Annotated in this window: 31 protein-coding genes (2 of these 31 cut by a window edge); 19 read left to right on the forward strand and 12 right to left on the reverse strand. The window is 69.4% G+C overall.

What is annotated here, in order from left to right; translation table 11 throughout:
• From BR31_RS0112925 to BR31_RS0112950, 6 genes are all read left to right on the forward strand, one after another.
• Positions 1-619: the final stretch of a flavin-containing monooxygenase gene (locus BR31_RS0112925; RefSeq protein WP_027501337.1), read on the forward strand. The gene continues 872 nt to the left of window position 1, outside the view; 619 of the gene's 1,491 nt are visible here — the last part of the coding sequence; its start codon lies beyond the left edge, outside the window; the stop codon is at positions 617-619.
• Positions 620-664: 45 nt separating this feature from the next.
• A complete protein-coding gene (locus BR31_RS0112930) occupies positions 665-1,438 on the forward strand; it encodes an MBL fold metallo-hydrolase (protein WP_037176514.1) in 774 nt (257 codons plus the stop codon).
• Between the two features lie 229 nt (positions 1,439-1,667).
• A complete protein-coding gene (locus tag BR31_RS28485; RefSeq protein ID WP_051637367.1) occupies positions 1,668-2,042 on the forward strand; it encodes a chorismate mutase family protein in 375 nt (124 codons plus the stop codon).
• Positions 2,043-2,047: 5 nt separating this feature from the next.
• A complete protein-coding gene (pabB, locus tag BR31_RS0112940) occupies positions 2,048-4,138 on the forward strand; it encodes an aminodeoxychorismate synthase component I (protein ID WP_027501339.1) in 2,091 nt (696 codons plus the stop codon).
• Entirely contained in the window at positions 4,135-5,091 is a 957-nt protein-coding gene (locus BR31_RS28490) for a prephenate dehydrogenase/arogenate dehydrogenase family protein (protein ID WP_331281124.1), read from the forward strand. The genes pabB and BR31_RS28490 overlap by 4 nt, the downstream gene beginning before the upstream one ends.
• Positions 5,092-5,117: 26 nt before the next feature.
• Positions 5,118-6,086 (forward strand): AurF N-oxygenase family protein, encoded by a 969-nt coding sequence (locus BR31_RS0112950; RefSeq protein WP_051637380.1) that lies wholly within the window; start codon positions 5,118-5,120, stop codon positions 6,084-6,086.
• A gap of 239 nt (positions 6,087-6,325) precedes the next feature.
• On the opposite strand, the gene BR31_RS28495 is transcribed toward BR31_RS0112950, so the two are convergent.
• The 3 genes from BR31_RS28495 to BR31_RS0112965 all read right to left on the reverse strand — a co-directional run bounded on the left by BR31_RS28495 (position 6,326) and on the right by BR31_RS0112965 (position 34,160).
• Positions 6,326-6,730 (reverse strand): hypothetical protein, encoded by a 405-nt coding sequence (locus BR31_RS28495; protein ID WP_231496470.1) that lies wholly within the window; start codon positions 6,728-6,730, stop codon positions 6,326-6,328.
• Positions 6,731-6,802: 72 nt separating this feature from the next.
• On the reverse strand, positions 6,803-33,643 hold the full coding sequence (locus BR31_RS0112960) for a non-ribosomal peptide synthase/polyketide synthase (protein ID WP_027501341.1): 26,841 nt from the start codon (positions 33,641-33,643) through the stop codon (positions 6,803-6,805).
• Positions 33,644-33,827: 184 nt separating this feature from the next.
• A complete protein-coding gene (locus BR31_RS0112965) occupies positions 33,828-34,160 on the reverse strand; it encodes a hypothetical protein (protein ID WP_027501342.1) in 333 nt (110 codons plus the stop codon).
• A 218-nt stretch (positions 34,161-34,378) separates the two neighbouring features.
• Here BR31_RS0112965 and BR31_RS0112970 point away from each other — a divergent pair, with 218 nt between their 5' ends.
• Entirely contained in the window at positions 34,379-34,717 is a 339-nt protein-coding gene (locus BR31_RS0112970) for an RNA polymerase-binding protein RbpA (RefSeq protein WP_027501343.1), read from the forward strand.
• 121 nt (positions 34,718-34,838) lie between these two features.
• Here BR31_RS0112970 and BR31_RS0112975 read toward each other — a convergent pair whose 3' ends face one another.
• The 4 genes from BR31_RS0112975 to BR31_RS0112990 are packed head-to-tail and all read right to left on the reverse strand — an operon-like array spanning position 34,839 to position 39,450.
• A complete protein-coding gene (locus BR31_RS0112975; RefSeq protein WP_027501344.1) occupies positions 34,839-35,615 on the reverse strand; it encodes a polyprenol monophosphomannose synthase in 777 nt (258 codons plus the stop codon).
• Between the two features lie 54 nt (positions 35,616-35,669).
• Positions 35,670-37,295 (reverse strand): apolipoprotein N-acyltransferase, encoded by a 1,626-nt coding sequence (gene lnt / locus BR31_RS0112980; RefSeq protein WP_037176516.1) that lies wholly within the window; start codon positions 37,293-37,295, stop codon positions 35,670-35,672.
• Complete coding sequence (locus tag BR31_RS0112985) at positions 37,285-38,865, reverse strand: amidohydrolase (RefSeq protein WP_027501346.1); 1,581 nt, start codon at positions 38,863-38,865, stop codon at positions 37,285-37,287. The genes lnt and BR31_RS0112985 overlap by 11 nt, the downstream gene beginning before the upstream one ends.
• A gap of 6 nt (positions 38,866-38,871) precedes the next feature.
• Positions 38,872-39,450 (reverse strand): FxsA family protein, encoded by a 579-nt coding sequence (locus BR31_RS0112990; RefSeq protein ID WP_027501347.1) that lies wholly within the window; start codon positions 39,448-39,450, stop codon positions 38,872-38,874.
• A gap of 171 nt (positions 39,451-39,621) precedes the next feature.
• Between BR31_RS0112990 and BR31_RS0112995 the strand changes: the two genes are divergently transcribed.
• Complete coding sequence (locus BR31_RS0112995) at positions 39,622-40,305, forward strand: hypothetical protein (RefSeq protein WP_231496472.1); 684 nt, start codon at positions 39,622-39,624, stop codon at positions 40,303-40,305.
• Positions 40,306-40,314: 9 nt separating this feature from the next.
• On the opposite strand, the gene BR31_RS0113000 is transcribed toward BR31_RS0112995, so the two are convergent.
• Positions 40,315-40,974: a response regulator gene (locus tag BR31_RS0113000; RefSeq protein ID WP_027501349.1), complete on the reverse strand. Its 660-nt coding sequence runs from the start codon at positions 40,972-40,974 to the stop codon at positions 40,315-40,317.
• 112 nt (positions 40,975-41,086) lie between these two features.
• On the opposite strand from BR31_RS0113000, the gene BR31_RS0113005 reads away from it, so the two are divergent.
• Complete coding sequence (locus BR31_RS0113005) at positions 41,087-41,794, forward strand: cutinase family protein (protein WP_037176518.1); 708 nt, start codon at positions 41,087-41,089, stop codon at positions 41,792-41,794.
• A gap of 13 nt (positions 41,795-41,807) precedes the next feature.
• Here the strand turns inward: BR31_RS0113005 and BR31_RS0113010 are convergent, their stop codons facing one another.
• Both BR31_RS0113010 and BR31_RS0113015 read right to left on the reverse strand, forming a co-directional pair.
• The gene (locus BR31_RS0113010; protein ID WP_027501351.1) at positions 41,808-42,665 is read right to left on the reverse strand and encodes an SGNH/GDSL hydrolase family protein; all 858 of its coding nucleotides are present in this window, start codon (positions 42,663-42,665) and stop codon (positions 41,808-41,810) included.
• A 154-nt stretch (positions 42,666-42,819) separates the two neighbouring features.
• Complete coding sequence (locus tag BR31_RS0113015) at positions 42,820-43,977, reverse strand: sensor histidine kinase (protein ID WP_027501352.1); 1,158 nt, start codon at positions 43,975-43,977, stop codon at positions 42,820-42,822.
• Positions 43,978-44,031: 54 nt separating this feature from the next.
• Here BR31_RS0113015 and BR31_RS0113020 point away from each other — a divergent pair, with 54 nt between their 5' ends.
• From BR31_RS0113020 to BR31_RS30615, 8 genes are all read left to right on the forward strand, one after another.
• On the forward strand, positions 44,032-44,799 hold the full coding sequence (locus BR31_RS0113020; RefSeq protein ID WP_027501353.1) for a TSUP family transporter: 768 nt from the start codon (positions 44,032-44,034) through the stop codon (positions 44,797-44,799).
• A gap of 60 nt (positions 44,800-44,859) precedes the next feature.
• Positions 44,860-46,389, forward strand: a complete 1,530-nt coding sequence (locus tag BR31_RS0113025; protein WP_027501354.1) for a TldD/PmbA family protein — start codon at positions 44,860-44,862, stop codon at positions 46,387-46,389.
• Complete coding sequence (locus BR31_RS0113030; protein ID WP_027501355.1) at positions 46,386-47,750, forward strand: metallopeptidase TldD-related protein; 1,365 nt, start codon at positions 46,386-46,388, stop codon at positions 47,748-47,750. Before BR31_RS0113025 ends, BR31_RS0113030 begins: the two co-directional genes overlap by 4 nt.
• Positions 47,750-48,124: a YchJ family protein gene (locus BR31_RS0113035; protein WP_037176520.1), complete on the forward strand. Its 375-nt coding sequence runs from the start codon at positions 47,750-47,752 to the stop codon at positions 48,122-48,124. Before BR31_RS0113030 ends, BR31_RS0113035 begins: the two co-directional genes overlap by 1 nt.
• Positions 48,125-48,222: 98 nt before the next feature.
• Positions 48,223-49,680 (forward strand): lipase maturation factor family protein, encoded by a 1,458-nt coding sequence (locus tag BR31_RS28500; RefSeq protein WP_037176522.1) that lies wholly within the window; start codon positions 48,223-48,225, stop codon positions 49,678-49,680.
• Positions 49,681-49,707: 27 nt separating this feature from the next.
• A complete protein-coding gene (locus BR31_RS0113045; RefSeq protein WP_027501357.1) occupies positions 49,708-50,094 on the forward strand; it encodes an RNA-binding S4 domain-containing protein in 387 nt (128 codons plus the stop codon).
• Positions 50,095-50,278: 184 nt separating this feature from the next.
• Positions 50,279-51,115 carry a hypothetical protein gene (locus BR31_RS28505; RefSeq protein WP_156042471.1) on the forward strand — a complete coding sequence of 279 codons (837 nt, stop codon included), beginning with the start codon at positions 50,279-50,281 and terminating at the stop codon, positions 51,113-51,115.
• 172 nt (positions 51,116-51,287) lie between these two features.
• Positions 51,288-52,118, forward strand: a complete 831-nt coding sequence (locus tag BR31_RS30615; protein WP_156042472.1) for a hypothetical protein — start codon at positions 51,288-51,290, stop codon at positions 52,116-52,118.
• A 75-nt stretch (positions 52,119-52,193) separates the two neighbouring features.
• Here BR31_RS30615 and BR31_RS0113060 read toward each other — a convergent pair whose 3' ends face one another.
• Positions 52,194-52,574 (reverse strand): PPOX class F420-dependent oxidoreductase, encoded by a 381-nt coding sequence (locus tag BR31_RS0113060; protein WP_027501358.1) that lies wholly within the window; start codon positions 52,572-52,574, stop codon positions 52,194-52,196.
• Between the two features lie 28 nt (positions 52,575-52,602).
• Positions 52,603-56,208 carry a cobaltochelatase subunit CobN gene (cobN, locus tag BR31_RS0113065; RefSeq protein WP_027501359.1) on the reverse strand — a complete coding sequence of 1,202 codons (3,606 nt, stop codon included), beginning with the start codon at positions 56,206-56,208 and terminating at the stop codon, positions 52,603-52,605.
• A gap of 192 nt (positions 56,209-56,400) precedes the next feature.
• Between cobN and cobG the strand changes: the two genes are divergently transcribed.
• Together cobG and BR31_RS0113075 are read left to right on the forward strand one after the other, a co-directional pair.
• Positions 56,401-57,555 carry a precorrin-3B synthase gene (gene cobG / locus BR31_RS0113070; RefSeq protein ID WP_027501360.1) on the forward strand — a complete coding sequence of 385 codons (1,155 nt, stop codon included), beginning with the start codon at positions 56,401-56,403 and terminating at the stop codon, positions 57,553-57,555.
• An 18-nt stretch (positions 57,556-57,573) separates the two neighbouring features.
• Positions 57,574-57,671 carry the 5' portion of a precorrin-8X methylmutase gene (locus tag BR31_RS0113075; RefSeq protein WP_027501361.1) on the forward strand. 526 nt of this gene lie beyond the right edge of the window, so only the first 98 of its 624 coding nucleotides appear in the window; it begins with the start codon at positions 57,574-57,576; its stop codon lies beyond the right edge, outside the window.

The raw sequence follows: 57,671 nt of genomic DNA on the forward strand, positions 1-57,671 counted from the left end.
GGACCAGCGCATGTGCTTCGTGCCCCACGGTGATCTGTTCAAGGCGATCCGGCACGGTCGGGCGGACATCGTCACCGACCGGATCGAGACGTTCACCGAACGGGGAATCGAGCTCGCGTCCGGGGCGGAGCTGGCGGCCGACATCATCGTGACGGCCACCGGGCTGAAGCTCATCGTGGGCGGCGGCGTCGGGCTGAGCGTGGACGGCGTCCCCGTCGACGCCGCAAAGGCCCTGAGCTACAAGGGGATGATGATGAGCGACGTCCCCAACTTCGCCAGCTGTATCGGATACACCAATGCGTCGTGGACGCTCAAGTGCGACCTGACATGCGAATACGTGTGCCGACTGCTCAATCACATGACCGCAGACGGTTACCGGCAGTGCACGCCCCGCAACGTCGACCCGTCCATCACCACGATGCCGATCATCGACTTCTCGTCCGGGTACGTGCAGCGCTCGATCCACGAGTTCCCGAAACAGGGATCGAAGAAGCCGTGGCGGCTCTACCAGAACTATGCCCTCGACATCGCGATGCTGAAGTTCGGATCCGTCGAGGACGCCATGGAATTCGTGCGGGTCGACGCGACGGGCGACCGCCGCGCGGACATCGTGGGCTGATCACCCGCCGGGCGGCGGATCGGCAGACCTGGGATCGTGGGTGCCATGTCCGATCGAACACCGCGGGTCCGATGGCACGGGCACGCCACCGTCTCGATCACGGACGGCGGGACCACCATCCTGACCGACCCGATCCTCACCGACCGGGTCGCACACCTGCGGCGTAGACGCGGACCCAATCCGCTGGACATCTCGGGCCAGGTGACGAACCCGCTGCGCCCGGACGCGGTGGTGCTGTCCCATCTGCACGCGGACCACACCCATCTGCCCTCACTGAGACTGATCGGCGGCGACGTGCCAATCCTCGTCCCCGCAGGCGCGGTCGGCCAGATGTCGGGGCTCCGGGCGTTCGGCGATCGGTTGGTCGAGGTGAGCCCCGGCGACGAGGTGCGCATCGGCGGTGTGCTCGTCCGCGGCGTTCCGGCCGAACACGACGGTCGACGCTGGCCACGCGGGCCGCGCCGGGTGCGGGCGCTCGGATACGTGATCGAGGGCGAGGGACGTACCTACTTCGCCGGGGACACCGCCCTGTTCGGGTCGATGTCGGACTGGATACCCGAATGCGATGTGGCGCTCATTCCCGTCGGCGGGTGGGGGCCGAGTCTCGGACCGGGCCACCTCGACCCGGCGGCGGCGGTCCGCGCGGCGGTCGCGGTCGGTGCCGGCACCGCGATCCCGGTGCACTTCGGCACGCTCTGGCCGATGGGGTTCGATTCGGTGCGCCCCGATCGCTTCTACGGGCCCGGCGCCGAGTTCGTCCGCCGGATGGCGGAGGCGGGGCTGTCCGCCACCGAACTGCGTCCCGGCGAGTCGAGCTGAGGGGCTGACAACAGCAACCCAAGAGAGACCACATCGGCCGCGGCGTACCGCCGGATCTGGGTAACGTCGGGGTTCGAGGATTCGATGAAAAGGGTGGCTCGGGCATATTCCCCCATGAGAGGATTGGAAGATTCTCTACCCGGAGTTCTGCTCGAGGCTGACGGACCTCGGCGGGTGTGCATCGACCGGAGCCGGTGCGGGCCAGCCCAGATTGCTAAGGCGGCGGCGGATGGACACGTCGAATGGTTCCCACGGGGCCGGAAACGGATTCTCGGCGGCGCAGCGCGAGCTCGAGGTGTTGCGAACCGAGCTCGACGATGTGGACCGGCATCTGCTCGAGGACGTCCGTGCACGCATCGAGGTGTGCACCCGGATCGCCAAGGTCAAGAGGCGGCATTCGATACCGATGATGCAGCCACAGCGGGTCGGTTTCGTCCAGGACCGCGCGCAGACCTACGCGGTCGAGCACGAGCTGTCCCCTGACTTCTTCCGCTCGCTCTACGAGCTGCTCATCCGCGAGACCTGCCGGGTCGAGGATCTGATCATCGACGCGGACGGATCCGAGCCGGAGGGTGCGAGCGGCCCGTCTGGACGTGGGGGCTGACGCCCATGACGCCGACGCGAACACTCCTCATCGACAACTACGACTCCTTCACCTACAACCTCTACAGTCTGCTGGCCGAGGTGAACGGGGTCCCGCCGACCGTGGTGTCGAACGACGTCGACTGGGCGTCGGTGAACCTGGCCGACCACGACAACATCGTCATCTCTCCTGGGCCGGGACGGCCGGACCGGGACCGGGATTTCGGCATCAGCGCCATCGCGATCACCGATGGCGATCTGCCCGTTCTCGGCGTGTGCCTTGGGCACCAGGGGCTGTGTCACCTCTTCGGCAGCCCGGTCGTTCCCGCGCCGACGCCCATGCACGGGCGGATCTCCGAGATCCACCACACGGGGGAAGGACTGTTCGCGGGTATCCCGTCGCCCTTCCGCGCGGTCCGGTACCACTCCCTGATCGTCGAGGATCCGGGCGATCAGCTCGAGGCGCTGGCCCATACCCGCGACGGCCTCTTGATGGCGGTGCGCCACCGAGAGCGTCCGCTCTGGGGCGTCCAGTTCCACCCGGAGTCCATCTGCACCGATCACGGCCGCGCGCTGCTGACCAATTTCCGGGACCTGACCCCGCGAGCGCGGGCGGGCTCCCACAGTGCCGCGGCGCGCCCGATGACCCTGCCGCTCGCCGAGCCCCGCTACCGCGTCGACAGCATGCGCATCGACAGGGCGCTCGATCCGAAGGAGGTCTACGAGGCCCTGTTCGCACATGGCCCGAACAGCTTCTGGCTCGACGGCAGCGCGGCACTGGAGCCGGATTCGCGGTTCTCCGTCATGGGCGACTGCTCCGGCCCCCTGGCCGAGTACGTCACCTACAGCGTCACCGAGACCACGGTGCAGGTGCACCGGCAGGGGAAGCTCGCGCGCGAGGTCCACACCACCTTCTTCGACTACATGGACAAGCAGTTGCGCGCTCGCGCGGTGGCCCCCCGCCCCGATCTCCCGTTCGGTTTCTGCCTCGGCTACGTCGGGTACCTCGGCTACGAGCTGAAGGCGGACACCTGTGGGCAGCTCGTCCACGCCTCGCCGAATCCGGACGCTGCCGTCGTCTTCGCGGACCGAGCGCTGGTCCTCGACCACGAGGCCAACTGCTGCTATCTGCTCTCGCTCGACGACGGTTCCCACGACCAGGAGGGCGCCCGCTGGCTGACCGAGACGGCCGCCGTGCTGTCGGAGTTCGATGTGGTCCCCCACGAGCCGCCGTCCCCGCCCCCGCTGGTCCATCTCGATGCCGACCCCCAGCCGCGATTCCGGCATGACCGGGACGCCTACCTCGCGCTGATCGAGCAGTGTCTCAGCGAGATCCGGTCCGGCGAGTCGTACGAGGTGTGCTTGACCAACACCGCGACCCTGAACGGGGCGATCGACCCGCTGGATCGCTATGCGTGTCTACGTGAGATCAGCCCGACCCCGTACAACGCACTCCTGCAGTTCTCGGGGATCTCGGTCCTGAGCGCCTCACCCGAGCGCTTCCTCCGGATCGGCGCGGACCGGGTGATCGAGTCCAAGCCGATCAAGGGCACCAGGCGGCGGTCGTCCGTGCCGGACACGGACGAGGCCCTGCGCCGCGACCTGGGTGACAGCGAGAAGGATCGCGCCGAGAACCTGATGATCGTGGACCTCGTCCGCAACGACCTGTCCCGCGTCTGCCTGCCGGGATCGGTGCACGTCCCGAAGCTGTTCGACGTCGAGACCTACGCGCCAGTGCACCAATTGGTCTCGACCATTCGCGGCAACCTGCGGCCGGGCGTCTCGGTGGTGGACTGCATCCGGGCGACCTTTCCCGGCGGATCGATGACCGGCGCGCCGAAGGTGCGGACCCTTGAGATCCTCGACAAGCTCGAGGACGGCCCGCGCGGGGTCTACTCGGGTGCGATCGGATACTTCTCGCTCACCGGCACCGCTGATTTCTCCATCGTGATCCGGACCCTCGTCGCCACGGCCGACGAGGTGACGTTCGGTGCGGGCGGCGCGATCATGGCCATGTCCGACCCGGACGAGGAATACGAGGAGACGATGGTCAAGGCCGTCACCATGAAACGTTGCCTGTCCATGAACACCGACCATCAGGACCAGGCCGGACCGTGATCGGCACTGGATCTGCGCGGGCGTCTTCGCAGTTCCGTACCGCCGTGGTCGTCGGCGGTGCGGGATCGGTCGGCGCGATGCTGGTGGCGTTGCTGCGCGGCGACGGGGCCCGGGTCCTGGTGGTCGATCCCCGCTGTGCGGCGCGCACAGAGACCATCACCGACGCGGATGCCATGGCTGCGGACCTGACGGCCCCGACAGGGGAACTCCTCGAGGCGCTGCGCTCCGCCGACCTCGTGGTGCTGGCCGTGCCGGAGTCGGTCGCGCTGGCCGCCGCGCCCGATCTCCCCGGGCTCATCTCCCCCGGCGCCCTGCTCGTCGACACGCTGTCGGTCAAGACACGGTTCGCGCGAGCGCTCACGGACTCCGCGCCCGGACTTCCGGCGGTCGGGGTCAACCCGATGTTCGCGCCGGACCTGGGTATGGCGGGCAGGCCGGTGGCCGCGGTCACCTATCGCGGGGGCCGTCAGGTCGACTGGTTCCTCACGTCGCTGTCCGGATGGGGGGCCGAGATCGTCCGGCTCGCACCGGAACAGCACGATCGGATCGTGGCGGCGACGCAGGCGCTCACGCACGCGGCGGTATTGGCCTTCGGCCTCGCGCTCGCCGAGCTCGATGTGACGAGCGAGGAACTGTCCGCCACCGCGACCCCACCGCACACGGTGGCGCTGGCGCTGCTGGCCAGGATCGGGCTCGGGAACCCCGCGGTGTACCGGGACGTCCAGGCCGGGAATCCTTTGGCGGGCAGGGCACGCGACGCGCTGGCGGCGGCGGTGACCCGGTTGTCTGCGGTGGTCGAGCACGGCACCGAGGCAGATTTCGATGCGCTGGTGGCCGTCTCGCGTCGGCCTCTCGGCGACCGCACCCGCCGGTACGGCGACCTGTGTGCGGAGATCTTCCACGGCCTGGCATCCGAAGGGGTATCGGTGCGATCGGAGGTGATCGAGTCGTGACAGGTCCGTTCGAAACGTACGGCGGGGTGTTCGGGTTCGAGGGCCTGCTGTCGCCGCCCTCCCTGCCCGAGTGCGACGAGTCGGATCCGGTCGAGAGCGCGGTGATCCGCAGCCTGGTCAGGAGCTGGCCGCGCCGGGCGACGGTGCGGCGGGTCGAACCCGAGCTCGACGACTTCTTCGATCCTGCCAAGGCCGACTTCCCCGAAGATCTGCTCCCCTTCCGCGAGCACGACCTGTACCGCTGCCTGGACGAGACGAAGAAGGACCGGCTGCGGGCCTGGGGATGGATCGCCTACAACAAGAACGTGATGGACATCGAGCAGTTCGTGGTGAATCCGGGTTTCCAGTTGCTCTCCCGCGACGCGTTCGGCACCGGGCTCGGCGATCGCCACCGCGCGGCGGCGCTGCAGTCGATGGTCGACGAGGAGTACCACACCCTGATGCACCTCAATGCCAGCGCCGCAACGCGCAGGCACCGGGGTTGGCCGTTGCGCGAGGACGCCCTACCCACAGCCCAGACGGTCCGGCGCCACCACGCGGCTGCCGTTGGCCACACCGATCCGAGGGCCGCCGCGCTGACGACCCTCGCCTTCACCACGGTCGCCGAGACGTCGATCAGCGCCTACCTGGCTCTGATGACCGAGGACGAGGGGGTGCAGCCCGTGAACCGGGCGACCGTGGCGCTGCACCGTCGCGACGAGCTCTGTCACTCCTCCATCACCGGCGATCTGGTGACGATGGTGTACGACGGTCTCGACGCGGACGACCGGCACACCCTGCTCGAGGGTCTGCGTGACGGGGTGGACGCGTTCACCGGGAGCGATCTGACGACATGGCGGGCCATCCTCGAACGCGAAGAGGTCACCGGTGCGGGCACGATCATCGCGGACGTCACGGCGGACAGCGACCGCAAGCCGATGGTTCAGGACTGCAGTGCGATCCGGCGGCTGTGCGAGCACCTGGGCATCGCGAAGGACGTCCGCCCCGCGTGGTGACAGGTGTGGACGAGAACGAGCACGTCAGCTGTGACCCTGTGCCGCTTCGGCTCTCTCGACGGCCGCGCGCGTGAGATCGATGAGTCTTGCAGTGTTCTCGGTGGTGGCCGGATAGCCGGCCGAGGTCACTCCGATGACGTACTCGCCGGTGAGCGCGCCGTATCCGATGTGCGTGTCATCACCCTGACTCACTATGCCCGCGAATGCCCTGTCACCGATATCGACCGGTGCAGGCAGCGCTACGAAACCCTGGACGGCTTCACTTTTGTCGATCGCTTGCCCGAATGCAGCCGAGGCCGAGTCGGAGCTGGGATATCGATCTGCCGAAATGTCACCTTCCTGCCGTCGTCCCCTTCGTAGATCGCCATTCTCGTCGCCTCGGGTGTGCCGGCAGCATCAGGGCTTTCGGTCGGCGTGTGCTGTCTGGCCAGCTCCGGGAAGTAGTTCTGTACGACGTCCGACGTGACAAGAGCCTCCTGGGGCAATTGGTTCGTCCCGGATGTCGTGACGTGGTCGTGCGATTCGGCACCGGGCTGCGTGGGTTGTTGTCCGCAGCCCGATGCCAGCAAGACTCCTGACACGACGATCGAGAGCGCGAGGAGAGGCGCGCCACCGCCGATACGTCGCACGGGGTTTCGCTCCATTTGTCGCACCTCGCTCGTTCCTCTCCCGTGGGACAGCCAACGGAACGGACGGCAGTCGGCGACCGTGACCGATCAATGCGAGGAGAGGTACTCCTCGAGCGCCGGACCGACCACGGCCAACGAGTCGGGTTCGATCATCTGATTGTGGCCACAGTCGACGAGGACCTCACGGATCCCGCCGGTGATCGCCGGACGCCACTCCTCCGGGGAATGCTCGCCGTTCCCGGAAGCGCCTGCCGCGCTGAAGAAGAGCAGGTCGCCGTCGAAGACCGCGGGATGGAACCGGTGCATGATCTCCGCCGAGTTGGTGAATCCGGCGCTGATCCGCTCGAGGTGCGCGGCGGTGAGGCCGGTGTGCTGTCCGAGCGACTCGTCGAGCAGCTCGACCGCCCGCGCGTAGGTCAGCTCCTCCCCCTCAGGGGTGCTCAGATCGAGTCCGAGACCCTGCAGCAGCTCCTGCACGGTCAGCACCTGTGGGATCCCGTCGGCGGTGACATAGCTGTCCATGATCGCGAGGGTCGCCACCTCGTCGCCGTCGCGCCGCAGCTCCACGGCCATGGCGTGCGCGATCACGCCGCCGAGGGACCAGCCGAGCAGGTGGTACGGGCCGTGGCCCTGGACCGCGCGCATCTCCTGCACGTACCGGTGCGCCAGTTGCTCGATCGACTCGAAGCGCGGCCCACCGCTGATGAGCGGCAGCTGCAGGCCGAACGCGGGGCGGTCCTGGGCGAGGTGCTGGACCAGCCCGGCGTATCCCCAACTCAGGCCGATTCCGGGGTGCACGCAGAACAGGGCCGGCTTGGAACCGTTTGGCCGCAGCGGGATCACCACCTGCAGGGCCTCGTCTGCGGCCGACTGGGCCGACTCCTCGTCGAGGCGGTGCGCCAGCCCGGCCGGAGTCGGATCGAGGAAGATCGACTGCAGCTGGATGCGGTCCCCGAACCGCTCGCGGAGTTCGGTGACGACCCGGGTGGCCACGATCGAGGTGCCCCCCAGATCGAAGAAGCTGTCGTCGACTCCGACGCGTTCCACACCGAGCACCTCGGCGTAGGCCTCGGTGATCGCGAGCTCGGTCGGTGTGACCGGCGCGCGGTACTCGTCGGCGCGAGCACCGAACTCGGGTGTGGGCAGCGCCTTTCGGTCGAGCTTGCCGACGGGCGTCATCGGGATCGTGTCGAGGACCACGACGGCCGAGGGCACCATGTGAGCGGGCAGTCGGCTGGAGGCGAAGGACCTGACCTGGGCGGGCACCAGGGTGCGGCCCTCCACCGGGTGAACGTAGGACGCCAGCAGGGTGTCCCCCGACGGTCCGGTCCGCCCGATGGTGGCCGAGAACGCGATGTCGGGGTGGTGCGTCAGCACGGTGTCGATCTCACCGAGTTCGATGCGGAACCCGTGGACCTTGACCTGGAAGTCGCTGCGGCCGACGTACTCGATGGTGTGATCTCCGGTACGCGGGTCGCGCTGCCACCGGACGATGTCCCCCGTCCGGTACATCCGCTGCCCCGGATCGCCGAACGGGCTCGCCACGAAGCGCTCGGAGGTCAGCCCGATCCGGTTGTGGTAGCCACGAGCCAGCCCGAGGCCGAGGATGTACATCTCGCCAGGCACCCCGACCGGCACCGGCTGCAGATGCGCGTCGAGCACGACCTCGCCGAATCCGATGGCCGGATTGCCGATGTTGACCGGCACTCCACTCTCCATCGGGTCGCTGACGCTGGCCTGAATCGTGGTCTCGGTCGGCCCGTAGCCGTTGAACATCCGGCGTTCTCGCGCCCAGACGTCCACCAGGTCCGGCGGGCACGCCTCTCCGGCGACCGCGAGCACCTGCAGCTCCGTCAGGTCCCGGTCCTCCATCGAGGCCAGGGCGGTCGGGGTGATGAAGGCGTGGGTGACGTGCTCGCGCCGGAGCAGGTCCTCGAGGTCGGGGCCGCCGTACACGGTCGGCGGCACGATCACCACGCCCGCAGACGTCCCGAAGGCCATCATCAGTTCGAACACAGAGGCGTCGAAGCTCGGCGACGCCAGGTGCGAGACCCTCGATCGTTCGGTGACCCCGAACCGGCTGTGTTCCTCCGCGGTGAGGTTCGCGATGCCCTGATGGGTGACGATGACACCCTTGGGCAGGCCGGTCGATCCGGAGGTGTAGATCAGATAGGCCGGGTGCGCGAGGTGCAGGGGGACGGTCCGGTCCGCGTCGGTGACAGGGGCCGCAGACAGCGCGGACATGGACGCGAGGAAGTCGGGGGCGTCCATCACGAGCCACGGCACCGTGTCGGGAAGCTGGCCCCGCCGCGATTCGACGGTCAGGCCCACGACGGCGCGGGAGTCGACGAGCATGTACTCGATTCGCTCCGGCGGGTAGGTCGGGTCGACGGGCACGAACGCGGCGCCTGCTTTCGCCACAGCCCAGATCGACACGACCTCCTCGATCGAGCGGGGCAGGCCGAGCGCGACGAAGGTCTCCGGGCCGACCCCGGACTCTCGAAGCGCGCGGGCCAACCGGTTCGAACGCTCGTCGAGTTCGCGATACGTCAGGTGCTGGTCCTCGAAGGACAACGCGAGCGACTCGGGTGCGGCGGCCGCAGCGGCGGACAGGATCTCCGGCCAGAGTTGCGGCGCACCGCCCTCGGGTCCGAGCGCGGGCGCCATATCGGACATCTCGGCCTCGCCGAGGATGCCGATGTTGCCGATCGCCCCGCGCGGGTCGGCGGTCACCGCGTCGAGAATCCGGACGAAGCGGTCCGCGAAGGCGTGCACGGTCTCGGGGTCGAACAGGTCGGTGGCGTAGTCGATTCCGCCGCGCACACCCGCAGGGGTGCCGTCCGCCGCGAGGTTCTCGGCGAGGATCAGTTCCAGGTCCTCCTTTGCGACCCGGATGTCGAGGTCGACGCCGTCGACGTCGAGGCCGGGCAGCGCGAGGTGGGGTTGTTCGGTGTTCTGGAACTCCAGCGCGACCTGGAAGAGGGGTTGGTACGAGGTGGACCGGGCCGGGTTCAGCGCCTCGACGATCCGCTCGAACGGGAGGTCGGCGTGCGCGAACGCCGCGAGATCGGTCTCCCTTGCCGACTCGAGCAGCTCGATGAAGTCGGTATCGGGGTCGACGTGTGTGCGCAGCACCAGGGTGTTGACGAACATGCCGATCATCTCGTCGAGCTCGGCCTCGCCCCTACCGGCGATCGGGGTTCCGATGGCGACGTCGTCGGTGTCGCCGAGCCGGGCCAGCAGGACGGCGAGCGCCGCATGCATCACCATGAAGACGGTCGAATTGTTCTCCCGCGCCAGGTCGCTGACGCGGGCGTGCAGCCCGGCGTCGATCGCGAACTCGATGCGGTCGCCCCTGAAGGTCTGCTGCAGCGGGCGTGGGCGGTCGGTCGGCAGCGCGATCACGTCCGGAAGGCCCGCGAGGTTCTCGGTCCAGTACTCGAGCTGCGCGGTGATCAGCGACGCGGGATCGTCCTCGGCGCCGAGCATGCGGTGCTGCCAGAGGGTGTAGTCGGCGTACTGGACCGGCAGCGGCTCCCAGTTGGGTGCCGAGCCGTTGACGCGGGCGTTGTAGGCGACCATCACGTCCCTGGCGAGTGGGCCGAGCGAGGAACCGTCGGCGCAGATGTGGTGCACCACGATGGTCAGGACGTGCTCCAGCTCGCCGAGCCGGAGCAGTGCGGCCCGCACGGGTACCCCGGCGGTGACGTCGAATCCCGCACCCGCGAGTTCGATGATGCGCGAGTTCAGTTCGCCGTCGCTGACGTCGATCGTCGTCAGGGCGGGCAGGACCTGGTCGGTTGGCACCACGAGCTGTGTCGGTTCGCCGTCCTCGACGGGGAACATCGTGCGCAGCGACTCGTGCCGGTCGAGCACGTCCCGGATCGCGGCGCCGAGCGCCGCGGTGTCGAGGCGACCGGACAACTTGACCGCCAGCGGGATGTTGTACGCGGGCGAGGTGGTGTCGAACTGGTTCAGGAACCACATCCGCTTCTGGGCCAGTGACACGGGGATCACCGACGGTCGCTCGGTCGCGGTCAGCGGAGGCCGGACATCGGCGCCGGTGCCCTCGGGCGAGAGCAGGGCGGCCAGAGCGGCGATGGTCGGCGACTCGAAGAGCGTACGGACGCCGATCTTCGTCCCCAGCGCGGTCCCGAGTCGTGCCGTGACGCGGGTGGCGATCAGCGAGTTCCCACCGAGGTCGAAGAAGCTGTCGTCGACGCCGATCCGATCGACACCGAGGACCGCCGCGAACACCTCGGCGATGGTGCGCTCGAGTGGCGTGCCGGGTGCACGGTATTCGGTGGCGGTGCCGAGGAACTCGGGCTCCGGCAGTGCCGACCGATCGAGCTTGCCGACATGGGTCAGCGGGATCTCGTCGATCAGGACGATGCTCGACGGCACCATGTGGGACGGCAGCCGGCTCGTCAGGTGATCGGTCAATTCCGGCAAACGCACCGGGACGTCTTCCTTCGGGACCACGTAGCTGGCCAGCACGGTGTCGCCGGACGGACCGGGGACGCCGACGGTCACCGCGAAGCTCACCCCTTGGTACGCCATGATCTCGGAGTCGATCTCGCCGAGCTCGATCCGGAAACCGCGCACCTTCAGCTGGAAGTCGCTGCGCCCGATGTACTCGACAGTGCGTTCGCCGGACCCGGGTTCCACCCGCCAGCGGACGATGTCGCCGGTGCGGTACATCCGATCCCCCGGCTCACCGAACGGATTCGCCACGAACCGGCCCGCGGTGAGTGCACCCCTCCGGTGGTACCCGCGCGCCAGTCCGACACCCGCGATGTACAACTCGCCCGGCACCCCGGCGGGAACCGGCCGCAGGTACCCGTCCAGCACGACCTCGGACACCCCGCGGATCGGTCCGCCGAGCGTGATGGTTTCACCCACCGTCATCGGATCGCTGATGTTGGCCATGATCGTGGTCTCGGTCGGGCCGTACGCATTCGTCAGCTTCCGTCCCGGCGCCCACCGCGTGACGAGCTCCGGCGGGCAGGCCTCACCGCCGAACGCCACGTGCTGGAACTCGACGAGTCCACCCGGATCCACGGTCGCCAGCGCGGCCGTCGTCACGAACGCGTGGGTGACCCCCTCGACCTTGATCAGGTGCGCGAGTTCGGCGCCGCCGTACACGGACTGCGGCGCGATCACCATCGTCGAACCGAGCCCGAACGCCTGCAGGTATTCGAAGACGGCGCCGTCGAAGCTCGGTGTCGAGAAGTGCAGGGTCCGCGACATCGGTGTCACGGCGAACCGTTCCCGCTGGTCGGTGGCGAAGTTCTCCAGGCCGACGTGGGTGACCACCACGCCCTTGGGTGTTCCGGTCGATCCCGAGGTGTAGACGATGTAGACGGCGTTGGTCATGCTGATCGGCGAGATCCGGTCCGCGTCGACCACCCGACGGGTGGATTGGGCCGCCAGTTCGGCGGTGCACTCGGACCCGTCGAGGAGCAGCCACGGCACGGAGTCGGGCAGTCGCCCGCGATCCACGGTCATGGCGAGTCCGAGGGTCGCGCCGGAGTCGGTGAGCATGTGCTCGATCCGGTCCTGCGGGTAGTTGGGGTCGACGGGCACGAACGCGGCACCGGTCTTGGCCACCGCCCAGACCGCGAGCACCGATTCGATCGATCGCGGGATGCCGAGAGCGACATAGGTTTCCGGTCCCGCGCCCCTCGCGATCAACAGGCGCGCCAACTGCGTCGACCGCAGATCGAGCTCGAGATAGCTGACGTTGCGTCCCTCGTGGACCAGCGCGGTGGCCTCCGGGCTCGCGGCCGCCGCGTCCTCGAACAACTCCGGGAGGGTCCTGGCCGAGACACCCGGCCTGCCGTTCACCGGGACCAGGGTGGCGTACTCGTCCGCCGAGAGCAGATCCATCCGGGCGAGCTGCAGGTCCGGGTAGGTGGCCATCGCGACAAGGACCCGGCGGACCCGGGCCGCGATGGCCTCCACGGTGTCCACGTCGAAGGCCGTGGCGAGGTATTCGAGCTTCAGGTGCAGGTTCTCCTCGCCGGAGGCGACGATGGCAAGCGGGTAATGGGCCGAATCCCGCCCGTCGAAGTTCGCGATGCGCATGCCCGCGATATCGGTCTGTTCGGTCAGGCCGGCACGATCGATCGGGTACGACTCGAACACGGTGAGGGTGTCGAAGGCGGCGGCGGGTGCGGCGACCTTCTGGATGTCCGCCAGTCCGAGGTAGTGGTGGTCGAGCAGCGCGACCTGCTCCTGCTGGACCCGGTCGAGCAGCCCGCCGAGGGTCTCGTACGGATCGAGGACGACACGGACCGGCAGGGTGTTGATGAACAGGCCCACCATCGATTCGATGCCGGGGATCTCCGGCGGCCTGCCCGAGACCGTGCTGCCGAACACGACGTCGCCGCGGCCGGTCAGCGCGCCGAGCACGACTGCCCAGGCGGCCTGGAGCATCGTGTTGAGGGTGAGGCCGCGCTCGCCGGCCACCAGGCGAAGCAGGCTGGTCTCGGCCTCGGACAGCGTCAGCCCGATCTCCTGGCTGCCCGAATGCGGGCGACCGTCGTTCGTTGGCGCGAGCACCGTCGGTTCCTCGACGTCCGAGAGCGCCTGTCGCCACGCCTCGGTCGACTGATCGACGTCGCGCCGGGACATCCAGACCAGGTAGTCGCGGTAGGGGTGCACGGGCGGCAGTGCCGAGGCGTCCCCGTCGGTCGCGTACAGGGTCAGCAGGTCCCGGATGACGAGCGGTGTCGACCAGCCGTCGATCAGGATGTGGTGGTTCGTCAGCGTCAGCCGGTACTCGTCCTCGTCGAACCTGACGAGCAGCAGGCGCAGGAGCGGCGCGGACGACATGTCGAACCTCGTCGCCCGGTCGGCCGCCACGACCTCGGCGTGGGCGTCCTCGCGGTCCTCGGACGCCGTCTCGGTGAGATCGATTTCGCGCCAAGGCAGCTCGACGCGATCCGCGATGACCTGGACGGCGGCGCCGCCCTGTTCGGCGACGAACGCCGCCCGCAGGTTCGGGTGCCGGTCGAGCAGCGCCTGACCGGCCCTGCGGATGCGGTCCGGGTCGACCGTGCCCCGCAGGGTCATGGTGAGTTGAACGAGATACGGGTCGACCGACACGTCCGACATCTGCGCGTGGAAGAGCAGTCCGGACTGCAGCGGGGAGAGCGACCAGACGTCGGCCAGGCCGGGGAACCGGCCCTCGAGTCGCTCGATGGTGCCCTGTTCGAGCTCCACCAGGGCGAGGTCCGACGGCGTCAGTCCGCCCGCGGTGGGTGCCGCGGCGTGCCGGGCCAGCGCGGTCAACGCCTCGGCCCACAGGTCCGCCAGCTCTCGGACCTCGAGGGCCCGCAGGACCCGGGTCGGGAAGGACCAGGTCGCGCGCAGCCGAGGCCCGTCCGGGGAGCCGAGGGTCAGCGCGTTGATGTCCAGTACCGACGCGACCGGCATCTGCTTGCTCGGGGCGTCGTCGAGGTCGGTGTCGGTGACCGGCATCCAGCCGGTGCCGGGGTCCGGTGTCCCGGCCCCGTCCGTCATCCGGCCGAGGTAGTTGAAGCTGATCTGCGGCGCGGGCCGTTCGCGCAATTCCTTCGCGTGCTCGCTCAGGTAACGGAGCATCCCGAAGCCGATGCCGTGATCGGGAATCGAGAGCAACCGTTCCTTGACGAGCTTCACCGCGGTGCCCGCATCCGGCCCGCCAGCGAAGGCGTCCTCGAGATCGATGTCGGACAGGTCGAGCCGAACCGGGAAGATCGTGGTGAACCAGCCCACCGTCCGCGACAGATCGGCGCCTGCGATGACGTGATCCTCACGGCCGTGGCCCTCCAGGTTGACCACCGTCGCCGACACCTCTTCGCCGCGGGCGGAGCGCCACCGGGACACGGCCATCGCCAGTGCGGTGAGCAGACCGTCGTTGACGCTGCCGTGGAATGCCTCCGGTAGCCGCGTCAGCAGCGACTCCGTGACCTCGCTCGGGAGCTCGACGGTGATCTTCTGCACGGTCTCGTTGGTGTCGACCACCGGATCCAGCGCGCGCGAACCGATCACCGGATCCGGACCGGCCAGCATCCGCCGCCACAGTTCCATCTCCCCCGACCTGGCTGTGCCTGCCTCGGCAAGGGCATGCGTCCAGCGGCGCATCGAGGTCCCCACCGGGGCCAGGACGGGATCCTGACCCGCGCGGATCTGTGCCCATGCCGACGCCAGGTCCGGCACCAGCACCCGCCACGACACCCCGTCGATCACCGCGTGATGCACCACCATCAGCAGTCGGCCCGAGGCGTCGGGTTCGCCGCTGTCCGAGGGGTCGAACCAGACCACCTGCAGCATCGTTCCTGCGCGCGGGTCGAGCCGGTCTGCCGCGGCGTCGAGTTCGGCCGCCGCGATCGCGGAGAACTCGGCGCCCTCCACGCCTGCGACCTCGACCCTGCTCAGTACCGAGGCGGCGGGCACCGATCCCGGTGCCGTGACCGTCATCATCGGTTCCCGGTCGGTATCGCGCTGGATCAGCCTGGACCGCAACATGTCGTGGTGGTCGAGAACCGCCTGCAGTGTGCGCTCCACGGTGTCGGCATCCGCTCCCGGCGGCAGCGTCAGCAGTGCCGTCTGGGTGTAGCGGCGGATGTCCGCGGCCCCGGCCCGGTCGGTCAGCCAGTGCATGATGGGGGTCAACGGCATGTCGCCGACTCCCCCGCCTGCGAGCTCGTCGAGCACGATCGCCTCGCCGGCCTCGGCCGACTCGGCCACGACGGCGAGTGCGGCGACCGTCTTGTGTTCGAAGACCTCCCGCGGAGTGATCGCGACACCGGCAGCCTTGGCCCGGGACACCAGCTGGATCGACATGATGCTGTCGCCGCCGAGCGCGAAGAACGAGTCCTCCACGCCGACCGACTCCAGGCCGAGCACCTCGGCGAACAGCGTCGCCAGCACTGTCTCGGTCTCGGTGCGCGGTGTGCGGCCTGCATGGACCCTGGTCGCGAAATCCGGTTCCGGCAGGGCCTTCCGGTCCAGCTTGCCGTTTGCCGTCAACGGCAGTTCGTCGATCACCAGTACCGCGGCGGGCACCATGTGCGAGGCCAGTTGGGTGCCCGCGAACTCGAGTACCTCGGTCTCGTCGGGGTGCGCCCCCGGCTCGGGGACCACATAGGCGATCAACCGGTTGCCCCGCGGCTCCTCGCGCACCAGGGACACGGCCTGCGCGATGCCGGGGAACCGCAGCAGGACCGCCTCGATCTCGCCGAGCTCGATCCGGAACCCGCGGATCTTGACCTGGAAGTCGCTGCGGCCCAGGTACTCCAGTTGGCCGTCTCGATTCCAGCGGGCCACGTCACCGGTTCGGTACATCCGTGCACCGGGGGCACCCATGGGATCTGCGACGAACCGCCCGGAGGTCAGCGCCGCCCGGCCGAGGTAGCCACGCGAGACCTGATCTCCCGCGACGTACATCTCCCCCGTCACACCGGGCGGGACCGGGTGCAGTCGCCCGTCGAGCACCGACACGCGCAGACCGGGAATCGCCCGGCCGATGACGCTCGCCGAGGCCTCGGCGGCGTAGGCGCTGTCGAGCGGGAGATGGCTGACGTGCACCGTGGTCTCGGTGATGCCGTACATGTTGACCAGCGCAGGCGAAGTGTCGCCGTGCCTGCTGTACCAGCGGCCCAGCTGACCGAGGTCGAGCGCCTCGCCGCCGAAGATCACATACCGCAGGGCCAATTCGGGCGCGTCCCCCGTCGCCAGCCGGTCGGCCTCGGCCAACTGGTAGAACGCGGTCGGCGTCTGGTTGAGCACCGTCACCCGCTCGCGCCGCAACAGCTCCAGGAACATCTCCGGCGAGCGGGCCGTGTAGTAGTCGACGACCACCAGCGTGCCGCCGTACAGCAACGGTCCCCACAGCTCCCACACCGAGAAGTCGAAAGCGTACGAGTGGAACATCGTCCACACGTCGGACTCGTCGAACCCGAACTTCTGCTCGGTGTTCGCGAAGAGGGTGAGCACGTTGCGGTGCGAGACGACGACGCCCTTCGGGCGCCCGGTCGACCCGGAGGTGTAGATCACGTAGGCGGTGTCCGCAGGATCGAGCGGGGCCAGCCGGTCGGTGTCGGTCACGGGCGCGCCGGATTCCGCGGCGAGCCGGGTGACCAGCTCGTCCGAATCCAGTACCAGGACGGGCACATCGGTGCCGGGCAGGCCGTCGAGGTCGGAGCCGGTTGCGATCACACAGATCGGGGCCGCGTCCTCGAGCATGAAGGTGAGTCGGTCGGACGGGTAGGTGACGTCGACGGGCAGGTAGCCTGCGCCGGACTTGACGACGGCCAACAGCGCCACGATCAGGTCGTTGGTGCGTGGCAGCGCGACCGCGACGAGGGATTCGGGTCTCGCGCCCCTGTCGATGAGGACCCGAGCCAGCCGGTTGGCCCGGTCGTCGAGTTCCGCGTAGGTCAGGGTCTCGCCATCACAGGACACGGCGACCGCTCCCGGCCGCCGGGCGACCGAGCTCGCGAACCGATCCACCAGGGTGCCCGCCGGTGCAGGCACGCCTGCGACATTCCACAGCGAGGCCATCGCGTCACGCTCGGCAGGGGCGGTGATCTCGATGTCCCCGACTGCGCGGTCGGGATCCGTTGCCACGGTGTCGAGGAGGGCACACAGTCGCCCCGCGAAGCCGTGCACGGTGGCCGGCTCGAACAGATCATCGGCATAGGTGAACACCGCCGAGATCCCGGCAGGACTCCCGTCCTCCCCGTACCTCTCGGCCAGCGTCAACTGCAGGTCGAACTTGGCGACGGCCAGGTCGAGATCGAGTCCGTCCGCGATCAGTCCCGGCAGCTCCAGGTGCGGCGGCTCGTTGTTCTGGAACTCGAGCAGGACCTGGAACAACGGTGAGTGCGCGGTGGACCGTTCGGGTGCGAGCGCCTCGACGAGTCGCTCGAACGGAAGGTCCGCATGCGCGAACGCTGCCACGTCGACCTCGCGAATGCTGTCGAGGAGTTCCCCGAAGGAGGCCCGCGGATCCACTTCGCTGCGCAGCACGAGGGTGTTGACGAACATGCCGACGAGATCGTCGAGCGCCGCCTCGCCGCGACCCGCGATCGGGGTGCCGACGGCGATGTCGGTGGTTCCCGAGAGCTTCGCGAGCAGCAGTGCCAGCGCGGCGTGGCCTGCCATGAACATGGTCGAGTTGTGTTGCCGCGTCACGTCGAGGAGGGCGCGGTGCACCTCGGGCGGCACGGTGAACTCGATTCGTTCGCCGTGGAAGCTCTGGTACACCGGTCGAGTTCGATCGGTCGGCAGCGCGATCACCTCGGGCAACCCCGAGAGGATCTCCGTCCAATGGTCGAGCTGGCGAGCGAGCAGGGAGTCGGGATCTTCCTCGGAGCCGAGGACGCGCTGCTGCCAGAGCGCGTAGTCGGCGTACTGGACCGGCAGCGGGGCCCACGGTGCCGTGCTGCCGGACACCCGCGCGGTGTAGGCGGCCATCACATCCCTTGCCAGTGGGGACATCGAGAAACCGTCGGCGCTGATGTGGTGTACGACGAGCACGAGCACGTGCTCGTCGGGGGCGATGCGCAGCAGTGTCGCGCGAACGGGCACCGCGTCGGTGACATCGAACCCGCCGGAGATCAGGTCGGAGATGACCTGCGGCAGTTCGGACTCGGTGGTGTCGAGTGCGGTGAGGTCCGGTACCGCGGTCGCGGCGGGCACGATCACCTGGGTGGGCTGACCCTCGACCATCGGGAACAGGGTGCGTAGCGATTCGTGCCGGTCGACCACATCGGCGACGGCCTCGCGCAGGGCCTCGGTGTCGAGGTACCCGGTCAGGCGTACGGCGAGCGGGATGTTGTACGCGGCGGACTCGGTGTCGAACTGGTTGAGGAACCACATCCGCTGCTGCGCCAACGACAGCGGGAGTCGCTCGGGTCGGTCGCCTGCCTCGAGCGGTGGGCGCCGGTGCTCACCGTCGGACAGGGCGACCCGCTGCGCGAGGGTGCCGACGGTGGGCGCCTCGAACAGGGCGCGGACGCTGAGGTCGATCTCGAGTGCGGACGACAGCCGCGCGGTGACGCGGGTCGCGCTCAGCGAGTTGCCGCCGAGTTCGAAGAAGCTGTCGTCGAGGCCGACACGATCGACGCCGAGGACCGCGGCGAAGACATCGGCGACGGTGCGTTCGAGCCCCGTGGTCGGCGCCCGGAACTCGGTGGTGGAGACGAACTCCGGTGCGGGCAACGCGGCACGGTCCAGCTTGCCGACCGGGGTCAGCGGGATGTCGTCGAGGATCATCACGGCCGAGGGCACCATGTGCGAGGGCAGCCGGGTCGACAGGAACTCGCGGACCTCGGCCGGCTCGATCCGGTGTCCGGCGGCGGGCAGCACGTACGACGCCAGGACCGCGTTGCTCGCCGATCCGTGCCCGATCGTCACGGAGAAGTCGATGCCGTCGTGCTCGCCGAGGGCGCTGTCGATGTCGCCGAGTTCGATGCGGAACCCGCGGACCTTGACCTGGAAGTCGCTGCGCCCGATGTACTCGATCACGAGGCGGCCGGACTCCGGGGAGCGCACCCACCGTACGACGTCGCCGGTGCGGTACATCCGATCGCCGGGGCCGCCGAAGGGATTCGCCACGAATCGCCCGGCGGTCAATGCGGTTCGACGGTGGTAGCCGTGTGCCAGGTTGTGCCCCGCGATGTACAGCTCGCCCGGCACCCCGATCGGGACGGGACGCAGGAAACCGTCCAGCAGGATCTCCTGGATCCCGCGCAGCGGTCCGCCGATGGTGACCGGCTGGTCCACCGAGACCGGATCGCTGAAGTTCGTCACGATCGTGCCCTCGGTCGGGCCGTAGGCGTTCCACAGCCGCCGCCCTGGGGCCCAGCGCGGCACCAGCTCCGGCGGGGCGGCCTCGCCGCCGAACAGCACGTCCTGGAAGTCGTCGAGGCCGGCGGGGTCCATCCCCGACAGCGCCGAGCTGATGATGAAGCCGTGGGTGACCCGTTCCTGCTTGAGCAGCCGGGCCAGTTCGACGCCGCCGTACACCGTGGGTGGGACGATCACCAGCGTTGCTCCCGCGCCCGCGGCGAGGAGGTACTCGAAGATCGACGCATCGAAGCTGGGACTGGCGAAGTGCAGGGTTCGCGATGCCGAGGTCGGGGCGAACAGGTCGTGCTGCACGGCGACGAGCTTCTCGAACGACCGGTGCGAGACCACCACGCCCTTCGGGAGCCCCGTCGAGCCGGACGTGTAGATCACGTAGGCGACGTCGTCGACCCGCAGGGGGCGCGGGCGGTCCACATCGGTGACCGCGGCCGTCGACCTGCCGTCGAACTCGGCCGAGGCCTCCTGCTCGTCGATCACCGACCACGATGCCGTCCCCGGCAGCCGGTCGCGGTACTCGGCGATGGTCACCCCGAATGTCGCACCGGAGTCGGTGAGCATGTGCTCGATCCGGTCCTGCGGGTAGTTCGGGTCCACCGGGACGAAGGTCGCCCCGGTCTTGGCGATCGCCCAGACGGACATGACCGATTCGATGGAACGCCTGATCGCGAGCGCGACGACCGTACCCGGTCCGACGCCCCGGTCGAGCAGACTCCTGGCGATCTGATTCGAGCGCTCGTCGAGTTCGCGATAGGACATCTCGCGGCCTGCCATCGACAGCGCCACCGCGTCGGGGTCGATCCCAGCGCCGTCCGCGAACAGCTCGGGCAGCGTCCGCGCGCCCTCGATCGCACCGCCGTCGACCGGGAGCAGCTCTGCTTCTTCCTCGGGTGAGAGCAGCCGCAGCCGGGACAGCGGCAGGTCCGGGGTCTCGGCGAAGGCGTCCAGCACCCGCGCGGTGCGCGCGGCGATGGTCTCCGCCTCCGCGCGCTCGAACAGATCCGGGAAGTACTCGACCTTGAGTCGCAACTGGTCCTCCGCGGAGGCGACCATCGCCAGCGGATAGTGGGCCGCGTCGTTGATCTCGGGGATCCCGAGCACGCGCAGCCCGGCGATGTCGACGTCGGCTGTCAGTGCCGCCCGGTCGAACGGGTACGACTCGAAGACGGTCAGGGTGTCGAAGGTGGCCGCGGGCCCGGCCGCGTCCTGGATGTCGCTGAGTCCGAGGTAGTGGTGATCGAGCAGGGCGGTCTGTTCGTCCTGGATCCGGCTCAGCAGCTCGCCGAGGCTCTCGAACGGGTCGAGGGTGATCCGGACGGGCAGCGTGTTGATGAACAGTCCGATCATCGACTCGATGCCGGGGATCTGCGGGGGGCGCCCGGACACGGTGCTGCCGAAGACCACGTCGTCGCGGCCTGTCAGCTCGGCGACGATGATGCCCCATGCGGCCCGGATGAGCGTGTTCAGGGTGAGCCCGCGCTCGCGTGCCACGGCCCGCAGTCGTTGCGTCCGTTCGATCCCCATCTCGACGAGGACCGAGAGAGCGGTGTCCCACTGCAGCCGGGCCCGGTCCAGCGGCGCGACGAGCGTGGGTTCGTCGACTCCGGCGAGGGCCTGCATCCACACGTCCATCGACTTCTCGGAATCGCGCTGGGACAACCACTTCAGGTAGTCCCGGTAGGCGTTGGCCCGCGGCAGTGTCGTCGCGTCGCCGTCGGTCGCGTACAGGGCCAGCAGCTCCCGCAGGAGCAGCGGCGCGGACCAGCCGTCGAGCAGGATGTGGTGGTTCGTCATCACCAGTCGGTGGGTGTCGGGGCCGGTCCGGATGAGCAGGAATCGCAGCAGTGGAGGCGATTTCATGTCGAATCCGTGGTGCCGGTCCTCGTCCATGAGGCGTGCGATCTCGGACTCACGATCCCGGTCGCCCCGCCCCGTCACGTCCAGCTCGGTCCACGGCACCGGCACGTGCCCGTGCTGCACCTGCACGGTGGTGCCGTCGATGTCGGCGATGAAGGACGTCCGCAGGTTCGGGTGCCGGTCGAGGAGGGCCTGGCCCGCCCGCCGGATCCGGTCGGGGTCGGCGCCCCGGACATCGAGCGCGAGTTGCACCGTGTACTGATCGACCGACTTGTCGGCCAGCAGCGCGTGGAAGAGCAGCCCGGTCTGCAGTGGGGACAACGACCAGATGTCGGCGAGGTCGGGGTAACGGTCCTCGAGTCGTTCGATGGTGCCCTGCTCGAGGTCGACCAGGTCGAGGTCCGACGGGGTGAGCCCGCCCGCACCGGGGGTGGCGGCGTGCCGCGCCAGCGCGGTCAGCGCCTCGGCCCACAGTCCCGCGAGTTCGCTCGCCTCGACGGCGGTGATGACCTCGCCGGGGAAAGCCCATGTGGACCGCAGACGCGGGCCGTCGGAGGTCTCGGTGGTGACCGCGTTGATGTCCAGCACCGATGCCGGTGGCGTGTCGACGGTGCCGACCAGATCCAGATCGGTGTCCGCGACCGGGCTCCACCCGACGTTCGGCCCGTCGTCGGTGCCGCCCGCGGTGAGGCGGCCGAGGTAGTTGAAGCTGATCTGCGGCGACGGCAGCTCCCCCAGTTCTCCTGCGTGTTCGCTCAGATAGCGCAGCATGCCGAAACCGATGCCGTGGTCGGGGACCCCGAGCAGTTGTTCCTTGACGGCCTTCACCGCCGCGCCGGCATCCCGGCCGCCCGCGAAGGCGTCGTCGAGATCGATGTCGGACAGCTCGAGCCGCATGGGGTAGACCGTGGTGAACCAGCCAACCGTCCGCGACAGGTCCGCGCCGGGGACCACCTGATCCTCGCGGCCGTGCCCTTCGAGATTGACCACCGTCGCGCTCGCATGCACTCCGCGGTCGCGACGCCACCGGGACACGGCCATCGCCAGCGCGGTGAGCAGGCCGTCGTTCACGCTGCCGTGGAACGCCTCCGGGATCCGCGTGAGTACCGCGTCGGTGACCTCGGTCGACAGCTCGACGGTGATCTTCTGCACGGTCTCGCTCGTGTCGACCACGGGATCCAGTGCGCGCGAGCCGATCACCGGGTCGGTCCCGGAGAGCATCTCGCGCCACCGGACCAGCTCTCCTGTTCTGTTCTCGCTCTCCTGCACGAGGGCGTGTGCCCAGCGCCGCATCGAGGTGCCCACCGGGTCCAGCTCCGGATCCTGACCCGCGCGGATCTGCGCCCATGCCGATGCGAGGTCCGGCACCAACACGCGCCACGACACCCCGTCGATCACGGCATGGTGTACCACCATCAGGATTCGGCCGCTGCCAGCACCGGAATCGAGCCACACGACCTGCATCATGACGCCCGCGGCCGGGTCGAGTCGCCGCTCGGCCGCCTCGAACTGCGCGAGCACCTCGGCGTCGAAGCCGGGGTCCTCGGGCGGTGCGGACACCTCGACCCGGCGGATGAGGTCGGCCGCGTCGACGGTGCCCGGCGCGGTCACCTCCATTCTCGCGTCCGGATCGGTTGCCCCCGTCGTCTGCAACCGGGCCCGCAGCATGTCGTGCCGATCGAGCACGGTCTGGATCGCGCGGCCGAGATCGCCCGTGTCGGTGAGGTCCTCGGGCGCGATGAGGAGAGCGGACTGGGTGAGCCGGTCGAAGTTGCCGCCGCGTTCGAGCAGCCAGGCCACGATCGGGGTCAGGGGCATCTCGCCGACGCCGCCGCCTGCCAGCTCCTCGAGGGGGGCGACGTCCGAGGTGTCGCCGAGCCCGGCGACCAGGGCGAGTTTCGAGACGGTCTTGGCCTCGAACACATCTCGCGGGGTCAGCACCACTCCGGCCGCCTTGGCGCGCGACACGAGCTGGATCGACATGATGCTGTCGCCGCCGAGCGCGAAGAACGAATCGTCCACACCCACCGCATCCAGGCCGAGCACCTCGGCGAACAAGGTCGCGAGCACGGCCTCGAGTTCGGATTCCGGCGCCCGGCCCGGCGTGGCCATGGCACCGAAGTCGGGCTTCGGCAACGCCTTCCGATCGAGCTTGCCCACCGGGGTCAGCGGCAGACCGTCCAGCACGACCAGCGCGGCGGGCACCATGTACGGAGCCAGGATGCCGCTGACGAACGAGAGGATCGAGGCCTCGTCGAGCACCACCCCCGGCTCGGGAACCACGTAGCCAACCAGCCGCCCCGGGCCCGAGCCGTTCGAGTGCGCGGTCGCGACCGCGCTGGAGACGCCCTCGTAGCTGGCCAGTGCCGACTCGATCTCGCCGAGCTCGATCCGGAACCCGCGGATCTTGACCTGGAAGTCGGTGCGGCCCAGGTACTCGAGGTCAGCCACCGGCGCGGTCCCGTCGGATCCCGTCACATCGCCGGAGACGCGAACCCACCGGACCAGGTCCCCCGTCCGGTACATCCGCTCCCCCGGGCCGCCGAACGGGTTGGCGACGAACCGGTCGGACGTCGTGCCTGCCCGATTGCGGTAGCCGTCCGCGAGCGAGGGCCCGCTGATGTACAGCTCGCCAGGGACCCCGAGCGGAACCGCTCGCAGCCTCGAATCGAGGACCAGCAGGCCGCAGCCCCGGATCGGTCGCCCGATGACCACGGGTTCGCCGGGACTCATCGGGGGGCTCACGGTCGCCACGACCGTCGCCTCGGTCGGGCCGTAGCCGTTGAACATCCGCCGCCGGGGGGTGACCCACTTGCCGACGAGGTCCGGCGGGCAGGTGTCGGCGCCGGTCACGACGCACTCCAGGTCGTCGAGTTGGTGCGGATCGACCGACTCCAGCGCGGCGGGGGTGACGAAGGCGTGCGAGACCCGGTCGCGGCGCAGCAGATCGGCGAGATCGGTTCCGCCGTAGATACCAGGTCGGGCGACGACCATGGTCGCGCCCGCGCCGAAGGCCATCACCAGCTCGAGGACCGACGCGTCGAAACTGGGCGAGGACAGGTGCAGCGTTCGTGACGACGGGGTGATGGTGAACCGCTCCCGCATCGAGGCCGCGAGATTGGCCAGCCCACGGTGCGGGACGACGACGCCCTTCGGGATGCCCGTCGACCCCGACGTGTAGATCACGTACGCAGGGTGATCGAGGGACAACGGGGCGATCCGATCGGAATCGGTCACCACCGTCGCCGCGCCCGCGGCCAGCGCCGCCTCTGTTTCCTGCGCGTCGAGTTCGAGGTACCGAGCGAGGGTGGGCAGCCGCCGGGCGAACTCGGTGAGCGTGAGGCCAACGGTCGCCCCGGAGTCGGTGAGCATGTGCTCGATCCGTTCCTGCGGATAGTCCGGGTCGACGGGGACGAAGGCGGCACCCGTCTTCGTCACGGCCCACACCGACAGCACCGACTCGACCGACCTGGGTACCGCGATCGCCACCACCGAACCGGGACCGACGCCCTCCGCGATCAGGATCCGGGCGAGCCGGTTCGACCGCTCGTCGATCTCGCGGTAGGTCAGCTCGTGATTCTCGACGACCAGTGCGGCGGAGTCGGGCGCGAGCGCGACGGGGGCGGCGAGGATCTCGGGGAGCGTGCGCGCTGCCACGGACGCGGCGCCGCGTGCGGGGGCGAGCTCGGAGAGCTCGGCGGCATCGAGGAGCTCGATGTCCCCGATCGCGACGGTGGGATCGGCGGTGACCGCGGCGAGGATCGCCACCAATCGTCGACCGAACCCGGCAACGGTCGCGGGGTCGAAAAGATCCGTCGCGTACGTGAACCCGGCGGAGATCCCCGCCGGTGCGCCGGTCTCGTCGAACTCCTCGGTGCAGGTGAGCTGGAGGTCGAAGTTCGAGATCTCCGTGCCCAGGTCGATGCCCTCGACGGTCAGGCCGGGCAGCTCCAGGCGCGCCCGCTCGTTGTTGCGGAACTCGAACACCACCTGGAACAGCGGGGTGTAGGAGGTCGAACGCTCCAATGCCAGGGCATCGACCAGGCGCTCGAACGGGAGGTCCGCGTGGTGGAATGCGCGCAGGTCGGTCTCGCGGGTCCGCGCCAGCAGGTCGGCGAAGCTGGTGTCGCTGCCCACCCGGCTTCGCAGTACCAGGGTGTTGACGAACATGCCGACCATGTCGTCGAGGGCGGCTTCGCCGCGGCCCGCGATGGGCGTGCCGATGGGCACGTCGTCGGTGTCGCACGAGCGCGCGAGCAACACCGCGAGTGCGGCGTGCACGGCCATGAAGACGCTGGAACTGTGTTCGCGGGCCAGCCGTACCAGCTGCTGGTGAACTTGCTGGTCGATGTCGAATTCCTGCACGGCGCCGCGCATGGACGGGACCTGCGGCCGCGGGCGATCGGTGGGCAGTGCCAGCAGCTCCGGCATGCCGTCGAGCTCCTGTCGCCAGTGGTCGAGCTGGATCGAGAGCAGGCTGTCCGGATCCGTGAACTCACCGAGCACCCGGTGCTGCCACAGCGTGAAGTCGGCGTACTGGACCGGAAGCGACGCCCATTGCGGTCCGTGCCCATCGGAGCGGGCGGTGTACGCGACCATCAGGTCCCGCGCGAGGGGGGCAAGCGAGAACCCGTCCGCGCAGATGTGGTGCACGACGAGGGCCAGCACGTGCTCGTCGGGGCCGGTTCGGAACAGGCCCGCGCGCAACGGAACCGCGACCGTCACGTCGAAACCGGAGCCCGCCAGTGCGGCGATCCGCGCGTCGAGATCCGATTCGTCGACCTCCTCGGTGGGAAGGTCCGGCAACGCCTCGGCGGTCGACACGACGACCTGGGTCGGTTCGCCGTCCACGGACGGGAAGAGCGTTCGCAGCGATTCGTGCCGCTCGAGTACGTCCGCCACGGCCGCCCGCAACGCGTCCTCGTCGAGTCGTCCGGTCAGGCGCACCGCCATCGCCACGTTGTAGGCCGGAGAATCGGTGTCGAACTGGTTGATGAACCACATTCGCTTCTGAGCCAACGAAACCGGCACCGGAGTGGGGCGCGACCCCGCGACCAGTGCCGGCCTGCCGCTCTCGTGAGAGGCCTGGGATTCGATGCGGGCCGCCATGCCTGCCACCGTCAGGGAGTCGAAGACCTCACGAACCCCGAGCTGTGACCCGAGCGCCGAGTTGGCGCGCGCGACGAGCCTGGTGGCGATCAGCGAGTTCCCACCCAGATCGAAGAAGTTGTCGAGCACGCCGATCCGCGGTCTGCCGAGTAGGTCCGCGGTGATCGTCGCGAGGATCTCCTCGATCGGGTTGCTCGGCGCCAGGTACTCCGCGCCAGAGACCAGGAAATCGGGTGCGGGCAGGGCCTTTCGATCGAGCTTGCCGGTGGCGCCGAGCGGGAACTCGTCGAGCACCATGATCTGGGCGGGCACCATGTAGCCGGGCAGCAGCTTTCCCAGGGAATCGCGCAGCTCGGCCGTGTCCACCTCGGCGCCGGTCTCCGCGATCACGTAGCCGACCAGGCTCTCGCCGGTGATGGGGCTGTTGTGCACGACGACAACCGCCTGCGCCACCGCAGGGTCGACGAACATGGCCGACTCGACCTCGCCGAGTTCGATCCGCAGTCCACGGAGCTTGACCTGGAAATCGGATCGGCCGATGTACTCCAGCGACCCGAGCGCCTCCCAGTTGCGCCGCCAGCGGACGACGTCGCCGGTCCGGTACATCCGCTCGCCGGGGGCGCCGAACGGACTGGCAACGAATCGATCCGCGGTCAGCCCGCTGCGGCCCACGTAGCCACGGGCAAGCTGGCTGCCGACGAGGTAGAGCTCTCCCGGAATCCCGAGCGGCACCGGGTGCAGACGCGAGTCGAGGACGTACACACCGGTGTTCCACACCGGTGCGCCGATGGGCACGGTGACGCGGTCGTATTCGCTGCATTCCCACGAGGTCACGTCGACCGCGGCCTCCGTCGGGCCGTAGAGATTGTGCAGGTCCGCGTCGCTGAAGCGGCGGAAGGCGTCGGCGGTGGCCGGCGGGAGCGCCTCGCCGCTGCAGAACACCCGGCGCAGCGAGGTGCACCGCTCGGGGTCGGCCTCCGAGGTGAACGCGGCCAGCATCGAGGGCACGAAGTGCATGGTGGTGACCCGCTCGGCCTCGATGATGCGAGAGAGATACCCGGGGTCGCGGTGTCCGTCCGGTGCCGCGACGACCAGCCTGGCTCCGGTCTGCAACGGCCAGAAGAACTCCCACACCGACACGTCGAAGGTCGCCGGGGTCTTCTGCAGGACCGCATCGGTCGGATCGAGACCATAGGTCTCCTGCATCCAGATCAGCCGGTTGACGATGGCGCGGTGGGTGACCGCGACACCCTTCGGTCGGCCGGTCGAGCCGGAGGTGTAGATGACGTAGGCGGTGTTGTCGGGCCGTAGTGGTGCGGTTCGGTCCGCATCGGTGATCGGTGACGTCGAGTGCCGGGACAGGTCCATCGAATCGATCTGCAGCACTTCGACGGGGCTGCGCAGGTCGGCGTGGTCGGCCCCGGTGCTGAGCACGCACACGGGCGCGGAACTGTCGAGCACGTACTCGGTTCTGGCCGCGGGGTGGTCGGGGTCGAGCGGAACGTACGCGCCGCCGGCCTTGACGATCGCGTGGATGCCGATCACGAGTTCGGTGGAACGCCGGATGGCCACGGCCACGCGCGATTCGGGTCCGACGCCCCGGGAGATCAGCTCCCTGGCCAACTGATTGACGCGCGCGTCGAACTCGGCGTAGGTGAGTCTTTCGGCGTCGACCACGAGGGCGACCGAGTCCGGTGTGCGCTCCGCTTGCTCGTCGAGGAGTCCGACGAGCGTGGTGTCGGGGACCGGGGCTGCGGTGTTGTTCCATCCCTCGAGCACCCGCTCCTGCTCGTCGGCTCCGAGCAATGCGATGTCGCCGACAGTCGCGTCGGCGTCGGCGGTCACCGCCTCCAGGATCCTGACGAACCGTTCGGCGAGTCCCGACATCGAGGCCGGATCGAACAGGTCACGGGCATAGGAGAACTGGGCGGTGATCGGCCCGGGTTCGCGCTGACCGTCGAGGCCGTGTTGGTCCGAGTCCACCCAGTTCTCGGTGAGGATCACCTGGAGGTCGAACTTGGCCGTCTGGGTGTCCACATCGCTGACGCGCACGTCGAGGCCGGGCAACTCCAGTTCGGTGCCCTCGAGCCCCTGCAGGACCAACATCACCTGGAACAGCGGCGAATGCGCGGCGGAGCGATTGGGGTGCAGCGCCTCCACCAGCAGTTCGTACGGGAGGTCGGTGTGCCCGAAGGCCTCGAGATCGGTGGTGCGGGTCTGGGTGAGCAGGTCCGAGAAGGCACCGCCGATGTCCACCTGGGTGCGCAACACGAGTGTGTTGACGAACATGCCGACCACGTCGTCGAGCGCCGCCTCGCCCCGACCGCCGACCGGGGTGCCGATCGAGATGTCGGTCGAGTCGCTCGCCCTCGCCAACAGCACCGCCAGCGCAGCGTGCAGGACCATGAACAGGCTGGCGTTCCGCGCACCCGCGATCTCGAGCAGCCCGCGATGGAGGTGCGCCGGAATGGTGAAGTCGACGACGCCACCGCGAACGGTCGGTTGCGCGGGACGAGGTCGGTCGGTCGGCAGTTCGAGCAGCTCGGGTGCGCCGTCGAGGGCGCGCGTCCAGAAGTCGAGTTGCCGCGAGAGCCGGCTCTCCGGATCGTGTTCGGATCCGAGGATGTCGCGCTGCCACACAGCGAAGTCCGTGTACTGGACCTCGAGCGGTGACCAATCCGGTTCCCGACCCGACGAACGGCAGACGTAGGCGGTCATGACATCGCGCGCGAGCGGCGGCATCGACAGTCCGTCCGCCGCGATGTGGTGGGCCACGATGACCAGGACGTGCTCGGTGGGGCCGGTGCGCAGCAGCCTGATCCGGACCGGCAGTTCCTCGGCTACGTCGAATCCCGCGGTCGCGATCAGCTTCAGGTGCTCGTCGAGCTCGGCGTCGCTGGTGGCCGTCACCTCGAGATCGGGGATGGCCCTCTCGGTGGGCAGCACCACCTGGACCGGGCCGTTCTCGCTGTTCGGGAAGACGGTGCGCAGCGATTCGTGGCGGGTGAGGACATCGACGAGTCCCATCCGGAGCGCGGCCAGGTCCAGTTCGCCCGACAGGTACACGGCGATCGGGATGTTGTAGGCGGCCGAGGAGGTGTCCAGTTGATTGACGATCCACATCCGTTGCTGGGCCAGAGATACCGGTACCGGACCGGTACGCGGTACCGCCCGCAGCACGGGTCCTGGCGCGGTGCGCCCGCCGCCGGCTCCGATTCGCGCCGCGAGGCTCGCCACGGTCGGTGCCTCGAACAGGTCGAGCACCCCGATCTCGGTGCCGAGGGCCGCATTGACCCGTGCCACCACCTTGGTGGCAACCAGTGAGTTGCCGCCGAGATCGAAGAAGCTGTCGTCGACGCCGATTCGCTCGCGTTGCAGCACCCCCGCGAGGACCGCCGCGATCGCCTCCTCGGCCCCGTTCCTCGGTGCCCGGTATCCGGTGCCGTCCGCGTCGAAACGAGGCGCTGGCAGCGCTTTTCGGTCCACCTTGCCCGCCGGGGTCAACGGCACCTCGTCGAGGACGGTGAGGCTGGCGGGCACCATGTGCGCAGGCAGCGCGGCTGCGGCCTGCGCGAGGACCTCGGATTCGTCGACGTCGCGGCCCGATTCGGGCACGAGGTAACTCACCAGCACGGTGTCACCCGAAGGGCCCGGGTGGCCGGTGGTCAGCGCGAAGCCGACGCTCGGATGCGAGCGCAGCACCGCATCGATCTCGCCGAGCTCGATACGGAACCCACGGATCTTGATCTGGAAGTCGGTGCGGCCCAGGTATTCGAGGGAGATCTCGCCGTTTCTCCGTGCCCAGCGGACCAGATCGCCAGTGCGGTACATCGGCGCGCCGGAGTGCGAATGTGGGTTCGCGACGAAACGCTCGGCGGTGGTCGTCGGTCGCCGGTGGTATCCCCTGGCGACCCCGGGGCCGGAGATGTACAGCTCGCCGGGGACCCCGACCGGGACCGGGTTCAGTCGGGAGTCCAGCACCATCAGCCCGAAGCCGACGAAGGGGCGGCCGATGCCGACCCTCTCCCCTGGCGACAGCGGTCCGCTGGCGCTCGCGATGACGGTGGCCTCGGTCGGGCCGTACCCGTTCAACAGGGCCCGGCCAGGGCCCCACTGCTCGACGAGGGCCGGCGGACAGACGTCTCCTCCGGTGAGGATGGACTCGATGTGGTCGAGTCCGGCCGGGTCGACCGAGGCGAGCACGGCCGGGATGACGAACGCGTGCGTGACGCGTTCCCTGCCGAGGAGCTCGGCCAGTTCGGCGCCGCCGTACAGGGTGGAGGGGGCGATGACCATCGTCGCGCCGGCACAGACGGTCATGAACAGCTCCATGATCGACGCGTCGAAGCTGGGCGAGCTGAAGTGCAGGGTCCGCGAGTCCGGCGTGACGGCGAACCGCTCGCGAGAATCGGCTGCCAGGTTCGCCAGGGCTCGGTGCGTGACGACGACACCCTTGGGCAGGCCGGTGGACCCGGAGGTGTAGATCAGGTACGCCGCATGCTCGACCCGCAGCGCGCCGGTGCGGTCCGCATCGGTGATCGGGGCCGTCGACTGCCCCGACCACAGGCGGCCGAGCTCGGGGTCGTGCAGGTCAAGCCACGGCGTGGCGTCGGACCGTTCACCGTCACCTGCGGCGAGTCCGAGCACCGCGCCGGAATCGGTGAGCATGTGGGCGATGCGGTCCGGCGGATAGTGGGGGTCGACCGGCACGAAGGCCGCACCGGTCTTGGTGACCGACCACAACGCGAGCACCGAGTCGATCGATCTGGCTATCGACAGCGCGACAACCGATTCCGGACCGATCCCACGGCCGATCAGCACACGTGCGAGCTGGGTGGACCGAGCGTCGAGTTCGCGATAGGTCAGGCTGGTGCCCTCGAACGTCAGGGCCTCGTGGTCGGGTGCGATCGCGGCGGCCGCGGAGAGGATGTCGGGCAGCGTCTGTGGCGGTACGCCTGGTGCGCCCAGGACCGGTGTGAGCGAGTCGAACTCGGCAGGGCCGAGGAGTCTGATGTCGCCGACCGGCAGATCGGGGTCGGCGGTGGCACTCTGCAGGATACGGTCGATCCGGTCCGCGAACTCGGCGATGGTGGTGCGGTCGTACAGGTCTGTCCGGAACAGGATGCGGCCCACGATCCCCGCCGGTTCCCCTGCATGGGTGGTCAGTTCGGTGAAGACGAGGCGGACGTCGACCTCTCCCGTCCCGATCCTCAGGCCGTCCGGGCCGGATTCGGGATCCCCCTTGTTGCCGAATTCGAACAGCACCCGGCAGGGTGGCCCCGGCGCGGCGACCAGTCCATCGACGACCTTCTCGTATGGAAAGTCGGAGTGTCGCAGCGCCGTCCGATCCGAATCGCGGATGGCGGCGAGTTGGTCGGTGAACGTGAAGGCCCCCGAGACCGTGTTCCGCAACACCACCGGGTTGCCCGGATCGGCGGTGTCGGGTGGCTCGGTCGCCTGCCTGCGGTTGACGACGGTGCCGAGGACGACGTCGTCGGTGTCCGCGAGCCTGCCGAGCAACACGGCGAGCGCGGTGTGCATCACCGCGAAGACGCTCGAGTCCGACTGCCAGGCCAAATCGGCCATCCGGCGGTGGATGCGTCGGTCGATCTCGATGTCGACGTGCCCCGTCGGTCCAGACGGTCGCACGGGTCGAGGCCGGTCGAGGGGCACCGAGGCGGCCTCGGGCAGGTGGGCGAGCGCGTGCGTCCAGTAGTCGCGGTCCTCGTTGATCCGGCGTTGGCGGACGCCCGCCTCCGCGCTGGCCGCGTGGATGTCGCCGAGCCTGGTGGAGGGGGTGGCTGTCAGGAACTCCTCGAGCAGCTCGACGAACTGGGTGTGGTGGGCCTTCAGCTCGTCCTCGTCGTAGCGGTTCGGGTTGCCGCGGAAATCGACGAGGGTCCGCTCGTCGGAGCCGCTCTTGTAGATGTTCACCAGCAGGTCGTCGACGGGTCCCGAGGTCACGATGTGATAGCCGCCGACGATGGGCCCGAGGGTGACCACCTGGTTGAACAGCATGACGTTGACCATCGGGCCTGCGAGCCCACGGGAGGAGCCGGTCAGCCCTGCATCGCGGCGGATGTCCTCGACGCTGCACCGCTGATGCCGGAGTGCCCCCATCAGCTCGAGCTGGACCCGCGCGACGAGCTCGGAGACGGTGTCGGTTTCGTTCACCGTGATGTGCAGGGGTGCGACGGTGGCGAGCATGCCCCCGGATCGCTGCAGCTGTGCCGTCGTCCGGCCGGACACCGGGAGGTTGACGAGGAGGTCGCGCTCGCCCGTCATCCGCCCGAGGTAGCAACCGAAGGCCGCGATGATCACCGCGGCCGAGGTCGCTCCGACCCGGTGGTCCGAATCCTCCAGCGCGGACAGCCCCGCATCCGACAGGCGAGCACTCACCAGCGAACTGCGCGCGGTGGCCGGTGCCTCCCGGTGGGCGAGGGTGGAACCCGACTCGATGCCGACGATGTGTTCCGCCCAGTACTGCCGGTCCGCGGTGAATCGGTCGGAGTTCCTGTACTTCTGGTCCAGGTCGTAGAGATCGCGAACGGGCAGAGCGCGATTCGGCTCCGGTTCGGTGCCGTTGACGGCCGCCGTGTAGTGCGCCGCCATCCGGTTGATCAGCGTCGCACCGCCGTAGCCGTCGAGAACCACGTGGTGAATTCGCGCGTACCACAGGTAATCTCGGTCGCCGACCTGCAGGACCGAGGTATCGATCAGTCGGTCACTGGCCAGGTCGACCGGCGTCGTGTACTCCCCCTCGATCCACGCGTGGGCGGCGGCGGTCGGATCGGGTTCCCCTCGGAAGTCGATGTAGCCGGTGGAGGTGTCGCAGTCCGGGTCGATCACCTGATGCGGCTCGCCCTCGACGTCCACCATCTTCAGCAGCGGTGATTCGAACTCGCGCGCCGCGGCGTCGACCGATCTGCGGAGCAGTTCGAGGTCCAGGTCGCCGTGCAGTTCGATGTAGTGCGCGATGAACTCCGGGACGGTGGGGCTGAGTTGCTGTGCGAACCACATGCTCCGCTGGACTGCCGACAGCGGAAATTCCGTGTACTGCCCGTAAGGGTCTTGGGCTGGCCCCTGCGAATGTGTAGTCGTCATCGCACTCCCCAAGCGAGTAGACAGAACTCGAAGGTGTATTCGGCGCAGGTTGCGCACTATTTTGTATGTCCGGATTTGTGTCGGCCGCGTTACACAGAGTATCGGCCGCGGACTGCTATTGTCGTCCGTTTCGACCTTTGGTTCCATGTCCTGCGCATTCGCGCGTAATGGCCCCTCATCCGGCTCAGCGGAAGCGCTCGGCCTCTCGCGCGAGCCGGACCAGCCGGGCGCACAACGACGCCAGCTCGGACTGCTCCGCGCCCTCTGAGACGGCGGTCTCGACATCCTCCGCGGCGCAGCGGGCCTCGAACATCCGATCCACGAGCGCGGCCGCCTCGTCGGCGGTCAGGACGACGGCGTCGGCGGGAATGGAGGTGCCCTTGACCGCGCTGCGCTGTTCGTATGCGCGCTGGCGACAGGACTGGCGACAGTAGCGGCGGCGCCGCCCGATGCCGACGTCGGCGACCTCGCGTCCACACCACACGCACGAGTCGAGTCTGCGAGAGGGGCCTGCCACGGTCAGTCACCTTACTGCGCCTGCCGGCGACGCCGTGCCGACCGACGACGCTGTGCGGTCGGAGGTTCGCAAACCGGTAAGATGGGGCGGTTGCGTCTGTGCGACGCCCGGGAACCATTCCAGCGTCCGTGGCGTTGAAGATGAGTGAATGCCTGCTGATCGGTGTATTGCTGCCGATCCAGCGCGCTCGCGTGCCGACCTAGGGAGAGGACACCACCATGGCAGATCGCGTACTTCGAGGAAGCCGACTCGGAGCGGTGAGCTATGAGACCGATCGCGACCACGACCTGGCACCCCGCCGTATGGCCCGGTACCGCTGCGACAACGGCGAAGAGTTCGACGTCCCCTTCTCCGACGATGCCGAGATCCCCGGCACCTGGCTGTGCAAGAACGGCCTGGAGGGCAGCCTCCTCGAGGGCACCGCGCCGGAGGCCAAGAAGGTCAAGCCTCCGCGTACCCACTGGGACATGCTGCTCGAGCGCCGTTCCGTCGAGGAGCTCGAGGAGCTGCTCAAGGAGCGTCTGGACCTGCTGAAGACCAAGCGACGCGGAGCGTAGCGGAGCCGGCGCCTGAGACACCGCGACGCGGAGCCTAGTCGGCGCCGGGCCTCGCCCGAACGCATCAACGCCGCCCCCGGGGAAATCCCCGGGGGCGGCGTTGTCGTATCCGATGCCCTGCTTACTTCCCGAACAGTGCCTTCGCCTTGTTCCAGCGGTTGCGCATGCCCCAGACGGTGACCTTGAGCAACGCCTCCTGCACGATGTTGCCGTCCATCTTGGACTCGCCGAACTCGCGCTCGGTGAACGTGATCGGCACCTCCACCATGGTGAACCCGTGCTGGATCGCACGCCAGGCGAGGTCGACCTGGAAGCAGTAGCCGTGCGACTCGACGGCGTCGAGGTCGAGCGCCACGAGCACCTCGCGCCGGTAGGCACGGAAGCCGCCGGTGATGTCCTTGATCTTCACGCCGAGCGCGAGCCGGGAGTAGATGTTGCCGCCGCGGGAGAGGAACTCGCGTCGCTTGGGCCAGTTCACCACGGAGCCACCGGGGACGTAGCGCGAGCCCGCGACGACGTCGGCGCCCGCGTCGATCTGGTCGAGCAGCCGGTGCAGCTGCTCAGGGGCGTGGCTGCCGTCCGCGTCCATCTCCACGATGACGCGGTAGTCACGCTCGAGGCCCCATTTGAAACCTGCGATGTATGCGGCTCCGAGGCCGTTCTTCTCGGTGCGGTGCATGACGTGGATCCGGCCGGCGGCGTCCTGCTCGGCCAGCTTGTCGGCCAGGTCGCCGGTGCCGTCCGGGCTGCCGTCGTCCGCCACGAGCACATGCGTGTTCGGGAGCGCGGCGTGCAGGCGGCCGATGATCAGGCCGATGTTCTCCCGCTCGTTGTACGTCGGAATGATCACCAAGGTGTGCGCGCTCGGTGTGTCCCCGCCTGGCGTACCCGCTGCCATCTTGATCCTCCCTGCCAGCCGAGGCTGGTTTCCTTCGTGATGCGTCTGCCGCCGTCAGTTGATCGGTCCGGCCGACCGCCGCCGCCGCACGAGTGCGACGACGAGGGCCAATGCGGCACCGACACAGAGAACGATCTCCGGAATCGGGCCGAGTCGAGTAGCCAGCGTAGTGGAGGCCCGAAGTGGAACCTCCGCGACAAGCGCCGCAGGCACGAAAAGTGACGAAGATTCCTGTACGGATCCATCGGGGGCGACGATCGCGCTGACGCCGGATGTGGCGGCCACCACAACGACCCGACCGTGTTCGACGGCCCGCACGCGCGACATCGCGAGCTGCTGATACGTCATCTCGGTGTCCCCGAAGGTCGCGTTGTTGGTCGGCACCGCGATCAACTGGGCGCCCGCCCTGACCGCCTGGCTGAGCGCTCGGTCGAACGCGACCTCGTAACAGGTCGCCACGCCGACCGGGATCCCGGCGGCGGTCACCACTCCGTTGCCGTTGCCGGGAACGAAGTTGCCCGCCTGGTCCGCATACGACGAGAAGTGCCGGAAGAAGCTGCGGTAGGGCAGGTACTCGCCGAACGGCTGGATGATCTTCTTGTCGTGGCGGTCCTGTGGCCCGTTGTCGCCGTCCCAGACGATGACGGAGTTCGTGGTGGTTCGGTCGCCGTTCACCAGGACGGCGCCGACGAGAATCGGAGCGCCGACGGCACGCGAGGCGGCCTCGATCGCGGCGGCCGCGTCGGCATTGCGCAACGGATCGATGTCCGAGGCGTTCTCCGGCCAGATCACCAGGTCGGGCTGTGGCTGCGTGCCCGCCCGCACGTCCCCCGCGAGCGCGAGGGTCTCCCGGACGTGATTGTCGAGGACCGCGCGACGTTGGGCGTTGAACTCGAGTCCGAGCCGGGGCACGCTGCCCTGGATCGCGGCCACGACGATCCGCCGATCGCCCGCCGCGTCGTCCACGGATTCCATGCCGGGAACGGTGGGCCACAGCGCCGCGGCGAGCACCGGCATGGCGAGCACGAATGCGCCTGCTGTGAGTAGGTGCCGGACCGGGAGACGGCGGGCGATCGCCACCGTCAGTGCCGCGATCCCGGTGCCGGTCAGCGCGACGGCGAATCCGAGCAGCGGAGCGCCTCCGACCGCGGCGAGCGAGAGCAGCCAGCCGTCGGCCTGTCCGAACGCCAGCCGTCCCCACGGGAAGCCGCCGAACGGGACGCTCGACCGCAGCCATTCCGTCAACGTCCACGCGCACGCGATCCACAGCGGTGCCAGTGGCAGACGGACGAGGATGACGGCGAGGATGCCGAACAGCCCGAAGAACACTGCCTCCGCGGCGGCAAGGGCGAGCCAGGGCGCCGGACCGACGTACTCCCCCACCCAGGGCAGCAGCGGCAGCAGGAAACCGAGCCCGGCGAGGAATCCGTACCCGAACGCTCCCCTCCAGCGCAGCGGCAGCCGGTCCTCGGCGGTCCCGGCGCGATCACCCGCGCCGAACCGCGTCAGCACCAGCACGAGCAGCGCGACGGCGAAGGGGGCGAGGAACCACAGCGGTCGCGGCGGGAAGCTCACGAACAGCAGCGCACCGGACCCGAACGCCAGGGCGCAGTCGCGGAGCGTCGACAATCGGGGCTTGCGGGATCGGGTCTGGGTCGAGGTGGTCACCTCAACGCTCATAGATGATCTCCCCGCGGTGCACGGTTCGCAGGCACACCGGGCTCGGGGACTCGGGATCGAGGTGCGGCAGCGCGGGCACCCGGGACCGTGGATCGGTCGACCAGCGCTGGACGGAGTCCTTGGCCGCGGTGACCACCAGTTCACCGGCCTCCCAGACGGCGTACGAGGCGGGCGCACCCGGGACCAGCGTGCCCGCCAGTCCGTCGCGGACACCACCGGCCCGCCAGGCCCCGCGGGTGGCGGCGGAGAAGGCGGCACGCGGCGAGACGCCGCTGCCCTCGGTGCGATGGTTGACCGCGGCCCTGAGCATCGCCCACGGCTCGACGGGCGTGACCGGTGCGTCGGATCCGAAGGCCAGGGACACACCCGCCGCCGCCATCGCGGCGAACGGGTTGAGGGTCGCCGCGCGATCCCGCCCGAGGGCCTGGGCATAGAGACCGTGGTCGCCGCCCCAGAGCTCGTCGAAGACCGGCTGGACGCTGGCGACCACGCCGAGTCCGCCGAGGGTCGCCGCCTGCTCGGCGGTGATCATCTCGACGTGCTCGAGACGGTGACCGCACGCCGCGACCGCGGGGCCACCGAGCTCGCCTGCCACGCGCTCGAACGCCTCGACCACGGCCTCGACCGAGGCGTCACCGATCACGTGGAAGCCGGCCTGGATGCGGGCCTCGGTGCAGGCGCGCAGGTGCGCCACGATCGTGTCGACGTCGAGGTAGGCATTTCCTGTATCGGGGCGGTCGGCGTACGGCTCGTGCAACCAGGCCGTGCGGGATCCGATCGCGCCGTCGACGAAGAGGTCGCCACCGAGGCCGGCCGCTCCGGTCTCGGCGAGGAGCGCCTTCGCCTCCGCCGCGGTCTTCACCGGCTGTCCCCAGTAGGCGCGCACCTCGACCCCGTGCGGGTGTGCGAGCAGTTCGCGCAGGTCTTCGCGGCCGGAGATGTCGGGGCCTGCGCATTCGTGCACCGCGACGATCCCGTTGGCTGCGGCGCTGTCGAGCGCAGCGGTCCTGGACCGCGCGCGCTGGGTCGTGGTGAGCAGCTCCCTGGCGGCCGCGCGGACCCGGTGGTGATCCTCCGCGGTGACCGGGGCCTCGGCGTCGTCGACGCCGCCCGCACGCCGCAGCAGCGACGAGGCCGCGGCGGAGTGGACGTCGATCCGGGCCAGGTACACCATCCGGCCCGGTGCGGCGGCGTCGAGTTCGGTGGTGGTCGGGGCGCCCGGGTCGTCGGTCCAGGTGGTCTCGTCCCAGCCGTGTCCCCAGATCACCGCGTCATCCTGCTCCTCGGCGTACCGGCGAACCAGGTCGAGGCACTCGCGCCGGGATCGGGCGCCGGTCAGGTCGAGGCCGGTGAGCATCAGTCCGAGGGCCGTCACGTGGACGTGGGTGTCCACGAAGGCCGGTGTCACGAACGCTCCGTCGAGCTCGATGATCTCCGCGTCGGGATGGAGCGCGCGCCCGGGGCGGTCCTCGCCGACCCACACCACGGTGCCATCGGTCACGGCCATCGATGTCGCATCAGGTGCGGCGGGGCTGTAGATGCGACCGCCGACCAACAATTGGGTACCCACGGGGGTTCAGTCTGCCCGCCGTGGACCTGGCGCCGTGCCACCGGGATCCGGAATGATGATCTCCCCCTCGATCGCCAGCGGTTCACCGGTGCCCGAGGGTGAGGTGGGGGTCTCGGTCGCGTACGTGACGTCCTCGACGATGGTGTCCTCGACGATGACGCCGTCCACCACCGTGCGGCGTCGGGTGCGCGAGTACACGTCGGCGCCGACCCCGCCTGCCGCGGTCACCATGCCGAGGCGTCGACCGCCGAGGATCAAGACGAGTGGCCGGAGCACCCAGCGGGTCGGTGGGATCAGCAGGAGCAGTCCGAGCGCGGAGGTGACGAGGCCGGGGATCACCAGCAGGACCGTGCCCGCGGCGACCACCGCCCCGTCCGCGACGGCGCCGCTCGCCGACCCGGTGCCGCGGCCTGCGCGCCGGAACCCCTCGATCACCTTGCGGCCCTGCGAGCGGACCAGGACCAGGCCGACCATCCAGCCGAGCAGGAACAGCGCAATCGTCCACAGCACACCGATGGCGCTGCCCACCCAGATCACCGCAGCGACCTCGATGACGACGTAGAGCACGAACAACGCCGGAATCATCGGCCTGCCTTTCCTCGGTCCCCTGTCGGGCCCTCTGCCCGATCAACGTGCGGAGGCCCGGAAATTCTCCCGGGTTTCCGGTGTAAACCAGAACCCTCTGGTTGACGTGGATGCAAACCTCTAGTCGAGGTCAACCCAAACCCTCTAGTTGACATTTAGACATTCCGCGTGATGCAGTTCACATCGGTCGGGTTCCTGTCCGTCGAGTTCACGTACCAGCCGAGGAGCAACATGCGTCTCCCCCTGATCCTTCGCAGGATGTCCGTGGCCGTGGCCTCCGCCGCGGCCCTCGCCCTCACCGTTGCCGGGCAGGCGGGCGCATCCCCCACGGCCGTGCAGCCGCCCGGCTCGGCGCCCGCCGCCCTGCTTGCGGAGTCCGGTATGCAGTCGCCCGAGGCGTTGGCGGTGCTCCAGAAGATTCTCGGCGCGGCGGCGCTCGGCCCTCTCGGCCTCCCCGAGTTCGGCGTGACCACACCGCAGGACTTCATGTATCCCGCACCGACTCTCGGCTGTGGGGTCGGCGAGACCCCGGTGACCGTCACGGTCGCCTCCGCGCAGGCCGGACCCAACTTCCCCCTACCGCCCTTCATCGAGCGCGGTCAGTTGCGATTCCAGGCGCTGCCCGCCCACGTCGACTTCCCGAAGCAGTCCGGGCTCAGCCTGATCTGGTTCAACACGACCACCTTCAAGGGCGGCATGGAGCCCTTGAACGACGTCCTGCTCGGAGTGCCGACGATGTCGAAGACCGTGGCGACCGGCGCAGGGACCGTCCTCGCGGCGCTCTACGGGGATGTCACCTACCAGTCGGGGAAGACCTGCTTCGCTTTGCCGACGGTGGGTACCTTCACGGCCTGAACCGGGGGCCTACGAGCCGGGCGTGACCAGCCCGGTCTCGTAGGCCAGCACCACCGCCTGCACGCGGTCGCGGAGGCCGAGCTTGGTCAGGATCTTGCCGACGTGGGTCTTGATGGTGGCCTCGGAGAGATACAGCTGTTGCGCGATCTCCGCGTTCGACAGCCCTGTCGCGAGGTGGCGGAGCACCTCGAGCTCGCGTTCCGTCAGGTCGTCGAGGATCTCGGGCGTCCGCGTCGGGGCGGGGTCGTCACCGATGAACCGGGACAACAGCCGCCGGGTCACCTTGGGTGAGACCACCGCGTCACCCGCCGCAACGCTCCTGATCGCCGAGACCAGGTCCTCGGGCGGGGTGTCCTTGAGCAGGAATCCGCTCGCTCCCGCCCGCAGCGCGCCGAGGGCGTGCTCGTCCAGGTCGAAGGTCGTTATCACCAATACCTTGCTGGAGCAGCCGGATTCGACGATCTGCGTGGTGGCCGTCACGCCGTCGACGATCGGCATCCGCACGTCCATGAGCACCACGTCGGGCTCGAGATCGCGCGTGGCGTTCACCGCGGCGGCCCCGTCCCCCGCCTCCCCGAGCACCACGATGTCCTCGTGTGCCTCGAGCACCATCTTCAGGCCCATGCGCATCAGCTCTTGATCGTCGACGAGCAACACGGTGATGGACATGGCGCCACCCTATATCCGAGCTGTCGCCACCGGTTGAGTGGGAATTCCCGATTGCGAGCGCGACGGCATCGGCCACTGTTACTTGGTCGGCAGATCGTCGTAGTGTTGGTCCATGGGGACATGCACGTCCGCTCGAGTCGTGTGCACCGCGATGGCGATGTTTGCGGCGTCGCTCAGCGTGTCCCTCGAACCGCCGACCGCATCCGCCCAGCCGTGCCCCGACGTCGAGGTGATGTTCGCCCGGGGTACGGACGAACAGAGTGGCGTCGGAGCCACAGGGCTCTCGTTCATCGAATCGCTCCGCGTGGTCACGGGCGCGCGGACGATCGGGGAGTATGCCGTCAATTACCGCGCCGGCAGCAATTTCGACGACCGACGGGCGTTCGCCCACACCTTCGTCGAAGGAGTGCGGGACATGCATTCTCGGATCCAGTTCGTGGCGGCTCGCTGCGCAGGCACGAGGATCGTGGTCGGAGGTTACTCACAAGGGGCGGCCGTCGCCGGATTCGTCACCGAAGCCGGAGATCCCGCCGGATTGCCCAGTGACCTGGCGCTACCAGGACCGTTGTCGCCGGATGTGGCCGGCCACGTTGCCGCGGTCGTCTTCTTCGGAAAGCCGTCGGACCGGTTCATGCGCGACGCGGGAAATCCGCCGATCGTCGTCGGGCCGCTCTTGGCTCCCAAGACCATCGATGTGTGTGCGGCCGGCGACAACATCTGCGACGGCTCCCCTCTCGGCCGCCCCAACATCTTTCACGCGTTGTATCCCGTGAACGGGACGACCTTCGGGGCCGCACAGGTCGTCGCCGGTCGCCTCTAGGTCTGCGCGTCGCTCAGCCGATGGCCTTCAGCATCTCGGCCGCGATGGCACGCTCGCCCTCCGCGTTCGGGTGCACCGGGACCGGCTGCGTCGCAAAGAGCATGGGCTCGATCCACCGCTCCCCGACCGGCTTGCAGCCGTCGCGTCCCTCGGACACCTGGGACATGTCCACGAACGTCGCGCCCGTCTCCTTGGCCGCGCGCCGGACGGTGTCGTTGAGCTTGGCCTGGAGCGCCCGGAGGTACGGGACATCGCCCGCGGCGACGGGCATCTGCGGGTAGCAGCTACCGCTTGCGGGCAGCAGCCACGGGTAGCCGGCGATGAAAATGCGGGCCTGCGGGGACCTGTCGTGAATGTCGCTGAGCGCCTTCACCAGCGCCGGATACGTCTGGGTTTCGATCGGTTCGGCGAGCTTCGCCCCGTGCTGCGCCTGGCACGGCGTCTGGGCAACCGGATTGGAGACCATTGCCCCGATGCACGCCGCCATGGCGCCGGCGAAGGTGTTGTTGTTGTTGCCGCCGATCATCAACGTGACGAGTTCTGTCGTCGGTGTCAGCGCATCGAGTTGGGCGCGCGTCCCGTCGAACTGCGGAGCGTAGAAGTCCTGCGTCTTCGCGCCGCCGCAACTGACATCGGTCAGGCGGTAGCCGAGTTGCTGCGCGATGCGGTGGGAGAAGTTCTGCTCGGACTGCATGCATTTCGCGACCTGTGTGGCGGCGACCGGGAACACGCCGGATCCGGCGCTGAAACTGTCGCCGAGGTTCACGTACTCCAGTGGCTGCGATGGGGCTGCGGCCGCGGGCGATGCGAAACCCACGGTGGCGGCGAGCGCGCTCGCGGCCAGGAGCCAACGTCTAACCCCGGTTGTCACGAACAATTCGGATCCCCCTGGTCGTCTGGTAGGTCCACCCCCACTTGTGACGACGGAAGTGATCCAGGTCTCTCGGTACCGCTGAGTAAGGTAGACGCATGTTCAGGTGCATGGCAACCCCCTGTTCACCGGACCGCCAACGCAGGCCGCGCGCCTAATCCTCCGGGTGCAGAGGCAATTCCGCCCGAACCCGCCAACTCCCGTCCGGCTCCCGGCCGGTCTCGAGGTTGCCCTGGAGGACAGCCACCCTCTCCCGCATCCCCACCAGCCCGTTTCCCGATCCCTGGGTGAACTGACTCGACCCCCGACCGTTGTCCGTGATCTCCACCAGCACGTCCTCGTCGCGCCGCCGCACCCGGACCCGGGCCCGTGGCGATGTGCCCGCGTGCCTGAGCACGTTCGTCAGCGACTCCTGCACGACGCGGTGGATGCCGAGGCTGAGCGCGGGCCTGATGTCGTCGAGTTCCCCGGTCATCTCGAGCTCGACGCGCAGGCCCGCGTTGCGCATCATGTCGACGACCTTCGCGACTCCGGCCGTCCCGTGCTGTGGCATCTCTGCGGGGGTCTGTTCGGTGCGCAGCAGCGCCACCGTCCTGCGCAGCTCGGCGAGCGCCTGCCTGCCGGTGCTCGCGATGTTGCCCAGTGCACGCTCGGCGCCGTCCGGGTTGCGCCGGACGGCATACGAGGCGCCGTCCGCCTGCACCACCATCACGCTCACCGCGTGTGCGACGACATCGTGCAGCTCGCGCGCGATGCGTGTCCGCTCCCCCGCGACCGCCTCCTCCGCCCTTCGATCCCGGTCGTATTCGGCGACGGCCAGTCGCGCTGCGACCTCCTCGTCGTACAGCCGTCGCGCACCGAGGAACTCGGCGGTGATCCAGGACAGCGCGTAGAACAGCGTGATGAATGCAGCGGTGGTCCCGATGTCCTGGTGCAGGAGCCAGATCGCCAGGGCGGAATCGACCGCGAGCCCGACGACGTAGAAGGCCGCGGGTTTCCTACCCACGTAGGCGACGAGCGTGTAGAGCATCACGGCAAGGCCGAGCTGGCCCGGATGGGTGACGGTGTCGTCACCGATCCAGCTGCTGATCACGGTGGTCGTGATCGAGAGACCGAGAATGGTGGCCGCGGCCAGAACGGGATGCCGACGCCGAAAGGCGATCGGTACACACAGCACCAGGCCCAGCACTACGAACAGCCACGGGGCCTCGCTGTTCGGTGCCGACAGGCCCTCGAGCACGAACAGGATCGTGGCGAGCATGGAGTCGGCGACGAACGGCTTTCCCCGTAGCCACAGGCTGAACCTCCGCATGTTCACAGCCTAGGAGTTGCGGGCCGCGCCGGGTCCTGTGATTGGGTCTGAGCCATGGCATGGTTCGACTGGGGCGTGTTGATGGTCGCGGCAACCGCGGCCGGCTGGGTCGACGCGGTTGTCGGCGGGGGCGGCCTGATCCTGCTCCCCGCGATCCTCATCACCATGCCCCAGCTGAGCCCGCAGATGGCGTTGGCGACAAACAAGCTGACCGCCGTGAACGGCACCGCCGCCGCGGTGTTCACCTTCAGCCGGAAGGTCGCCATGCAGTGGCGGCTGATGGTCCCGGCCGCCGTGCTGGCCGCGGTGTTCGCCGGGCTGGGGGCGGCAGCCGTGTCGCTGATCGACAAGGCGCTGTTCATCCCGATCATCATGGTGCTGCTCGTCGCGGTCGCGGTGTTCGTCACGATGCGACCCACGCTGGGCACCACCCTCATCCATCACCAGCCCAGCCGGCTGCGGGTGTGGACCACGGTGCTCGTCGCCGGCGGCGCGATCGGGTTCTACGACGGACTGTTCGGCCCGGGCACTGGCACATTCCTGATCATCACGTTCGCGGTGATGCTGGGGACGGAGTTCGTGCGCAGCGCCGCGATGGCCAAGGTGATCAATCTCGGTTCCAATATCGGCGCCCTCGCCTTCTTCGCGGCGAGCGGGAACGTGTGGTGGACCCTTGGCCTCGCGATGGCGGCGTGCAATGTGGTCGGTGCGGTGCTCGGCGCGCGGATGGCCCTTGCCAAGGGCGCGGGTTTCATTCGGATCGTGCTCCTTGTGGTGGTCGTGGTGATGGTCATCCGGTTGGGCTGGCAGCAGTTCGCCTGAGCGGAGCCTGCGGAGCGAGCATCGAGCAGAGTTGCGGCGGACATCGGTAGCGTGTGACCCGTGACCGCCACCCGCGACGTCGACCCCGACTTTCTCGCCCTTCCGCTGCGCGCCCTCGCGGACGCCGCGCTGTCCACGGCCCGGGCCGCGGGCGCCACCCACGCCGATCTGCGGGTGCACCGCCTGCTGACCCAGTCGATCCGACTACGGGACGGCGCCGTGCAGTCCGCGGTCGACGGCGCGGAGCTCGGCGTGGCGGTGCGCGTCGTGGTCGACGGGACCTGGGGGTTCGCCTCGCATGCGGAGCTGACCCCCGACGCCACGGCCCGCACCGCCGCGCAGGCGGTCGAGGTGGCCAGGGCGCTGCGGGAGCTGAACCGGGAGCGGGTGGAGTTGGCCCCGGAGCCCGTTTACCCCGATGCGGTCTGGGTTTCCGGCTACGAGGTCGACCCGTTCGAGGTCCCGACGGCCGAGAAGATCGAGCTGCTCACCGATTACTCGTCCCGGCTGTCGTCCGCCGACGGAGTAGACCACGTCACGGCGAGCGTGATGCAGGTCAAGGAACAGACCTTCTATGCGGACCTGGCGGGGTCGAGCATCACCCAGCAGCGGGTCCGCCTGCATCCCCAGTTGGAGGCGACCGCCGTCGACCAGTCGGCCGGCAGCTTCGAGACCATGCGCACCCTCGCACCCCCGGTCGGCCGCGGGTGGGAGTACCTGGGCGACGTGGTCGGCCCTGCTTCCTGGGACTGGGCAACGGAACTCGCGCGGCTCCCGGAGTGGCTGGCCGAGAAGGTCAAGGCCCCGTCGGTGACGGCGGGCCCGACGGACCTGGTCATCGACCCGACCAACCTGTGGCTGACCATTCACGAATCCATCGGCCACGCAACCGAGTACGACCGCGCCATCGGCTATGAGGCGGCCTATGCCGGTACCTCGTTCGCGACCCCGGACCAGCTCGGCACGCTGCGATACGGGACCGAGATCATGCATGTGACCGCCGACCGGACCGAGGACCATGGGCTCGCCAGCATCGGGTACGACGACGACGGCGTCGGTTCGCAGCGCTGGGACCTGGTGCGCGGCGGCACTCTCGTCGGCTACCAGCTCGACCGGGTGTTCGCGCCGCGCCTCGGCCTCGAGCGTTCCAACGGATGCTCCTATGCGGACTCCCCCCACCACGTTCCGATCCAGCGGATGGCGAACGTGTCGCTGCAGCCGGATCCCGAGCACGACACCTCCACCGAGGAACTGATAAGCCGGGTCGAGGACGGGATCTACGTGGTCGGCGACAAGAGCTGGTCGATAGACATGCAGCGGTACAACTTCCAGTTCACCGGTCAGAGGTTCTTCCGGATCCGGAACGGCGTCCTCGACGGACAGCTCAGGGACGTGGCGTACCAGGCCACCACGACCGACTTCTGGGGTTCGATGGAGGCCCTCGGTGGCGCCTCCACCTGGCAGCTGGGTGGCGCATTCAACTGCGGGAAGGCCCAACCGGGTCAGGTGGCGGCCGTCAGCCACGGTTGTCCCTCCGCGCTCTTTCGCGGGGTGAACGTGCTCAACACGCAGGTGGAGGGTGGGCGATGATCCAGGCGCAGGAGTTGATCGAGCGGGCCCTCGCGCTGCGCACGGTGGACGAGTCGATGGTGCTGGTCACCGATGCCAGCGAGGCCTCGCTGCGTTGGGCGGGCAATTCCATGACCACGAACGGCGTGTCGACCTCGCGGAACTGGACCGTCATCTCGATCGTCCGCGACGCCGAGGGTGCGCACGTGGGCACGGTGAGCTCCAGCACCGTTGACCCACAGCAGATCCCGGACGTCGTGCGGGCAAGCGAGGAGGCGGCGCGGACCGCCCCGCCCGCCGAGGACGCGATGGACCTCATCCCGGGTTCGGACGTCACCGATCCCGGCTGGTCCGAGGCGGCGGCGTCGACCGGTATCGATGTGTTCGGCCGATTGGCGGGTGACCTCGCCGACGGGTTCGACGGCGCCGACCGGCTGTACGGGTTTGCGCACCATCAACTCCACAGCACCTGGCTGGGCACCTCAACGGGGGTGCGCAGGCGTTTCACCCAGCCGACCGGCTCGGTGGAGATCAACGGCAAGCGCGGTGACGCCAGCGCATGGGTGGGAGCCGGCACCGCCGACTTCGCGGACGTCTCGGTGCCGAGCCTGCTCGCGCAGCTGGCAACCAGGCTGGACTGGGCGAAGCGCACCGTCGACCTGCCCGCGGGCCGCTACGAGACCTTGCTGCCACCCTCCGCGGTGGCCGACCTGATGATCTACCTGATGTGGACGATGGAAGGCCGCGGCGCGGAAGAAGGGCACACCGCGCTGTCGAAGGCAGGCGGCACCCGGGTCGGTGAGCGGCTCACCGACTTCCCGCTGACCCTGCGCTCGGACCCCGTGGCGCCGGGGCTCGAGTACACGCCCTTCGTGGCGACGACGACCTCGAGCGACTCACTGTCCCTCTTCGACAACGGCATGGGCGTGGATCGGGTCGACTGGGTCCGCGACGGAACCGTCAACGCACTCGCCTATCCCCGCCACGCCGCGCGGGAGTTCGGTGCCTCGGTGGCCGTGCCAGGCGACAACCTGTTGCTCACCGGTGCCGGTGCGGCGACCATCGACCAGATGGTCGCCAGGACCGAGCGCGGGCTGCTGCTGACCACGCTCTGGTACATCCGTGAGGTGGATCCGGCCACGCTGCTGCTGACCGGCCTCACCAGGGACGGGGTGTACCTGGTCGAGGACGGGGAGGTCACCGGCGCCGTCAACAACTTCCGTTTCAACGAGAGCCCGCTCGATCTGCTGCGGCGGGTTTCGGAGGTGGGGGCAACCGAGACCACGCTCCCGCGTGAGTGGAAGGACTGGTTCACCCGCACCGCGATGCCTCCGCTGCGGATCCCGGACTTCCACATGTCGTCCGTGAGCCAGGCGCAGTGATGACCCGCTGCCCCTGCCTGAGCGGTGAGGCCTACGAGCGGTGCTGTGGGCGGTTCCACTCCGGTGCCGCGGAGGCCCCGACCGCGGAGCAGCTGATGCGGTCCAGGTACAGCGCGTTCGCGGTCGGCGACGCCGACTACCTTCGGCAGACCTGGCACCCGAGTACCCGACCGGACCGGCTGACGCTGGACCCCGATCAGCGCTGGACGCGGCTCGACATTCTCGGTCACACGGGCGGCGGTCTGTTCGAGAACGAGGGCACGGTCGAGTTCGAGGCGCACTACGTGCACTCCGGACAGCGGGATTCGCTGCGCGAGCACAGCCGGTTCGTGCGTGAGGACGGCCGCTGGCTGTACCTGGACGCCCTCGACTGAGGGTCGCCGCGGGGATTCGCCCGCGCGCCATCGAGGGCGTCGAGGAGTAACGTCCGGCACAGGCGGGAAACCGCGGTGCTCGCCCGAAGGCGGCGACGGTGGACTGGTTCAACGCGGACGGCTATTGGCTCGGGCGGCTGCTCTTCACGGAAGGCCTCGCCGCCATCTACCTGACTGCGTTTCTGGTGGCAGTCAACCAGTTCCGGGCTCTGATCGGCAGCAATGGGATGCTCCCGATCCCCGACTACCTGGCCGCGGCGTCGTTCCGGCGTTCGCCGAGCCTGTTCCACCTGCACTACTCCGACCGGTTCTTCGCCGCCGTGGCGTGGACCGGGGCCGGCCTGGCGGCCCTCACCGTGCTCGGCGTCACCGCCCGGCTGCCGCTGCCCGCACACATGCTGGTCTGGTTCGCGATGTGGCTGCTCTACCTGTCGATCGTCAACGTCGGCCAGGTCTGGTACGGGTTCGGCTGGGAGTCGTTGCTGCTCGAGGTCGGGTTCCTTGCGGTCTTTCTCGGCAACGCCGACACCGCGCCACCGGTGGCGGTTCTGCTGCTGCTGCGATGGCTGCTGTTCCGGCTCGAATTCGGCGCCGGGATGATCAAGATCCGCGGGGACTCCTGCTGGCGAGATCTGACCTGCCTCTACTACCACCACGAGACCCAGCCGATGCCAGGACCGCTGAGCTGGTACTTCCACGGGCTCCCCCGGCCGCTGCACCGGGCGGAGGTCGCCGGCAACCACCTGGCGCAGCTGGTGATGCCCTTCGGTCTGTTCGCCCCGCAGCCGGTCGCCGCGATCGCGGCGGGGGTGATGATCGTGACGCAGCTGTGGCTGGTCGCCAGCGGTAACTTCGCGTGGCTGAACTGGCTCGCGCTGGTGCTGGCGGTGTCGGTGCTGCCGGACAGCGTGCTCGGCGCGGTCCTGCCGATCGGACAACCAGCCGAGTCCGGGTCCACCCCGCCCGCATTCGTGGCCGTGGTGATCGCGGTGACCGCCCTCGTCCTCGTGCTCAGCTACTGGCCCGCCCGCAACCTGGCCTCGCACAGCCAGCTGATGAATGCCTCGTTCAACTCCTGGCACCTGGTGAACACGTATGGCGCCTTCGGCCACGTCACCAGGATCCGGTACGAGGTGGTCGTGGAGGGCACCGAGGCGCAGCGCATCACTCCGGACGCGGTGTGGCGGGAGTACGAGTTCAAGGGCAAGCCGGGCGACATCAGGCGGCGGCCCCGCCAGTTCGCTCCGTACCACCTACGCCTCGACTGGCTGATGTGGTTCGCCGCGATCTCGCCAGGCTACGCCAGGGGGTGGTTCGTCGCGTTCGCCGAGAAGCTGCTCCAGAACGACGCCGCGACGCTGGCACTGCTCCGGCACAATCCGTTTGCGCAGTCGCCGCCCACCTTTGTGCGGGCCCGCCTGTTCCGCTACCGGTTCAGTACCCGGCAGGAGCACCACGACAGTGGCGTGTGGTGGCACCGGACCCCGGTCTCGGACTATCTGCCTCCCATCCGGCTCGCGGTGAGGCCTGCAGGCGGCGGAGCGAACGAGGGATGAGCCGGCCCGCTCGGTACCCTGGACGGCATGTCGAGCGGGGAGACCACCAGCGTGCGGGTGGACAGCTGGGCGTGGTCCGTGCGCCTGTTCAAGACCCGCTCCGCGGCGGCCGCCGCGTGCCGCGCAGGCCACGTGCGAGTGAACGGGGTGTCGGCCAAACCCGCGCAGCCGGTACAGGTCGACGACGAGGTGCGGGTGCGCGTCGCGGGCACCGAACGGGTAGTCGCGGTGGCCAGGCTCATCCGCAAACGGGTCGGGGCAGCCGAGGCCGCGCTGTGCGTGATCGACAGGACGCCTCCTCCACCGCCGCACGAGGAACTGATTGCCGTGCCGCGCCGGGACCGCGGATCCGGGCGACCCACGAAACATGAACGGCGCGAGTTGAATAGGCTGCGCGGCTTCAACGACGACTGACTTTCAGGCGCCCGCGGAATCATCTCACCCATTCTCGGTATGCGGCGTGAAATCTCGTGCCATGCTTCCCCCCGCCGGTGGCGACCGCCACCGAATCGGCGTGATCTCGGAGGAGCAATCGATGATGGGTCGGGTTCGACAGGGTTCGGTGTGGGGGCACCGTGCGGTGAGGGTTACCGCAGCAGTGGGGCTTTCCGCGGCGTGCGTGTCGGCAGGCCTGATCGGTGCGGGCGGAGCGTCAGCGCAGCCGGGCTTCACGCTCGGGTGCTCGACCGATTCCGATCACACCGTCTGCTCATACGAGAGCTTCGCCCCAGCCGAGTACTACCTGGACGTCCCCCTCGGAGTCACCTCGGTCTCGGTCACAGCGAAGGGCGGTGGCGGTCATGGGGTGCAGGGCGGACGTGGCGGAATCGTCACCTCCGATCTTCCGGTGACACCGGGGCAGCGGCTGTTCATCATGGTGGGCCCCGGTGGCGGGTCGGGCCTGAACGCGGGCGGCGGATTCGCCGCGGTGGCAACGCAATCGGCAGACGGCAACTGGACCGCCGGGATGAACTCGCGCCTGCTCGTCGCGCCGGGCGGCGGTGGCGGAGGGGCCGGTGCGGGCGGGAACGCCGGCGCCTCGGCACCAGGTGCCGGGGGTGGCCAGGCCGGATCCGATCTCGCGGGGGGCGCGGCAGGCATCGCTGGGACCGCAGGCGTGCTCGGCGCCGGTGGTTCGGGTGGCCTCCTTGGTTCGGGTGGCGGTGGCGGCTACTTCGGCGGCGGCGGTGGCGCGGGCGGCGGTGGTGGCTCGTTCCTGGTCCCGGCAGGCGGCAGCAGTGGACTCGCTCCGGCCGGTTCGTTTCCGTCGGTCGTCATCGAGTTCGACTCTTCCTACGTCCTGGGCACGGGCAGCAGCGGCTCCGGCAGCGCGGGTAGCTCCGGCGGGTCCGGAAGTGCGGGCAGCAGTGATTCCGGCAGCGCGGGAAGTTCCGGCGGGTCAGGGAGCGCGGGTAGCTCCGGACCCGCGTCCTAACCGGGTTCCGGATCGGCCGATTCGCCCGGATCGGCCGATCCGGTCCACGCCGAGTGGAACCAGCGTCCAGTTCAATGCCCAAATGCGCCTGTATTGACGTCGGGAACGTGGCATGCTTCCAGCGCCGGTCGCAATCGCCCCGGACAATTAGAGAACTCAGCGAGGTTGTTTGATGCAAGCGCGTGTGTGGGAGGCGGGGTCGACACGGATGCGGCGCACCGTGGGTCTGGCCGCAACAGTTGGCATGACGGCTGCCGTCGTGGCCGGGGTGACCGGTGGCGCAAGTGTGGCCGCCGCCGACGTGGTCGTGGGGTGCACGCAGGCAGGCATCATCGTCAACTGTGCCTTCAAGGTCGACGGCGAGCACGTCCTCCCCATTCCTGCGGGGGTGACCTCGGTGAAGGTGACCGCCTTCGGTGAGGCGGGGCAGAACGGGGTCGGCACCGGCGGACTGGGCGGAGTCGTGACCGCGGACGTCCCCGTCACCGGCGGCACGAACCTGTACGTCCTGGTCGGTGAGGGCGCCGGCAACGGCGGCGGCTTCTCTGGAGTGGCCACCGAATCGCTGAAGCAGGACCGGGAGAAGGGCCTCAAGTCGCGGACCCTCGTCGCGCCCGGCGGCGGAGCGGGCAGCCTCGGGGTCCCCGGTGCCAACGCGGGCGAGTCCGGGTCGGGCGCCGCGGGCGGCAAGGCAGGCACCGCGAACGCGGGCGGTGCGGGCGGCAGCGGCTCTCCGTCCGGCGCTTCCGGCGTGCTCGGTGACGGCGGCGCGGGTGTCAACGGCGGCGGCGACGGCGGCTCCGGCTACTACGGCGGCGGTGGCGGCGCGGCCTTCGGTGCCGGCGGCGGCGGTTCGTACCTGGTCCCCAAGGACGGCACGAAGCGGCTCGCGGCGGCAGGCGACAAGGCCAAGGTGCTCATCCAGTTCAACTCGCTGAACCCGATCATCCCGATCCCGGGTCTCCCCGATCTCAGCCAGCTGAGCTCGTCCTTCGGCAGCTGACAGGTCACCAAGGAGTCGACGAGGCCCGCACCGGCAGATCTGCCGGTGCGGGCCTCGTTCCGTATCGGCCGGCTGTCAGGGTGTGGTGACGGCGAGGCCGATCGTGCCGGTCTTGCCGCGGCGCAGCAGGCTGCCCTTGACCGTGAGCCAGCCGAGGATCCCGTACTTGCGGGTGATGACCTCGCGGGCGTGCTCGGTCCCGGAGTCGTCGAGCACGACCGCGGTCGCCTCGATCGCGTCGCCCTTCTGAGTGCCGCGCACATCGCAGGCCGCGACCGTCACCCGCGGGTTGCGACGGATCCGCTTGACCTTCCACGAGTCGGTGACCGTCCACAACAGCAGGCGGTCGCCGTCGAGCGCCGCCCACAGCGGGGTCGGGACCGCCGAGCCGTCCTTGCGGAAGGTGGTCAGCAGGACGTACTTGGCGGCACCGATCTCGCTCAGCGTTGGGCTCATGCCGATCAGCCTAGGGGCACCGGGCCGACTACTCCCCCTCGAGCTCGCCCTCGGTCTCGAGGTAGACCTGTCGCAGCCCGTCGAGCGTCTGCTGCTCGGGCTGCTCCCACATGTCGCGCTCGGCGGCCTCGAGCAGCCGCTCCGCGATCCCGTGCAGCGCCCAGGGATTGGACTCGGTCATGAACTTGCGGTTCTGCTCGTCCAGCACGTAGGTCTCGGCGAGCTTCTCGTACATCCAGTCCGCGACGACGTTGGTGGTGGCGTCGTACCCGAACAGGTAGTCGACGGTCGCGGCCATCTCGAAGGCGCCCTTGTAGCCGTGCCTGCGCATCGCCTCGAGCCAGCGCGGGTTGACCACCCGCGCGCGGAACACCCGGGCGGTCTCCTCCGACAGCGTGCGGGTGCGGACGGCGTCGGGTCGGGTGCTGTCGCCGATGTAGGCCTCCGGAGATTTCCCCGTCAGCGCGCGGACGGTGGCGACCATGCCGCCGTGGTACTGGAAGTAGTCGTCGGAGTCGGCGATGTCGTGTTCGCGGGTGTCGGTGTTCTTGGCGGCCACCGCGATTCGGCGGTAGGCGGTGCGCATGTCGTCGGATGCGGGCGCGCCGTCGAGGCCTCGGCCGTAGGCGTAGCCGCCCCAGGTCGTGTACACCTCGGCGAGGTCGGCGTCGTTACGCCAGCTCTTCGAGTCGATCAGCTGGAGCAGTCCCGCGCCGTAGGTGCCCGGCTTGGACCCGAAGATGCGGGTGGTGGCCCGGCGGTCGTCGCCGTGCTCGGCCAGGTCCGCCTGAGCGTGGGCACGGATGTAGTTGCTCTCGGCGGGCTCGTCCAGCGCCGCGACCAGCCGGACCGCGTCGTCGAGCAGCGCAAGCACGTGCGGGAAGGCGTCCCGGAAGAAACCACTGATGCGGACGGTCACGTCGACGCGGGGCCTGCCCAGCTCCTCCAACGAAATGATCTCCAGGCTGGTGACGCGCCGCGAGGCCTCGTCCCACACCGGCCGGACACCCAGCAGGGCAAAGACTTCCGCGATGTCATCGCCGGAGGTGCGCATCGCCGAGGTGCCCCAGACGGAGAGCCCGACGGACCGCGGATACTCGCCGTGATCGGCCAGGTAGCGAGCCAGTAGCGATTCCGCCATCGCCTGACCGGTCTCCCAGGCCAGTCGCGACGGCACCGCCTTCGGATCAACCGAATAGAAGTTGCGACCGGTGGGCAGCACGTTGACCAGACCGCGCAGCGGCGACCCGCTCGGACCGGCGGCGATGAACCGACCGTCGAGGGCGCGCAGCACCTGCGCGATCTCGCCTGCCGTCTGCCGCAACCGAGGCACCACCTCCGCCGCCGCGAACTCCAGCACGGCCACCACCTGCTCGCCGTGCTCGGCACCCAACGTCGCCGCGGCGGCCGGGTCCCAGTCGGTGGCCTGCAGGTCCGCGACCAGCCGATGCGCGATCTCCTCGATCGCGTCGACCCGGGTGCGGGCCTCGTCGCCGTCCTCGCTGAGCCCCAGCGCCTCTCGCAGGCCGGGCACGGTGCGTTCGCCGCCCCACATCTGCCGGGCCCGCAGGATCGCGAGCACGAGCTCGACCTCCGCGTCACCCTCTGGCGCCTGGCCGAGAATGTGCAGCCCGTCGCGGATCTGCACGTCCTTGATCTCGCACAACCAGCCGTCGACGTGCAGCAGCATGTCGTCGAAGACGTCCTCGTCGGGGCGCTCCGCGAGGCCCAGATCGTGGTCCATCTTCGCCGCGCGCATCAGCGTCCAGATCTGCTGGCGGATCGCGGGCAGTTTCGCCGGGTCGAGCGCCGAGATGTTGGAGTGCTCGTCGAGCAGTTGCTCGAGACGCGAGATGTCGCCGTAGCTCTCGGCCCGGGCCATCGGTGGGATCAGGTGGTCGACCAGGGTGGCGTGGGCGCGGCGCTTGGCCTGGGTGCCCTCACCCGGATCGTTCACCAGGAACGGGTAGATCAGCGGCAGCTCACCGAGCGCCGCGTCGGTGCCGCAGGACGCGGACATGCCGAGCGTCTTCCCCGGCAGCCACTCCAGGTTCCCGTGCTTGCCCAGGTGCACCACGGCGTCGGCGCCGAAACCGCCCTCGTCCTGGCGGGCCGCCAGCCAGCGGTAGGCGGCCAGGTAGTGATGGCTCGGCGGCAGATCCGGATCGTGGTAGATGGCAACGGGATTCTCGCCGAACCCGCGGGGCGGCTGCACCATCAGGACCACGTTGCCGACCTGCATCGCCGCGATGACGATCTCGCCGTCGGGGTCCGCCGACCGGTCAACGTACAGCTCGCCGGGCGCGGCGCCCCAGTGCTTCTCGACGCCCTCGCGCAGGTCCTGCGGCAGCGTGGCGAACCACTGGCGGTACCGCGCCGCGGAGATGCGGATCGGGTTGCCCTCGAGTTGCTCCGCGGTCAGCCAGTCCGGGTCCTGCCCGCCCGCCGCGATGAGCGCATGGATCAGGGCGTCACCGTCCCCTGCGGCCAGGCCGGGCAGTGCGTCCTCCCCGTCGAGCGGCCCGAGGTCGTAGCCGGCCGCGCGCATCTCGGTGAGCAGCGCGATCGCGCTGGCCGGGGTGTCCAGGCCGACGGCATTCCCGATGCGGGCGTGCTTGGTCGGATAGGCGGAGAGCATCAACGCGATCCGCTTCTCCGCCAACGGGATGTGCCGCAGCCGGGCGTGCCGCACCGCGATGCCCGCGACCCGGGCCGCCCGCTCCGGGTCGGGCACGTACGCGGTGAGTCCGTCGGCGTCGATCTCCTTGAACGAGAACGGAACCGTGATCAGCCGGCCGTCGAACTCGGGCACCGCGACCTGCGTCGCGACGTCCATCGGCGAGAGGCCGTCGTCGTTGGACTCCCATGCCTCGCGGCTGCTGGTCAGGCACAGGCCCTGCAGGATGGGCACGTCGAGCGCGGCCAGTTCGGTGACATCCCAGGCCTCGTCGTCCTCGCCTGCCGATGCGCCCGCGGGCTTGGTGCCGCCCGCCGCGAGGACGGTCACCACCATGGCGTCGACCGTGCCGAGGGTCGCGAGCAGCTCCGGCTCGGCCGTGCGCAGCGAGGCGCAGAAGATGGGCAGTGCGTTGGCACCCGCGGCCTCGATCGCGCGGCACAGGGCCTCGACGTACTCGGTGTTGCCTGCCAGGTGCTGGGCGCGGTAGTAGAGCACCGCGATGGTGGGGCCGTCGTTCTCCGCGACCGTGCCCCGCTCCAGGTGGCCCCAGGTGGGGGTGTGCACCGGCGGCTCGAATCCGTACCCGGTGAGCAGCACGGTGTCGGTGAGGAAGTGGTGCAACTGGAGCAGGTTCTGCGCGCCGCCCTGGGCCAGGTACGAATGCGCCTCGGCGGACACGCCGCCCGGCACCGTCGAGTGCTCCATCAGCTCGGCATCCGGGGCGAGCTCGCCGCCGAGCACCACCGTCGGCAGGCCGGCGGCGAGGACGGCATCGAGCCCGTCCTCCCAGGCGCGGCGGCCGCCGAGGATGCGCACCACCACCAGCTCGACCCCCTCGAGCAGACCGGGCAGGTCGTCCACAAGGAGCCGGGACGGGTTCGCCCAGCGGTACTCGGCGCCGCTGGCACGGGCGCTGAGCAGGTCGGTGTCGGACGTCGACAGCAGCAGGATCACGGTGAGGCCTCCTCGGGGTTTCGCGCCCCATCGGTACGGAACGGCAGCGGCGGAGGGTCTGGCTCCCCGGTGCCCGCGGGCGGCGGGCGGTCGGGTGACAGTGGCGCGACCGCACCGGATTCCCACCGGTTTCCTCTCGAGCTGCCGCAAGCGCCGCTGATGCTACCGGTGCCGGGACGTAGCCTGGAGACGATGTCCGCTGAACCGAACACCCCCGACCGTTCCCGCCCCGACGCCTGCCCCGGTGCCCTCCAGGTGCACCAGGCGGCTGACGGCGCGCTGGCCCGGGTGCGGCTGCCCGGCGGGTACCTCGAACCGGGCCAGTTACAGGCGCTGGCCGAGGCGTCCCGCGAACTCGCGGCGGGCGAGCTGGAGCTCACCTCGCGCGGCAATCTGCAGCTGCGCGCGGTCACCGACCCCTCCCGCTTCGCCGAGCGGCTGGCCGAGATCGGCCTGCTGCCCTCGGCCACCCACGAACGGGTGCGCAACATCCTCGCCAGTCCCCTGTCCGGGCGGATCGGTGGTCTCGTCGACGTGCGCGACTGGGTGCGCGATCTCGACCGCGGCCTGTGCGCCGACCCGATGCTGGCGCGACTGCCGGGTCGGGTGATGTTCTCCCTCGACGACGGTCGCGGCGACGTCTCGGGGCTGTCCGCGGACCTCGGTCTGCACGCCGTCGGCGCCGACGAGGTGAGCCTGGTCCTGGCCGGCCGCGACTCCGGCGCCCGGATCCCCGCGGTCGACGGGGTGCCGGTGCTGCTCGAGGCCGCCCGACACCTGCTCGCGATCCGCGGGGACGAGTGGCGGCTGCACGAGATCGAGGAAGGTCCGGAGCGGATCCTCGCCCTTCTCGGCCTGCGGGCCGGGGCGGAGCCCGCCGACCTGGCGGCCGATGGGGCCGGGCCGATCGGCTGGCTCGATCACGGCGACGGCAGCGTCACCCTTGCCGCAGGCCTCGCGCTCGGGACGATCCCCGCGCGCACCGCTGAGTTCCTGGCCGCCGTTGACAGGCCCCTCGTGGTGACGCCGTGGCGTTCGGTTCTGCTGTGCGACCTCGACGAATGGACCGCGGAGCAGGTGGTGCGGGTGCTCGCGCCGATGGGTCTGATCTTCGACGCCGGCTCGCCCTGGCTGCAGGTCAGTGCCTGCACGGGAAGCCCCGGTTGCGCCAAGTCCCTTGCCGATGTCCGCGGCGACCTCGGTGCGGCGGTTGCGGCCGGGGAGCTGCCGGTGGACGGCAGGCAGCACTGGGTTGGCTGCGAGCGCAAATGCGGCAGGCCCAAGGGCGAGGTCGTCGACGTGGTGGCCACCGGCGACGGCTACCGGGTGGACCGACGGCCGCGCTGACCCCATATCGTGTGGCGCATGACCGACTACATCCGCGACGGCGCCGAGATCTACCGTCAGTCCTTCGCCACCATCAGGGCCGAGGCTGACCTCGGCCGGTTCCCGGCGGACGTATC

Source organism: Rhodococcus sp. UNC363MFTsu5.1, assembly GCF_000686785.1.
Lineage (GTDB): Bacteria > Actinomycetota > Actinomycetes > Mycobacteriales > Mycobacteriaceae > Rhodococcus_G > Rhodococcus_G maanshanensis.

What these genes read in the sequence shown, in the direction of transcription:
- BR31_RS30615 (WP_156042472.1), top strand. Translation starts at nt 51,288, where the DNA reads ATGCAAGCGCGTGTGTGGGAGGCGGGGTCGACACGGATGCGGCGCACC.
- BR31_RS28485 (WP_051637367.1), top strand. Translation starts at nt 1,668, where the DNA reads ATGGACACGTCGAATGGTTCCCACGGGGCCGGAAACGGATTCTCGGCG.
- BR31_RS0112975 (WP_027501344.1), bottom strand. Translation starts at nt 35,615, where the DNA reads ATGGCAGCGGGTACGCCAGGCGGGGACACACCGAGCGCGCACACCTTG.
- BR31_RS0113015 (WP_027501352.1), bottom strand. Translation starts at nt 43,977, where the DNA reads ATGCGGAGGTTCAGCCTGTGGCTACGGGGAAAGCCGTTCGTCGCCGAC.
- lnt (WP_037176516.1), bottom strand. Translation starts at nt 37,295, where the DNA reads ATGAGCGTTGAGGTGACCACCTCGACCCAGACCCGATCCCGCAAGCCC.
- cobG (WP_027501360.1), top strand. Translation starts at nt 56,401, where the DNA reads ATGTCCGCTGAACCGAACACCCCCGACCGTTCCCGCCCCGACGCCTGC.
- BR31_RS0112995 (WP_231496472.1), top strand. Translation starts at nt 39,622, where the DNA reads ATGCAGTTCACATCGGTCGGGTTCCTGTCCGTCGAGTTCACGTACCAG.
- BR31_RS0113045 (WP_027501357.1), top strand. Translation starts at nt 49,708, where the DNA reads ATGTCGAGCGGGGAGACCACCAGCGTGCGGGTGGACAGCTGGGCGTGG.
- BR31_RS0112970 (WP_027501343.1), top strand. Translation starts at nt 34,379, where the DNA reads ATGGCAGATCGCGTACTTCGAGGAAGCCGACTCGGAGCGGTGAGCTAT.
- BR31_RS0113060 (WP_027501358.1), bottom strand. Translation starts at nt 52,574, where the DNA reads ATGAGCCCAACGCTGAGCGAGATCGGTGCCGCCAAGTACGTCCTGCTG.
- BR31_RS28495 (WP_231496470.1), bottom strand. Translation starts at nt 6,730, where the DNA reads ATGGAGCGAAACCCCGTGCGACGTATCGGCGGTGGCGCGCCTCTCCTC.
- pabB (WP_027501339.1), top strand. Translation starts at nt 2,048, where the DNA reads ATGACGCCGACGCGAACACTCCTCATCGACAACTACGACTCCTTCACC.
- BR31_RS0112930 (WP_037176514.1), top strand. Translation starts at nt 665, where the DNA reads ATGTCCGATCGAACACCGCGGGTCCGATGGCACGGGCACGCCACCGTC.
- BR31_RS0113030 (WP_027501355.1), top strand. Translation starts at nt 46,386, where the DNA reads ATGATCCAGGCGCAGGAGTTGATCGAGCGGGCCCTCGCGCTGCGCACG.
- BR31_RS0113005 (WP_037176518.1), top strand. Translation starts at nt 41,087, where the DNA reads ATGGGGACATGCACGTCCGCTCGAGTCGTGTGCACCGCGATGGCGATG.
- BR31_RS0113035 (WP_037176520.1), top strand. Translation starts at nt 47,750, where the DNA reads ATGACCCGCTGCCCCTGCCTGAGCGGTGAGGCCTACGAGCGGTGCTGT.
- BR31_RS0112960 (WP_027501341.1), bottom strand. Translation starts at nt 33,643, where the DNA reads ATGACGACTACACATTCGCAGGGGCCAGCCCAAGACCCTTACGGGCAG.
- BR31_RS0112990 (WP_027501347.1), bottom strand. Translation starts at nt 39,450, where the DNA reads ATGATTCCGGCGTTGTTCGTGCTCTACGTCGTCATCGAGGTCGCTGCG.
- BR31_RS0113000 (WP_027501349.1), bottom strand. Translation starts at nt 40,974, where the DNA reads ATGTCCATCACCGTGTTGCTCGTCGACGATCAAGAGCTGATGCGCATG.
- BR31_RS0113020 (WP_027501353.1), top strand. Translation starts at nt 44,032, where the DNA reads ATGGCATGGTTCGACTGGGGCGTGTTGATGGTCGCGGCAACCGCGGCC.